A 57,671-nucleotide genomic window follows, 5' to 3' on the forward strand; every position below is an offset into this window, starting at 1 on the left:
TAATATTTTGCTCTTGCATTACTGCATCAAAAACAGTCAGTAGATTTAAATCTACTCCACGTAATACTTGTTCTGCTCTAACGCTATTAGATGCAGAGGAAAATTCAGACATACTCATTTAAAGGCTCTCTCTATTTTTCAGCAAATTATTAAAATAAGAAAAAGTAAGCTGCATATTATTATAGTTATACACGTTATTGACAGAACGTATGCTAGCCAACTGTTCAACATAATCACTGAATAGATTTACAAAATCCATAGCACGTAACAGATTTTAATTTTAATTTATGCTTAATCAAAGTTAACCGATTAATTTTATTTACAAATCAACCAATTAGGCAAAAACATAAAATAACCTAAATATCAATAGTTTCCGATTTTTCCTACGTTAAACGAAAAAAACCATGCAACATGGCATGGTTTAAAATATAACGAAACGTTAATAAGTATTACATTTGGTTAAAATAACGCTGAAATTTTATTCAAATCAGACTGGATTGCTCCGGCGGTAACCTCTCTTCCGGCGCCTGGCCCTCTTATCACTAAAGGGTTATCTTTATACCACTGACTTTCAATCGCAAAAATATTATCGCACGGTAATAAATTAGCCAATGCATGATGTTCAGACAGCGCTTCAATCCCAACCGTTGCACTGCCATTTTTATTCAAACGGGCAACATAACGAAGTACTTTTTGTTCTCGCTGCGCTTGTTCCAAACGTTCCGATAATGCTTCATTTAAGGCATCACCTTTTGCCAAGAAGTCATCAAGACTCACTTGCTGTAATTCGGCGGGAACCAACGATTCGACTTCGATTTGATTCGGTTCGATTTGTAACCCTGACTCTCTTGCCAAAATAACAAGCTTTCTCATTACATCGGAACCATCTAAATCATGCCTAGGATCTGGCTCTGTCAATCCTTGTTGCCATGCTAAATCGACTAACTCAGTAAAGGGAGTCTCTCCAGTATATTGTTGGAATAACCAAGAAAGAGTGCCAGAAAAGATCCCAGAGAGTGCAACAATGCTGTCTCCGCTTTCACGCAAATCTTGCACAGTATGATTAATTGGTAATCCCGCGCCAACCGTTGCATTGTATAACCAATGTCGACCAGTTTTTGCAAACGCATCAACAACCGCTTGATATTCATGACTTGGTGCTGAACCCGCGACCTTATTTGCAGAGATCAAGTGCATGCCTTGTTCTGCAATTTTAGTGTATTGACTTGCAAGCTCAGGGCTTGCCGTTACATCTAAAATAACAACGTCATCGTATCCTTGGACTGAACCGATTTTTTCAATCCATTCAAATTCTTCGTAGCTCACCGCTTCATCATCAAAATGGCTGACTACTGATGCACTATCGATACCGTCAAAATCGAACCAGTATCGATGACGGTCAACGACTCCGACTAATGAAAAAATCATGCCTCGACGTTTTTCTAAAATTCGTTTTTGCTGAGTAAACAATGTAAGCCACTGCGCACCAATATTACCGTGACCACACAAAACAAGGCCAACTCGTTTCTGAGCTTGAAATAAACTGGTATGAATCTCATTGATCAATTCATCGGTGTCTAATTTACGAAGAATAGCAACAAGACTTAACCCTGATTCCGATTCACACACAAACTCTAAAGGTCTATTTTTTAATTGATGGTAAAAACCATGGCTATGAATGGCATTAGCCGTTACACCAGCACCTACTGCTGCAACCATTGAGTACCCTTCTTTTAATTTAATTTCAGCATGCACCGCTGTATTTTGCAGCATATCTAAAGCATCACTGACGATCTCTGAAGTGTAGGCAAGTAATAAAGTAAATTTATCGGCTTGTGCTTCTAACGCAAGAGGTTGAAGTTGAGCACGAGTTAAAAGAGAAAGCACCTCGGTTTGAGCTCGTTCAAAATCTTGCCCACGGCCAAAGCCAAGTTGGATTAAGTACACATCATCCAACGAAGTAACAATTTTAGCGCCACGACCAGAGGCCAAGACACGTTCAATGCGTGTTGAACCCGATTCTGGTTGATAACTGCAACGTAGACTCAAATCTAACGCACTTTGCGCTACTGGCTGTAATGTTCTGCTATGTAAAACAGGGGCAGCTAAACGGGCCAATTCACTGGCTTCATCCAAACGAAGTAGCGGCAATAAACAAGCGTCTTCCACTTTTCTAGGATCCGCACTAAATACCCCAGCAACATCACTCCAAATAGTAACACGAGAAACTTCAGCTAATGCACCAATCATAGTTGCTGAGTAATCCGATCCATTACGCCCTAATAATACGGTTTCACCCTTTTGGTCACGGGCCATAAATCCAGTAATAACAAGACGACCATGAGGGTGTTGTGCTATTTGTTCTTTAAATAAAGGCCATGAAAGAACACGATCAACCTCAGGCTGAGCCCCTCTTTCTGCTCTTAAAAAATGGCGAGAATCCAACGGTGCCGATTTTAATTCAATCTGGTTTAAATAAGCCGACAACAAACGAGACGACCATATTTCACCATGACCAAGCACATCGGCTTGTTGAACTTCATTTAGCGGAGCATGTAATTGACCGATTGCAATCAACTCTTTATGCAACAATGCCTGCAATACTTCCGCCTGATCTGGCTCTAACAATTCAGAAATTAACTGTTGCTGATAATGACGCAAAGACTCCAATGTATCGTGAGCCAAACGACCATCTTTAGATAAGTTATCAATCCATTCAAGAATACGGTTTGTTGTATTACCCGCGGCAGAAACAACAACAAGATCATGCTCGTTTGAATATTCTTTTAAGATGGTTGCCACACGGCGATAACACTCAGGATCAGAAAGACTGCTGCCACCAAATTTATGTAACTGACGTTGCACCAAAGACGTTGTCATTATTTCACCTCTGCAGCCACAGCAAACGCTTGTGTAAGATCTGCGATTAAATCTCTACTGTCTTCTAGGCCAACAGAAATACGTAATAACGTCGGCACCAAACCGGCAGCAGCCTGAGCTTCATCTGACATCGCTCTATGTGTCATCGTTCCCGGATGAGCAATCAGACTTTCTACTCCCCCTAACGATTCAGCTAAAGAGAAATATTTTAACGCTTTCACAAAAACTTTAAGTTGGTCTAACGAACCGTTTAATTCAAAACTCAGCATTGCACCAAAACCCGCTTGCTGACGCTTTGCTATTTCATGCCCTGGGTGCTCAGGTAGACTAGGGTGATAGATCGTTCCCACTAACTCTTGCTGTTGTAAGCATTTTAATACTTCCATCGCATTTTCTTCATGCACTCGCATACGAGCACTAAGAGTACGAATTCCTCTCAGGGTTAAATAGCTATCAAATGCAGTACCTGTTGCACCAATGCAGTTCCCCCACCATGCCAATTCATCGGCATGTTCTTTCGTTTTAGATATGATCACACCACCAACAACGTCTGAATGCCCATTAATGTATTTTGTTGTGGAATGAAGAACGAAATCAGCCCCAAGAGTCAGTGGCTGCTGTAATACAGGAGAAAGGAACGTGTTATCAACCGCAACTAATGCACCGACTTCTGCCGCTTTTTTACAAATTTCGGCAATATCGACTACGCGAACTAATGGATTGGAAGGCGTTTCTAATAAGATCAGTTTTGGCTTTTTAGCAAGCGCTTCATCTAAAGCGGCGGCATTAGACTGATCCACAAACAACGTTTGAAAATCACCTTTATTTGCTCTGGTGTTAAAGAGTCGATAAGTGCCGCCATAGCAGTCATGAGGGGCAATAATTAAATCATCAGGACCAAGCAAGGCTGATACCATTAAATTAAGAGCCGCAGTGCCACAGTTCGTCACCACCGCACCCGCACCACACTCTAAATCAGACAATGTTGTTTCTAATTGAGTTCGGGTTGGATTCCCTGAGCGAGCGTAATCGTACGTTGGAACATCTCCAAATTCTGGAAAGCTATAATTAGTCGATAAATAGATAGGAGGCACAACCGCATTGTGTTGTGAATCGGTTTCAATGCCAGTACGAACAGCAATAGTTGCAGGTTTTCTCTCGCTCATTATTTCCCTTCCAAACTGCTATGCAGTGGTATAATCTAATCCATAAGTTATATTCTTCTACTTTACCATCACAAAATGAGACGTCAATACTTCTAGACGTCTATATATCTTTGCTTATAGACGTAAATATCGCTAGAATTAGCTCATCGCATTTTAAACAACAATAATATTAGAACGAAGGTGAGCAATGGCTGATTGGAATGGTGACTATTTAAGTCCTTATGCCGAGCATGGTAAAAAAAGTGAACAGGTAAAAAAAATTACCGTGTCAATTCCAACGAAGGTACTACAAATCCTTACGGATGAACGTACTCGTCGTCAAGTAAGTAATCTTCGCCACGCCACAAACAGCGAATTGTTATGTGAAGCGTTTCTTCATGCTTATACTGGCCAACCATTGCCAACAGATGAAGATTTACGTAAAGATCGTCCTGATGATATTCCAACAGAAGCAAAAGCGTTAATGACCGCAATGGGCATTGAATTCGAAGCATTCGACGAAGAATAAAAGTGATTAACTCCTAGCTAATGATAACAATCATTAGCTAGATCACATTTTCGATTATTTCCTACTTTCTTTATCCCCTCTGTTTTTCTGCTCATTTCAATTTTACATTACCTCTCTGTCTCATACTTACCCTATCCAATTGGCCATGTTCAAGTTCTAAAAGCGAATGATAATTTACTCTATCGGCTGTATTACAATAGTGCTAAACAACAACGAATACATTAGTGGTATTCAAGTTAACGCTTGGTGGTAAACCCATAATTTAATTCCCCCTAATAAAAAGACTTCCTCATCAATGACGTAGGAAGCCTTTTTACTTTAATTAATATATAAAAGCAGTTTACGCTTCCATGTATCCTTCTGGCATTTCAATACGAGCGACGCCTGAATCAACCGCTGCTTGTGCTACCGCTTTTGCAACTCGAGGAAGTAAACGAGGATCCATCGGTTTAGGAATGATGTAACCTTTGCCAAACTCTAAAGAATCAACACCCGCCGCTTTTAATACTTCGACAGGCACAGGTTCTTTCGTTAATTGACGAATTGCTTCAACCGCAGCCAATTTCATTTCATCATTAATCACGCTTGCACGAACATCGAGTGCACCACGGAAGATAAATGGGAAACAAAGTACGTTATTTACTTGGTTAGGATAATCAGAACGACCAGTACCCATAATTAAATCATTACGAACTTCATGAGCCAATTCTGGTTTGATCTCAGGATCTGGATTTGAACAAGCAAATACAACGGGCTTATCAGCCATTAATTTAAGCGCTTCAGGTGGCAATAGGTTAGGACCCGATACCCCTAAGAATAAATCAGCGCCTTCAATAACATCTTCAAGCGTACGTTTATCTGTGTTGTTCGCAAAACGTTGTTTATATTCATTAATGTCATCACGACGAGTGTGAATTACGCCTTTACGATCAAGCATGTAGATCTTCTCGCGCATCGCGCCACATTTAATCAGCATTTCCATGCAGGCAACCGCCGCGGCACCCGCACCTAAACAAACAATGATCGCATCTTCTAACTTCTTACCTTGAAGCTCGATAGCATTCAACATGCCAGCTGCCGTTACAATTGCAGTACCGTGCTGATCATCGTGGAATACAGGAATATCACAACGTTCAATTAAACGACGTTCAATTTCAAAACAATCAGGGGCTTTGATGTCTTCTAAGTTAATACCACCAAAAGTATCTGCAATGTTCGCTACTGTATCTACAAATTCATCAATAGTGCGATGTTTCACTTCGATATCAATCGAATCTAGACCGGCAAATCGTTTGAAAAGTAATGATTTGCCTTCCATTACAGGTTTTGAAGCCAGAGGACCTAAATTACCTAAGCCTAAAATAGCCGTACCATTTGAAATAACCGCAACCATATTGCCTTTAGATGTGTATTTATAAACATCGTCTGGGTTTTTCGCGATTTCACGTACTGGTTCAGCTACTCCTGGGCTATAAGCCAAAGCAAGGTCTTCTACCGTATCGGCGGGTTTAGTCAGTGCTATTTCAATTTTACCCGGCGTTGGGTAAGCGTGATAATGGAGAGCTTGTTCGCGAAAATCTTCAGACATGGGGTTTTCCTGAATGCTAATAAATATAAGAGAATTGTTTCAAAATAGTAAACTATATAATAGTTGATCTAGCTCAAACTTCATAGTCTTCGCTTACAGATCGTACCAACAAAAATGTCGGGTTAATTAATGATTTTATGACTTAATTTCAAATAAGAAAGTGACCTTACTCTGAATTTTAGACATAAAAAAAGGAGTCCTAATGGACTCCTTTCTTATCGGAAATTGGTAATTATTTTTTAGAACCAATTGCACCGAAACGTTTGTTGAAGCGATCAACACGGCCGCCAGTATCTACGATACGTTGCTTACCAGTGTAGAACGGGTGACATTCGCCACATACGTCTAGGTGGATTGTGTCTTTGCCTAGCGCTGATTTGAATTCAAATTCGTTGCCGCAAGAACAAGTAGCTTTAACAGCTTTGTATTCTGGGTGGATACCTACTTTCATGGGAAAACCTTATAATTTAGGCCGTGTCGCCATCCGAATCTAAGCCGGACACCACACGTCGTGTAACAAAAATAATAAGCATAAATAAATTACACCTACTTAAGGTCGCGTATAATAATGAATCGCGGCCAATCAATCAACTAATCTGTTACTTTTTCCACCGATTATTTTACTCCTTTGCGATATTTTTATCTAAGAGTAGACTATTCATCCTATTATTCCTGATTAATGTTGGCTATGTCCTATTCAATTGCACACGTTTCACTGCCCGTTCCTCTTGACCGCACCTTTGATTACTTAATTAAAGCCGGACAACACCCTGTCATTGGGGGCCGTGTAAAAGTGCCTTTTGGTCGTCAACGCCTTATCGGTATAGTCACAAAATTAAGCAATGACTCTGAATTTGCTCGTGAGAAATTAAAAGGATTAGACTCCGTACTCGATAGCACTTCTCTCTGGACTCCTCACCTTTATAAGCTTCTTAATTGGAGCAGCACTTATTATCAATACCCATTAGGGGAAACCTTAGCGAATGCGATGCCAGCGTGGCTACGTAAAGGCAGAGAAGCCAGTTTTGCGGCACTAAAAGCGTGGCAAATTACTGAGCTAGGAAAAAATCAAGATCTCAACAAACTGACTCGAGCACCGAAACAAGCCAAGGCCCTAAACCTTGTTCGTCACCAACAATGCAGTCACGAACAAATGCTTGAAGAAGACATTACTGCTGCAACCTTAAAAGCCGTCGTGGATAAAGGATGGATAGAAGAAATCTCTCTCGCTCCAAAACCAACTTATTGGCAACGTAATGTCGAAATAACACAAGAAAAGCCACAGTTAAATGAAGAGCAAGCCATTGCTATTGCTACGGTTAATGCAAACCCTGAATTTGGTTGTTACTTATTAGATGGCGTTACGGGATCGGGTAAAACGGAAGTCTATCTCCAGTTATTAGAGCCTATTTTACAAGCAGGCCGACAAGCACTGATTCTTGTTCCTGAAATAGGATTGACCCCACAAACCATTAATCGCTTTAAGCGTCGTTTTAATGTGCCTGTCGATATGATCCATTCTGCACTTAATGATACCGAACGTTTGAATGCATGGTTAGCGGCACGAGACAACCATGCTGGCATCATTATAGGTACTCGCTCAGCACTTTTTACCCCATTTAATGATCTCGGTATCATCATTGTCGATGAAGAACACGATGCCTCTTATAAACAGCAAGACAGCATGAGATATCACGCCCGAGATCTGGCAGTAATGCGAGCAAACTTAGACAATATTCCGATTGTGTTAGGCTCAGCAACGCCAGCTCTAGAGACGTTACATAATGCTAAGGTCGGTAAATACCACCATCTCACATTAACCAAACGCGCGGGTACTGCAATCCCAGCTCGACATGGTGTGTTAGATGTCAAAGGCTTGTATCTAAACAGTGGGTTATCTGCACCTTTAATTGCTCAAATGAGAAAACATTTATCTGAAGGCAATCAGGTGATGTTATTTTTGAATCGCCGAGGATTCTCCCCAGCCTTAATGTGTCACGAATGTGGCTGGATGGCCGAATGTAAGCGCTGTGATGCTTATTATACATTCCACCAATACAGTAATGAAATTCGCTGCCACCACTGTGGTTCACAGCAGCCAATAATGCATCAATGCCAAGGCTGTGGATCCACTCAGCTTATTTCTGTAGGGGTTGGTACCGAACAGCTCGAAACTCAACTTATGACCCTCTTTCCTGAATACAAAACCGTTCGTATCGATCGAGACAGTACTCGCAGAAAAGGCAGCTTAGAAAACTATCTAGACGCAATTAAAAACAACGAATACCAAATCCTTATTGGCACTCAAATGCTAGCAAAAGGGCACCATTTCCCTAACGTAACCCTTGTCGGTTTAATTGATGTAGATAGTTCATTATTTAGTAGTGATTTTCGAGCTCCTGAACGTTTAGCTCAGTTGTTTATCCAAGTCGCTGGACGCGCAGGGCGAGCAAGTAAACCAGGGGAAGTGATCTTACAAACTCACCACCCTGAACACTCTCTTTTACAAAGCCTTCTACATCATGGTTATGGTCACTTTGCAGAACATGCGTTAAATGAGCGCAAATTCGCTCAGCTTCCTCCTTATACGCATTTATCTCTCTTTAGAGCAGAGTCCAATAACAATGACAATGTCGAGCAATTCTTACGACAAGTCCGTGATATTTTAGAAAGTCACCCTCAATATCATGACGCCACACCAGTGCTAGGGCCTATTCCGGCACCTTTAGCACGTCGAGCCGGAAAATACCGTTGGCAACTGCTCTTTCAAGCGCCAAATCGTACCGTAATGCAATCAATGTTGCGTGGTGCAAAAACCGCGATTGAGCTATTACCATTAGCTAAAAAAGTACGCTGGACTTTAGATATTGAGCCACAAGACCTTAGTTAATCACGCTTTTTTTAATTTCAAAATTAAGACTTACTCAGGAAATACCCTCTCATGTGAGGGACATCACAATATAGATGTAACTTTTGTTAAATGCGCCGTATTTAAATCTTTATTTTACACATAAAATATCTTCTCAATAAACAAAGCAATCGTTTACTTTACGTGTGGTGTTTAACTTTATATAAATAGTTAGGAGAGGTCTTTATGGCGACAATGAAGGATGTTGCTTTGTCTGCGGGAGTATCAACAGCAACCGTATCACGGGCATTAATGACACCAGAGAAGGTATCATTAAGCACTCGAAAAAGAGTGGAGGACGCCGTTTTGGAGACGGGTTACTCTCCAACAACATTGACGCGAACCTTGCGTCGTAACGAATCAAAAACCATCGTAACCATTGTGCCTGATATCTGTGATCCCTATTTCAGTGATATCCTACGTGGTATTGAAGATGCAGCCGTAGAGAATGGCTACATCATTTTGGTTGGCGACAGTAGCCAACAAAAGAAACGTGAACAAACTTTTGTCAATTTAGTCTATACCAAGCAAGTTGACGGTATGGTTCTCCTCGGTTCAGATCTTCCATTTAGCGTCAGTCGTCAAGAACAAAAGAATTTACCCCCATTAGTGATGGCGTGTGAATACGCTCCAGAACTCGAATTACCTACCGTTCACATTGATAACCTAACCGCGGCTTATGAAGCGGTGAATTACCTAACAAAACTGGGTCATAAGCGCGTCGCTGAAATTTCAGGTCCTGAAGATTCAGCATTGTGCCAATTTAGGCATCAAGGTTACCAACAAGCATTACGCCGCGCAGGAATAACAATGAACACCACTTATGTTCATTATTCTGATTTTTCTTTTCAGGCTGGCGCTAAAGCAATCACAAGCTTACTCTCATTATCATCACCGCCAACGGCTATTTTTTGTCATAACGATATAATGGCGATTGGTGCGATTCAAAAAGCAAAACAAATGGGATTTCGAGTTCCACAAGACATTTCAATCATGGGCTTTGATGACATTGAATTTTCACAGTACTGCGATCCGCCACTCACCACCATATCTCAGCCTAGATATGAGATAGGGCGCCAATCTATGTTAATGCTTTTAGATTTATTAAAAGGTCATGATGTGCGTTCAGGCTCTCGACTTTTAGAGTCATCTTTAGTGGTAAGAGAAAGTACGGCTCCCCCTAAAAACACCTAATTGAGCCTTTTATTCATAACTTAATTAAGCACACTTTAGTAAAGTCATTATTAAGAACAATAATTTTGTCCAAATAGTGACTTTTTGCGTACTTTTTTACACTAAGACTGGTATGAGTTCTCACAACTGATTACCATTGTAAGTATCAGTGACTGCATTTAAGTAAAGACCGTGGCTAATAAAGATTATGTGAAACGTGGACGCTCTCCTCAGAAAGCGCCAAAAAAAACCGCCAAGAAAAAAGGCGCAAAAAAACCAGTATCTAGTGGCTCAACGCCATGGAAAGCTGTTGCTGTTGCAGGATTACTTGTCGCCGTATTTGGTTATGCATTGTACTTTCTAAACGATGCGCCAGAACCAAAAACAAAACCTGAAATAGTAGAAGCTGTTGCTCCTAAGCCAAAAGACTCAACAAGCAATATTCCACCGCTACCAAAAGAGCAGTGGAGCTACATGGATGAGCTTCCAAATAAAGAAATCGCCGTTGAGCAAAAAGACCTAAAAGTCTCAGAAATTCCATACATAATGCAATGTGGTGCTTATAAAAATCGTTCTCAAGCAGAAGAGCGAAAAATGAATATTGCTTTCCAAGGGTTAACGTCGACGGTTCGACACTCAGAAGGAAGCAGTTGGTTTAAAGTTGTGCTTGGACCTTATAAATTCAAGCGTGACGCAGAAAAAGATCGTCATAAATTGCAACGTGCAAAAATAGAACCTTGTGCAATTTGGAAAGATCAATAACCGTCATTTAAAAAAGTAGACAACACATCACATATTTAAAAAGGAGTACCTAAGGTGCTCCTTTTTCTATTCAAGCAACTTGAAAACCGCAATCCCTCCCCCCATTACATAAGTAATAATCATGAAGAAGACAGTTATTTAAAAAGTAACTACTTCATCGAATAAGAGGTTTTACTCGTGACTACAATTGTTTCTGTTCGCCGTGAAGGCAAAGTCGTTATTGCTGGTGATGGCCAAGCATCTCAAGGCGATATGATCGCTAAAGGCAACGTAAAAAAAGTTCGTCGTTTATATAACGATTCTGTACTCGTTGGATTCGCAGGCAGCACCGCAGATGCCTTCATTTTGTTCGACCTATGTGAACGAAAATTAGAAATGCACCAAGGTAATTTAACGAAAGCCGCCGTTGAACTAGCAAAAGATTGGCGTAGTGATCGTAATTTACGTCGTCTTGAAGCCATGCTAATTGTTGCCGATGACACTACCTCACTGATCATCAGTGGTACTGGTGACTTAATCAATGCAGATAATGACCTCCTCACTATTGGTTCTGGTGGTTATTTTGCTCGTTCTGCGGCAACCGCATTATTAGAAAATACAGATTTAGATGCATACGATATTGCAGTGAAAGCACTGACTATCGCTGGTGATACTGATGTATACACCAATCATAACCATACCGTTGAAGTTCTTGATACCAACAAATAATAAGGAATACCCATGTCTGAAATGACTCCTCGTGAAATTGTACACGAATTAGATAGCCATATTATTGGTCAAGATAAAGCAAAACGATCAGTCGCCATTGCATTACGTAACCGCTGGCGTCGAATGCAACTTCAACCAGAATTACGCGCAGAAGTAACGCCTAAAAACATTTTAATGATCGGACCTACAGGTGTCGGTAAAACAGAGATTGCTCGTCGTTTAGCAAAACTGGCCAATGCACCGTTCATTAAAGTAGAAGCGACTAAATTCACAGAAGTCGGTTATGTAGGCAAAGAAGTCGACAGCATCATTCGTGATTTAACCGATGTCGCGATCAAAATGACACATCAACAGGCGGTAGAAAAAGTAAAATTCCGCGCTGAAGAGCAAGCTGAAGATCGTATCCTTGATATTTTATTACCACCCGCTCGCGATGCATGGGGTAAGAATGAAGAAGGTGATAATGACTCTGGCACTCGTCAATCTTTCCGTAAGAAATTGCGTGAAGGAAAATTAGACGATAAAGAGATTGACGTTGATGTTGCTGCACCTCAAGTGGGTGTCGAAATCATGGCTCCTCCAGGCATGGAAGAAATGACGAACCAACTTCAGGGCATGTTTCAGAACCTATCTGGTGGCGAAACAACGAAAAAGCGCAAGATGAAAATCAAAGATGCGCTTAAAGCCCTTGCTGAAGAAGAAGGCGCTAAATTAGTCAACCCTGAAGAGCTAAAAGAACAAGCCATATTTAACGTAGAAAATCACGGCATCGTCTTTATTGATGAGATAGATAAAATCTGCAAAGGATCAAATTCTCAATCTGGTGATGTATCTCGCGAAGGCGTTCAACGTGACCTTCTTCCATTAGTGGAAGGCAGCACAGTAAGCACGAAACATGGCATGGTTAGAACTGATCACATGCTATTCATCACATCAGGTGCATTCCAAATGGCGAAACCATCCGATTTGATCCCTGAATTACAAGGTCGCTTACCGATCCGTGTTGAGCTAGAAGCGCTAACGGCAAATGACTTTAAGCGTATTTTAACCGAGCCAAATGCCTCACTAACTGAGCAATACATCGCTCTATTAGCGACTGAAAATGTCAATATCGAATTTACTGAAGATGGTATTAGTCGTATTGCAGAGTCTGCATTTAGAGTTAATGAAACGACAGAGAACATCGGTGCTCGTCGTTTGCACACCGTAATGGAACGTCTAATGGAAGAAATTTCTTATGATGCTTCAGAGAAAGGCGGTGACAGCTTAACGGTAGATGACGCTTATGTAACCTCTCGTTTAGGTGAATTAATTGAAAATGAAGACTTAAGTCGCTTCATTTTGTAATCATACCCCCTTTTAAAAAAGGCCCGATTCAACACTGAATCGGGCCTTTTTACATTAATTTTTTCAAATGTAATTACGCAATGATTTCCCAGCTGTGAGTCATTTCAATACCCGAGCCAAGCATTAAACACACTGAACAATATTTCTGTAAAGAATCTGCCGTCACTCTTTCCACGATCGTAGGATCAAGCTTATTCCCTGTTATCTCAAAATGAATATTTACGTGAGTAAATAATTTTGGTGCCACATCTCGACGAGCACTTGATAGCTTAGCGACACAACCCGTGACCGCTTGATTGGCTGATTTCAGACCATCAATCACATCAACAGAGCTACATCCTCCCGCCGCCATTAATACCAATTCCATCGGGCTTGGTGCTTTTTCTCCACCATTACCATCCATAACAACAGAGTGACCAGATTGTGATTGACCTAAGAAAGTAAATCCATCAATCCATTTAACTTCAGCATTCATAAAAGCCTCTTTACAACATAAAAGGAAAACTCGTGATCCATTTCACGAAATTGTGCCCTTGGTCGCACTATTCATACGATCAAAGTCAAGAAATCGATTGCGAAACAGGGTATTATTTTATCAATTATCTCAACGAACATGCAGCCTTGTTCCGATAACCATATTCTATAGGCCAAACTGATATTTGGCTCAGTTATTTTAAAATGGACATCGCCTACTTGGCAAACGCAGAGGAAGTATAAAGTATGGTTCTAGGTAAACCTCAGACAGATCCAACATTAGAGTGGTTCTTATCTCATTGTCACATTCATAAGTACCCATCAAAAAGTACTTTGATTCACGCGGGTGAAAAAGCTGAGACTCTTTACTACATCGTAAAAGGTTCTGTTGCTGTACTGATTAAAGATGAAGAAGGAAAGGAAATGATCCTTTCTTACCTTAACCAAGGTGACTTCATTGGTGAACTTGGTTTGTTTGAAGAAGGCCAAGAACGTTCAGCATGGGTTCGTGCAAAAAGTCCTTGTGAAGTCGCTGAAATTTCATTCAAGAAATTCCGTCAACTTATTCAAGTAAACCCAGACATTCTGATGCGTCTTTCTGCTCAAATGGCAACTCGTCTACAAATCACTAGCCAAAAAGTGGGTGATTTAGCATTCCTAGACGTAACAGGCCGTATCGCTCAGACTCTACTGAATCTAGCTAAACAACCAGATGCAATGACTCACCCAGACGGCATGCAAATTAAGATCACTCGTCAAGAGATCGGTCAAATTGTAGGTTGTTCACGTGAAACTGTTGGTCGTATCTTGAAGATGCTTGAAGAGCAAAACTTGATTTCAGCACACGGTAAAACAATTGTAGTTTACGGCACTCGTTAATTTAACGATAACCATAAACAAATAAAAACGCAGCCCATAAGCTGCGTTTTTTTATGAGTAGACTTTACGACCTAAAGACGTAAAAACGTAAATTACCCATCGGTACTTTCAAAAATCTTATCCGCAGAAGCCTCAACAAACCCTTGATATAATTCCCCTGTAGGTAAGGCATAACGTTTGGCAAACTCATAAAAACCACCCGGAATGTCAAATTCACCCTCAGTAAAGTTTACGGTTACTTTATCAGCCATCGTTGAGGACTGCTCTAAATGAACCTCAGGAGATCCTTTTACTTCTCCACCAACTTCATTAATAGAAAAACCCGCTTTTCGAAGATGTTGATTTACATCCACCACGCTATCAAAACCATCCAACTGATTAACATACACAGTAAAATGATTTGCCCCATAACCATGAGCCGCCAACCAAGAAGCGTATTCACTTTCTTTTGCTAACGTTTCGTACTCTTCATAACTTAATGACCAAGGTCGGCCAGAAGACAAAAAGTCATTACTAACAAAATAGTGGGTAGGCACTTGTTTAACTAATTTATGAATAATATCTTGAGCCTGAACAGAAAGTTCCTCAACTAATAATTCACTAATAAACACTTTAGGCACTTTTGGATCTGGATGTTCGAAATGTTGAGCTTTTAATTTTTTAGCAACAAACTCATATTCATCACACGCTTTATAGCCCATCGCTAAAAATGGCGCCGCTAACGTAGATAAACCCACTTTAGATAGATTAAACGTTCTTAGTGCGATGTGATCATTAATAATCTCGTCACCGCCAGACAGTAATTGTCGAACCTTCCCAGCAGAAGGAGATAGACGAACGACATAATCTTGCCATAGTGCCGAAAATAAAGAATTCACATTATTCATACTCGTTACCTCTTAAAGAGTTAGTCCTGGAGATAATTGTGCAGGAATTTCACACGCGTCACCTTCCATCGATGCCATTGGATAAGCACAATAATCTGCCGCATAATACGCACTCGGCTTCATATTACCCGATGCACCTGGGCCACCAAATGGCGCATCACCACTCGCACCTGTCAATTGACGATTGCGATTAACGATACCTGCACGAATGTGTTCTACAAAGTATTCCCACTCACTGTCATCCGTCGATACTAGACCCGCAGATAAACCATAGCGAGTGTCATTAGCAAGCTCTACCGCTTCTTCTAATGTCTCGTAACGCACGACTTGTAGCAATGGTCCAAAGTATTCTTCATCGGGTAATTCAGCAACGTTAGTAGCATCGATAATCCCCGGAGAAACAAAGGCGTGACCTAGGCTTTTTGCTTCAAGTAGAGACTCCCCACCTAAATCTTGTAAATTCTTCTGAGCGTTGAGAATAAACTCTGCTGCTGCGACTGAGATTTGTGGTCCCATAAATGGCGTATTCTCGGCAAAAGGTTGATCAACCACGATGGTTTTTGCCACTTCAACGAGACGAACTAATAACTCATCTCCCGCCTTACCTGTAGGAACATACAAACGACGGGCACAAGTACAACGCTGGCCTGCACTAATAAATGCCGATTGAATAATCGTATAAATTGCGGCCTCTTGCTCACCAAAGGACTTGGAAATAACCATTGGATTATTGCCACCCATTTCTAGAGCGAGCATTTTCCCGGTATCTCCAGAAAATTGACGATGCAGGATATGCCCCGTATTGGCACTGCCAGTAAACAGCAAACCATCAATACCTTTGGCACTCGCTAACGCTTCACCAGTTTCACGAGCGCCTTGCACCAAATTAATCACCCCATTTGGCAAACCCGCTTGTTGCCATAATGTCATAATGACTTCACTGGTCCACGGCGTTTGCTCTGATGGTTTTAATACCACCGTGTTACCCGCAAGCAATGCAGGAACGATATGGCCATTAGGGAGGTGACCAGGGAAGTTATACGGTCCAAAGACCGCCATTACACCTAATGGGCGATGTCTGAGTACTATTTTATTTCCCGCCGCTTCACGCTCTTTATGGGGCGTTCTTTCATGATACGCACGTATAGAGATGGCAATTTTACCTACCATCGCGCCCGCTTCTGTTTTTGTTTCCCAAAAAGGCTTTCCAGTCTCTTTAGAAATGACTTCAGCAATCTTATCCGTGTTCTCTTTCACTAACGCTGCAAAACGCTCAATAATCACTTGGCGCGCTTCGAAAGGCTGCTTTTTCCACTCAATAAAGGCATGTCGTGCCGCACTAACCGCAGACTCAACTTGATCTTTGGTTGCGCTTTCTCCCTGCCATACAACGTTGCTGTTGTATGGGCTTAATGATTGTATTGCTTCACCGTGGCCAGAAACCCAATCCCCTGCAATCCAATGTGTCATATCCTTTGTCCTCTATTGAGCCAGTAAACGTACGTAATCATCAACATCGACTTGTAATGCATCTGCCGCATCTCTAGTTAAATGAACGGTATCAGTGGCTTTGTCATAAGCAGCTGTTGTTGCCGTTGCTCTAAAATTTTCAAACGATGTATTTGAAATTAAATACTGTTGAGAGCTGTTATGTTCTGTAATGATAACTTTGGCTTTAAATGAATTTCGCACCGATTCAATGCTGCGTAAATCGCACTCTACTGTTGGGCCCGCGTCAAAAATATCCACATAACCACGACAACGAAACCCTTCATTCTCTAACAGTTTTAAAGCCGGTTTAGTACTGTCATGCACCTTGCCGATAACCGCTTGTGCCTCAGTGCTTAACAGACTGACATAGATCGGTAATTTAGGCATAAGATCGGCAATAAAGCCTTTGTAACCAATACCTGTTAAATAATCGGCTTCGGTGAAATCAATAGAAAAGAAGTGTTTTTGTAACCATTTCCAAAACGGCGATTGCCCCTCTTCATCTGACACACCACGCATCTCTGCAAAAATAGTGTCTGAGAAACGATGCGGGTGTTCTGCCATCATTAAAAATCGGGCTTTTGACATCAAGCGACCATTGAGGCCTTCACGAAATTCCGGACGTAGAAATAGAGTACAAATCTCAGTACTTCCCGTGTAATTACTGCCGAACGTCAGCACTTTTACCACATTGTTTACGTTTAATTTACGAGAGAAATGAACCACTTTACTGATGTGATAATTATAAAATGGTGAATCGAGTCCGACTGCCGCTTCTATCCCTGTGGTTCCGGTCACTTCACCGGTAACCGTGTCTTCGCCAACCATAAGGTAGCCTTCAGTCCCAGGGGAAAGCGCTTCTTTTTCAAAACTTTCTGTGGAATGATCAATACGATTTCTAAGCTGCTCTTCATTAACGGGTAATGACGTAAAACCATGTCCAGACTCTACGGCACACTGATGAAGTGCAGGATAATCTTCCTGAGTAATAGGGCGAATAACAAGCATCAATAATCCCTCCGATGCGATGTATAAAGATCATGCTAATTCCAATAAATAAAACCACGAGACTATTCATTGGAGTGAGCACTATACTGTAGAAATAAAAGTGAGATCGAACTGAGAAGAGTGACCCAAATTAGTGGGTCACTGACATAATTAAGAGATGACGATTATTTAGTTAATGATGCTAATGCGTTATCTAAACGCTCGAAACCTAACTCAACATCTTCTTTTGTGATAACTAGCGATGGCGTAAAACGAACAACATTAACACCGGCAACTAAGACCATTAAGCCTTGTTCACCAGCGGCAACTAACACGTCACGAGCTCGCCCTTGCCATGCTTCATTTAATGCCGCACCAAGCAATAACCCTTTACCACGTATCTCGGCAAACATATCGTATTTGGCATTCAACGCTTCTAAGCCGTCACGAAACCATTGTTCACGCTCTTTCACGCCAGCCAATACTTCTGGCTTGCTCACTTCGCTTACAACGGCTTCTGCCACTGCACAAGCTAATGGATTACCACCATAAGTTGACCCATGTGTACCCACTTTTAAATGTTGAGCAAGCTCGGTTGTGGTAAGCATCGCGCCAATAGGAAAGCCACCACCGAGTGATTTCGCAGTACTCAGAATGTCAGGCGTAACCCCTAAGCCTTGGTATGCATAAAAGTCACCAGTACGGCCGTTTCCGGTTTGAACTTCATCAAAAATAAGCAGTGCGTTGTATTTGTCACATAGCGCTCTGACGCCCTCAACAAATTCAGCCGTTGGTGAAATTAACCCACCTTCACCTTGCAGTGGTTCCATCATGATCGCACAGGTTTTTTCTGACATGTGTGCTTCAAGTTCGGCAAGGTTATTGTATTCAAGATGAGAGATATCACCCGGCTTAGGTCCAAAACCATCAGAATAAGCTTCTTGCCCACCGACCGTTACGGTAAAGAAAGTACGCCCATGAAAGCCCTGCTTAAATGCAATGATTTCACTTTTTTCTGCACCATGAACATCAACCGCCCAGCGACGAGCCAATTTCAATGCCGCTTCATTTGCCTCTGCGCCAGAGTTAGCAAAAAAAACTTTTTCAGCAAAAGAAACTTCGGTTAATTTTTTAGCCAGACGAATTGCAGGTTCATTAGTTAACACGTTACTTAAGTGCCACAGTTTTTGTGACTGCTCTTGCAGTGCATTAACCATAATTGGATGGCAGTGGCCAAGACAGCTCACTGCAATCCCTCCAGCAAAATCAACGTATTCTTTTCCCGCTTGATCCCACACTCGTGCACCTTGACCCTTTACTGGAATAATTTCCATCGGGTTATAACAAGGTACCATTACATCATTAAAGTCTTTACGTTCTACTTGTGAATTGGTCGTCATCACACTTTCCTTCTGCGTATGCCGTTTTTCAGCATAGTATTTACAAACCATTAACCTTTTCAATAGTACAAAATTCTTTTTTTGAACTAAAAAAGTTTCACCTTCTGTAATTAAATGACTGCTCAGTCATTATTTTAGAATAGTTATAAAATCAAGCTATAGGAGGTTTGTTTATATGTAAACGACTTTATTAGGATGAACGCTCAATTTATTATGCATAAATCAGCACTTATTATTTTTAAAACGGAGAAAAAAGAAAAAGCAAGAAGGGTGAACTGGATCGCTCTCTTAATTAAGAGAGATATTAATTATTTATTAATAAAGTTAGATAAAATCTCATGACCTTGTTCTGTCATTATCGATTCAGGATGAAATTGAACCGCTTCTATTGGTAATGTTTTATGACGAAACCCCATGATCTCATCCATTTCTCCCTCATCATTTTCAGTCCAAGCAGTGATATCAAAACACGCAGGTAATGTGTCTGCTTTCACGACTAAAGAATGATAACGAGTAACCGTTAACGGATTATTCAACCCTGTAAATACACTGCAATTGGTGTGTGTAATTAACGATGTTTTACCGTGCATCACTTTTCTTGCACGCACAACATCACCACCAAAAACTTGAGCAATCGCTTGGTGGCCTAAACACACGCCTAAAATAGGTAATTTGTCAGAAAAATACGTAATGGCTTCTAATGAAATACCCGCTTCATTCGGGGTACAAGGGCCAGGAGATATGACTAAATGTGAAGGGTTAAGCGCTTCAATACCTTTAATATCAATTTCATCATTACGTATTACTTTGACCTCTATACCTAACTCACAAAAGTACTGATATAGGTTATAAGTAAAAGAATCATAATTATCGATCATTAACAGCATAAAAAAGACTACATTCGCTAAGTAGAGAAGAAGAAATAAAAATTGCTCGCTAGCAAAAAGCTAACGAGCAATTCATTTAACTCATTGGCAGACTAACTATGGGCGAGTAACAAAACCAACGGCTTCATACGCTTTTTTCAGTGTAACTGCAGCGCGTTCTGATGCCTTTTCGGCTCCCGCTTTCATTACTGAATCCATATACGTACGATCATCACGAATACGTTTATATTCAGATTGAATCGGCTCTAGCATCGTCACAATCGCTTCACCAACGTCTTTCTTGAATGGACCATACATTTCAACACCTTGGTATTGAGCTTCGATCTCTTCAAACGTTTGGCCACTTGCTGCAGAATACAGACCCATAAGGTTTGAAATACCGGCTTTGTTTTCCCAATCATGAGCAATACGAGGTGGCATTTCTGCGTCTGTTTGCGCTTTATTGATTTTCTTAAGAATTGACTTAGGATCTTCTAACAGCGTAATAACATTCTTACGGTTATCATCTGATTTAGACATTTTCTTCGTCGCATCTTGTAGACTCATCACACGCGCATTCACTTGTGGGATGTAGGGTTCTGGAACCGTGAATAAAGGCGATTCAGGGCAGTAAGCATTATTGAAACGATTCGCAATATCACGCGCTAATTCTAAATGCTGCTTTTGATCACTGCCCACAGGCACTTGATGCGCGCCGTACAATAAAATATCAGCCGCCATTAAGACTGGGTAACCGAATAACCCAACATTCACATCATTTGAATGACGAGCAGACTTATCTTTAAACTGAGTCATACGACTTAGTTCACCCATTTGGGTATAACAGTTAAGAAGCCAACCTAGTTGAGCATGCTCTGGTACATGTGACTGAACAAATAACGTGCTCTTCTTTGGATCAACACCAACCGCGAGACAAATTGCCAGAGCATCGAGTGTCGCTTCATGCAATGCTTTAGGATCTTGACGAACCGTAATGGCATGAAGGTCTACAACACAGTACTGACAATCATAATCGTCTTGCATCTGTTGCCATTGACGTAGAGCACCCAAGTAGTTACCAATACTCAGTTCACCTGACGGTTGAACACCACTTAATACGATGGGCTTGCTCATGGTTATGATTCCTTGTTTAACTGTAAAAATTAAATGACCCGTTATCGGATCATTTAATGGTTATTCTATCGATATTAATAATGCCGAATTACGTTAATCCGTGTACTTATTAACGAATACTATCTTGCCACACTCATCACGGCTAATAAATGATTAAATTCATCACTCACAACATCAGGATCACTGTCTGCAATAGGTTCCCCATGGTTATAACCATAAGTTAATCCGAAATTATAACAACCAGCGGCTTTAGCGGCTTGAATATCATTTTGAGAATCACCCACCATCAACATTTGCGTCGGCAAAAGATGATGCTTATCGAGTAACCAATTTAAAGCGAATGGATTAGGCTTCTTCTCGACAAAGGTATCGCCACCAACAACATCAACAAATAAATGTTCAAGTTGATGTTGTTTTAATAATTCAGGAACAAATTGCGCGGGCTTATTCGTCACAAGCGCTAGCGTATACCCTTCCTTATATAGCGACTCTAATGTCTCTTTTACGTTTGGGTAAAGATGGCTCAGCTTATGACCACCCTCATGGTAATGATGATCTAAACGCGCACGAGCTGTTTTTACCAACTCAGGATTAAGACCTTCAGCAACGACCACACTTTGACTTAAAGCACGAGAGACCAAAACATCCGCACCATTGCCAATCCAATGAGAAGCTTGTTCTAATGTAACGCCAGGGTAATCTAGGTCTTGCATAGCAAGATCAACCGCACGAGCTAAGTCTGGAACACTATCTAGCAGTGTTCCATCCAAATCAAACGCGATCAGTTTGATGTTTTCAAACATGTCTCTTAATTACCTTTCACTTTAGCGAGTTCAGCACGCATTTCATCAATCACTTCTTTATAATTTGGTTGATTAAAGATTGCAGAGCCTGCCACAAACATATCCGCGCCCGCTTCTGCGATTTCACGAATGTTATCCACTTTTACGCCACCATCAATTTCAAGGCGGATATCACGACCAGAGTCATCGATCAATTTACGTACTGCACGCAATTTATCTAACGTACTAGGAATAAATGACTGACCACCAAAACCCGGATTAACTGACATAAGTAAGATCATATCGACTTTATCAAGAATGTAGTCAAGACAGGATAATGGCGTAGCAGGATTAAGTACAACACCCGCTTTACAGCCGTGCTCTTTAATTAGCTGAAGGGTACGATCAACATGTTCAGATGCTTCAACATGGAAAGTGATCATTGTTGCACCGGCTTTTGCAAACTCAGGAACAATGCTGTCCACTGGTTTCACCATCAAATGCACATCAATTGGAGCGGTAATACCGTAATCACGTAACGCTTTACAAATCGGCGCACCGAACGTTAAGTTTGGTACGTAGTGGTTATCCATCACATCAAAGTGAACCACATCAGCGCCTGACGCTAATACTTTGTCTACGTCTTCACCAAGACGAGCAAAATCAGCAGAGAGAATAGATGGTGCGATCAAAAAATCTTTCATGTTGAGCCTCAGGTTAAAATAAGTATCTGATAAGAGTTACGCAATCGATTAAATCGACGGCGCAATTCTACCTGATATTTTAAACACTGTCTTAGGCAATTGTTTGAAAAGGGTAGCTTAGATTACTCGGTACATTTCGGCGCATAAAACAAAGCCATGAGTTCATCAACTTTATTTCGGCCAGCACCATTTCGACTAATGGTACGTTTAACTTTTATCTTATTCAGCGTTGCACCATGATACAAACGACGAGTCAAAATGGTGTCATGATTAGAAATCAGAACTGGAATATCTCGCTCAAATGCTGCTTTTTCCGCAATATCAGCGAGAGCCGCTTGATCATCTAAAGAGAAACCATTACCTGCGTACGAAGTAAAGTTCGCAGTTGTAGATAAAGGGGCATAAGGAGGATCGCAATAAATCACACAACCTTTGCGTGCTCGCTTAAAGGTTTCTAGATAGCCTTCGCAAACAAACGTCGCTTTCTTTGCTTTCTCAGCAAAAAAATACATTTCTTTTTCAGGGAAATACGGTTTTTTATAAGAACCAAAAGGAACGTTAAACCCTCCTTTTTTGTTATAACGACACAACCCATTAAAGCCATGACGGTTCATATAGAGAAATAACAGAGAACGACGGTACGTATCTGTACATTGATTAAATTCAATACGCAGATCTAAATAGACTTCTTTTTGATTATATTCAGGTTGGAATAATTCACGAACATCTTCAACAAAGCGCTCTGGATTCTCTTTAAGATGGTTATAAAGATTGATCAAATCAGGATTAATATCAGCAAGAAGATAATGATCATAGTCTGTATTTAAAAATACAGAACCTGCCCCAACAAAGGGTTCGATCAATTTTCTAGCATCAGGAAGATGACGTTGAATTTCTTCTACTAGGCTATATTTGCCGCCAGCCCACTTAAGAAATGCGCGATGCTTTTTCATACGTCTTTTTAGCCTTTTACCCTAATCCAGAAAGCGGGCGATTGTACCCTATTTTTAATCAATACTCAGTGTTATTTTAAAGAATCAATTTCTCGATGTACTTGAACTAAAGATTTTGCCCAAGGACCCAGAGTTTGAACTGAATTTGGCAGATTCTTCACCGCACCACGAGCTTTTGAAATGGAGACATAATCACCATAACTCACAATATACCAAATCGAACCATTTCTTAATGCTTGATAAATTCGAGCTGAATTTCCAAGTTGATGTTCATCTAAGAACTCTTGCACCGCTTCTTCATTTGTTAAAGCGGCTAATTGCAATATATAACGTTTTTCAGAAATGGCTTTAAGTTCAGAATTAGCCAACGTAAACGTAATACGTTCTTTGCCTACGTCTGTATTTTTTTCGGCGACTAAAGGCTTACTCTCATCAACAATACTCGTCATGTCTTCTTTTTTAGAAGACACTGATGTCGTATTTTCTTTATTTACCGTCTCTTGAGTAGCAAGAATATCATCCGCAGAAGAAGTTAATGACGCCGATTCATCCGAAGGTTCAGAACCACCGACTAAAGCATCAACCACTTCAGAGGGGACGACAACACGCTTACCTTCCTCTTTACTTGATTCGATAATTATCGGCTTATCAATCACATCAGGAGGGATCGTATGTGAATCATCTTCAGGCAGATTAATACTGTTAAGCTCTGAGTTTTCTTTATTAAGTGCATCGAAGACCAAACTGTCATTATTTAATGATTGATTCAGCGAATCATCAAGCATTGAGTTCATAGAAAGCAGCGATGACTGATTCATCCACCAATAACCACCTGCGGAACCAAGAAGTAAAATAGCCGCTAAACTTAAAACACCAACGGGAGATTGCGCTACTGAACGAATAATTACTCGTCGTTCTGCTTTTTTCTCACCTAATATAATAAGTTCCCCTGGCAATCTATTATTCTTATTCACCAAGCGACGAATTCTTGCTTTCTCTTCTTTGCTTGATGCAAAACGAATCACAAGCATTTCAGAAAACGTTGCCGCTTCATCTTGCGTCAATAACTCAATATCAATATCAATCGGTTTACTGTCCTGCCCATAAGACATCTGCGATAAAGGCTGTGTTAACGTTCCTTTATCAGCAAAAAGCAGCACATTAATTTGCCAGTTAGACGCTGACTGTGCTTTTTGAACCAGTAACCACAACTCACTAAGTAACTCAGAAGAGAGTAAATGTGCGTCATCAATAACCAGAACTAAGTTGCACTTTTCACCCGCTAACATCCGACTAATACTATCAACAACAGTATCGTGCTCATTAAAAAGCGGATCACGAACCATCTGTTTTAAAATGATCCCACGCTGTTGATATATTGATTGATTGGTATGGCACATCAATAGTACTTGATCTGCATCATCACACCATTTTTCAAGGTAACGCTGAGATAGCCATGACTTTCCAGAGCCTTTAACTCCTTCAATATGTACCAAATTAGAACCAAAACGAGAAACAAACTGAATGCGAGATAACACATCAATCTGACTTTCTAATTCTAAAACAGTTGAATCATGACCAATATTCATCGTTTATGCCTTACATTGCTCTATCACATCAGCGAGAACACGTTCAGAAACACCTGTTACGACCTCAGAGCTACCAATTGAAGTTGGGAGCACCAAACGTAACTTGCCTGACAATACTTTCTTGTCACGCATCATGTGCTTCATAAATGCCTCTACCGTCATTTCTTTAGGTGCTTTCAAAGGTAATTTCGCTTTTTTAAGTAGAGCACAAATGCGATCCACTTCTTGCTGTGAAATTAAGCCTTCTTTTTGAGCTGTCACTGCAGCCATTACGGTTCCAGCAGACACGGCCTCACCATGAAGCCAATTACCGTAACCCATTTCGGCCTCTATCGCATGGCCAAAAGTATGACCTAAATTCAAAAGTGCGCGAACGCCTGATTCTTTTTCATCTTTGGCCACAACATCCGCTTTGATTTGGCAACAACGTGAAATGGCATACACCAATGCATCGTGATCGAGTGCATAGAGTTTTTCCATGTTCTCATCAAGCCAATCAAAGAAATCACTATCAATAATAATGCCATATTTAATGACTTCAGCCATGCCCGCTGCAAATTCGCGTTCAGGTAACGTCTTAAGACAATTAATATCAATAATAACCGCTTTAGGTTGATAAAAGGCACCCACCATATTTTTACCTAGCGGATGGTTTATTGCTGTTTTTCCACCAACGGATGAATCCACTTGGGACAATAACGTCGTTGGAACTTGAATAAAATCGACACCACGCTGATAACACGCAGAGGCAAAACCAACCACATCACCAACAACACCACCGCCTAATGCAACAATAGTCACGTCTCGGCTGTGATTTTCTTCTAATAAGAACGTCAGGATTTGATTGAAAGTATCAAGATTTTTATATTGTTCGCCATCGTCTAATTCAAGCAGTGATACTTGGCATTCAAACGTATTTAAAGTGTCGATGATTTGTTGAGCATACAACGGCGCAACCGTTACATTACTAATAACGACAACACGTTTTTTGGCAGGTATTACAGATGAAAAATGCGCCGGGTTGCAAAACAACTCGGCGCCGATAGAGATGGGATAGCTACGTTCTGCTAAATCTACATGAATCGTTTCCATGATTCGTTCCCAATATCTGTCTTATAAAATGACTTGAATTAACGCTCTTCAAGCATTTGGATGATTTGATTTGCTACAACTTTTGCACTTTGATCATCGGTACGAACAACGTAATCAGACACTTCTTCATAAAGTGCATTACGTTCTTTCGCTAGTGCTTCTAACACTTCTCGAGGCTCATCAGTTTGAAGCAACGGACGTTTTTTATCGCGTTGTGTGCGAGCTAATTGCTTCTCAATCGTAGTTTCAAGATATACAACGACACCACGAGCAGATAAACGATTGCGACTCTCTTTACTAATTACAGAGCCACCACCCGTCGCAAGTACAATGCCTTGCTCTTGAGTTAAATCGTTAATTACACCTTCCTCACGTATACGGAAACCTTCTTCACCTTCAACGTCGAATACCCAAGCGATATCTGCGCCTGTGCGTTCTTCAATTACCGTATCAGAATCAAGAAACTCCATGTGAAGTTGCTGTGCTAAGTGTCTACCAATTGTACTTTTGCCGGCGCCCATTGGGCCAACAAGGAAAATATTTCGTTTTTCAGCCATTTTTTAGAAATTATGCAAAGTTCATTAACGACATTGCCAACAGTTGTCTCTTCAACAGACATGCTTCTGTGGCACCATATTCCTCACAGATATTTCGTGATAAGACCAAAAATTATCTCAGTTAATAGCTAGTAATTGCAATAGCTAGATGAAAAGTTCAGCATAATTATTTTTCTTTACACCTATTTCATCAAAAATAAACCATCAAATTTGAAGCTATCTTACTATTGTATAACAACTTTTGGTGTAACAAAGATTAATAATTCTTTTTTACCTATATTTTCGGAGCTGCGACGAAATAGCACTCCAAGTAGGGGTAAATCACCCAGTAGTGGTACTTTTTCTACACTATTTGATAAGGAATGCTGATAAATACCACCCAAAACAACGGTTTCGCCATTATCCACTAAAACTTGAGTCCCTATTCTTTGTGTTTCAATTGCGACCGCTTCACCTGTCCCCGTTTTCACAATTTGACCTGGTCTATCTTGCGTCACAATCAAATCAAGAACCAATCGATTATCCGGCGTTATCTGTGGTGTAACCATTAAACTTAATACCGCTTTTTTAAAGGCAACGGTTGTTGCACCGCTCGATGACGACTCTAAATAAGGAATTTCAGTCCCTTGTTCGATATAAGCGGGCTTTTTATTCGTCGTAATTAAGCGAGGACTCGAAATAATCTCCGCTTTTGATTCCGATTGAAGCGCGGACAGTTCAAGATCCAGTAATAAGTTTGAACCGAGTTTCGCCACTTGAAAAGCAATACTTGATGCTGCTGGATTCGATAGCCCTAAATTCACATTTAAAAAATCGTCTACGGGCAACCCATCTTTTCCACCATCATATAAACCCACAGCCGCCAAATTACTTTCAATCGACCCTCCTGCCGTTGCACTTCCGTTGGTATTTGAGAATCCCCAGCGAACCCCTAACTCATCAAGATTTCCTTCATTAACGGTAACAATTCGAGCTTCTATTTGCACCTGCTTAACCGGAATATCTAATGATTCAATAATGTCTTTTATTACCGTTATATTTTCTGATAAATCCCTTAATAATAAGGAGTTCGTTCTTTCATCGACCGTAATACTACCTCGGCTCGATAACATGGTTATATCACCTTCGCCTACCAATAAATCAGCAATCTCAGAGGCCTTAGCGTATTTAATCGACAGTATTTCAGACGATAATGCACTTAACTCTGACGCCATCTGAGCTTGCTCTAGCACTTGCTTCTCTTGTGCATCGAGCTCGGCCTTAGGTGCGATCAAAACCACATTACCTTCAACTCGCTTATCTAATCCTTTTACTTTCAAAATAATATCGAGAACCTGCTGCCATGGAACACCATCGAGACGCAACGTCAAATTGCCTTTCACTGAATCGGCAACCACTAAATTAAAGTCGTTATAATCAGCGATCAACTGTAATACATGGCGTACGGGGATATCCTGGAAATTGATTGAGATCGGTTTACTCTCTTCTTTAACTTTCGTCGCTTCTTTTTGCGCGGTTAAAACAACAGGGGCAGACACGATCACTTCTAAAAAAGCCCCTTTAAGAGAATAGTCATAATCATAATCCCCCTTAATATCAACAAAAAGCAACGTACTATTCGGTTCTCTAAACGTCTCGATACGAGAAACCAAGGTCGCAAAATCTTCAACATCCAAAATGACTAATTTATCATCATTTACTTTAGTGTCATGAAGCTCAATGACTAACTTACCGCTCTCTTTACGTAAATCTACCGTAGCCGCTCCTGAAGCAAGCTCAACGGTTATCAGCCCTTCTTTTTGTTTACTTAATTGAAAATCGACAGAAACGAGTTGATTCTCAACTGACTCTTCAGCAAATACATGAATATGAACAAAAAACAGTACAAGAAAAGCACACCATCTCATTGCTCCAGTATTCATGTTACCTCTGCATCCTTGCGACATGTTATTTTCCTAATCCTAAAATTAATTAATTGTTTAACGCTAATTTTATGTACCGTTTTTGCCAACACCCCATCCCATCAGACAGCGTTTCTTTTAGCGTGATTTGTTTTGATTGAATATCGACAACTTGACCATTATTCATGCCCATAAATTGTCCTTTTCGAATTTTTATAACCCCACCTTTTGGTGTTTGTATTAACGCAGTAATGTCATTTTCACTTCCCATAACACCTTTAAGACGTAATTTCCTTAATGAATAACGCTCTAAACTGCCGCTTTTCTTTCTGTATGTTGGTTGCCAGCATGATTTTTTAGCGATTGGCTGACTCACTTTTTCTGGCAACTTAGGTAAAACGAAAGGGGAACGTTCATCAGCCCCATTATAGGAATCGACGTCAAAAGGAAGCACGCCAGCTAATACTTCAACGTCTCTAGTGCCTTGTAATTTAGCCTCTACATAAAAGTCATCTAGCGAGTCTTTGTTTGCTTTGCACCCGACCATCACGAAAAGAAAAGTGAGCATAACGAATAATTGCTTACTCATGGGTCCCCCTAAATTGATAGGTATAAGCCATTACTCGAAAGTGCAATGTACTGCTCTCTTTACTCACTCGTTGAATATCAATATTCTCTAAACTTACAATTCTAGGAAGATCAGCAATTGCCTCTGAAAATGACCCGATATCATGATATTGCCCCGTTAACTCGATGTTTAGAGGCAGTTTATATAGAAATTCTTGATTCTGTTTTTCTCCCCAATCAATACGAGTAAACGTGAGTTTGTTTTGAATCCCAACTTGATTTATCCCTGACAACATACTCGCTAGTTCTTTTTGTGCAGGAAGTTGCTGCGCTAAAAATTCATAACGTAAATTCAATTCATTTAATTGGTCTTCCATTTCAGGCATTGCCGCGACTTGATTGTATTTATATTTGATGGTTGTTTTTAACGTTAATTCGTCTCTCTTTAATTGCTCTGTTTTTTCCTGAATCGGTGATAACCAAAACCAATACCCTGCGGCATGCACACATAGGCACAGTAAAAACACGACAAGTAACTGAGGTAACAATGGCCACTCAGTAATTTCATCTACATCTAACTCACGCCAATCAATCATTATTTACCCTCTTCTTTGGGGCTAATAATCGAAAGGACACGTCAAAACGACTCATTTCATGCCCAAACATCGTTTGCCCAGAAACAATCGAATGCATTTCGACATCAACAATCTGCGTGGACCGTTCCAATTTATCCAGCATCGTCGCCAATCGAGCATTACTGTCACTAAACCCTTTCATTTCAATACTGCGAGCATCCATTCTAATTTTGTTTAAATAGACACCTTCAGTAATCACTTCCGGTAATAGATTAAGAATTTGCGTTGTTTTATTTCTATTTTGCTGCAGATTCTCGACCACTTTTAAGCGAGTCAAAATAGCCTCATGCTGCTTTCCTATTTCTGCCAATCCCTTTAGTTCACTATTAAGCCAAGTCACGTGGGTCGTTAATGAGTTATTACGCGAATCTTGCAATGAAGCTTGATGATTCAAATACCGAGCAAAACCCCACTGCAAACAAACCGAAAGAATAACCGCCAAGACTAATATCGCGATAAACCGTTGTTTATATTTAAGCCTTTTTTCATCTCGCCAAGACAGCAAGTTTATCTCGTAAGCCATGACACCCCTCTCAACGCCAGACCTAAAGCAACCGCATATTGACTTGCATTGACAGCCATAGGCATCACTCGTTTTTTATCTTGAAAAAAAAGAGACGATACATTTAATTCCATTGTTGGGAGAGAGACTTCATAACTTAGGCAATCCGATAAGCCAGGTAACAGTGCTCCACCACCGACAACCCACACACCTTCAATTTTATGGTGATGGATCGACGAATAGAGTGTGACTTGCCGTTTAATATGCTCAGAGAGTTGAGCAATAAACGTCGTATCATGTTCAAAACTAATACTTTCACTGGTTTCTTGTTCGTCTTTACTCTGTAAGTCTTGCGCTCCAAACATGATATTTTTAGAGTAAAAGTTATGATTCGGTGACATCACACAAAAAATAGTTTGAGCGTGCCCAATATCAATTAACATCCAGTTCTTTTTATTCGGATAGGATTCTGTCGCCTTCTTCCACAATGCGAATAACGAATGTGAATGAGCATCGGCTAAAACGGGGGTTAATCCTCCAGAAGAGAAACATAATTGACGAGATTCGATGAGATCCTTACGTGTAGCAAACACTTGATATGTTGTTGTTTTAACGCTGCTTACCCCTCGCTGATTTAACGCGACATAATCTAAATTAAGATCTTCCACAGAAAAAGAGGATTGCTGGTTAAAAGTATGCGCAATCGCGAACTCTGTTTCTTTTTCATCAAGCTGACTGTCTATCTGTATGACCTTGCTGATAATGTTGCTATCAGGTACAGAAAAAGCGATACGCTTTTGATTAAATGAGAGCATTTTTTTTAAACGAGTCAGATATGGCGTTAACTCTTCGAGGTTTACTGAGTTCGTATCAATAAAAACAGAGTCAGGTAATAACACTTCATGACAAGCAATCAGTTCAAATTGACCTTTTTTTAACCTTATAGACGCCGCTTTAATGCTATGATGCCCTATGTCTACACCAGTGACTGTAGGATAAATCATCTTGATTTAGCTCCGAGTAAAAAATAAATATCTCAAAATTAAGCGTTAATTTACGTTATTTTTCGTTGTGTTATATTTATACTACTCAGTTATTGGTTAGAAACGACAATACAGATTAAAGTAAACGGGAAATATCAGGTGAAGTTCATAAAGGCACTGCTCATAGTTACATTTGTTTGCATAATTATTGGGGTCACTACAATTTTTGGTTTTTACCAATATGTGAAACCAGAATTACCAGATGTTGCGACATTGAAAGACGTTCAGCTACAAACGCCAATGCAAGTTTATAGCCGCGATGGAAAGTTGATCGCTCAATTTGGTGAAAAACGCCGTATTCCTTTAAAATTGGAAGACATGCCCCCTCATTTACTTGAGGCCATCATTGCAACTGAAGACAGTCGTTTCTATAGCCATTATGGTTTTGATCCTATTGGTATTACTCGTGCCGCATTTGCAGTACTTGCTTCAGGTTCCGCAAAACAAGGGGCGAGTACCATTACTCAGCAACTTGCGCGTAATTTCTTCTTATCAAATGAGAAGAAAATCATGCGAAAAATCAAAGAGATTTTTATCGCGGTTCACATTGAGCAATTACTAACAAAACAAGAAATTTTAGAACTCTATTTAAATAAAATTTATCTTGGTTACCGTTCATACGGTGTTGGTGCTGCCGCTCATGTTTATTTTGGTAAAGAAGTAAACGAATTAACGCTAGGTGAAGTCGCTATCATTGCTGGCTTACCAAAAGCGCCTTCAACGATGAACCCTATTTATTCTGTTGACCGTGCTACGACTCGTCGAAATGTCGTACTGGCTCGTATGCTCGATGAAGGCTATATCACAAAACAAGAGTTTGAAGACGCAAAAGCGGAAGTGGTTATTTCTAAATATCACGGCGCAGAAATTAAACTACAAGCCCCTTATGTTGCAGAAATAGCTCGTGCATGGATGGTGAATAAGTACGGTGAAGAAGCGGCTTATACATCAGGTATGAATATCTACACGACTGTAGATTCAAAAATGCAAGCCGCTGCAAACAAAGCATCAATCGATAACTTACTTGCTTATGACGAACGCCATGGTTTCCGTGGTGCAGTCAAAACAGTCTGGGAACCGAAAGCCACACCGCTTGATGAAGACGCGATGGCAAAACACTTGAAAAAAGAACCTTCGTACGGTGAGTTAATGCCTGCAATTGTTACTCAAGTGAAAGGAAAAACAGCCACGGTTAATATCAAAAATAACGGTACAGCAACCATTCCTTGGGATGGATTAAAATGGGCTCGTCGCTTCAAAACAGATAAACGTCAAGGTTCTTCACCTCGTCGTGCCTCTGATATTTTGAGCGTTGGTGAGCAAATTTACGTTCGTCCTCTCAGCGAAGAAACAAAAGACGACGTTACGACTATCGTCTGGAAACTAAGCCAAGTTCCCGCAGCGAATACCGCATTTGTTGCAATGGATCCTAATGACGGAGCGATTACCTCTCTGGTTGGTGGTTTCAACTTTGTTCATAATAAATTTAACCGTGCGACTCAATCTGTTCGTCAAGTTGGTTCGAGTATTAAACCATTTATTTATTCCGCGGCGTTGTATCACGGTAAAACACTAGCAAGCTTAATTACCGATGCACCGATCAATACATGGGATGAAAGCCAAGGTACGGCATGGAGACCTAAAAACTCACCACCAACCTACATTGGTCCTGCTCGTTTACGTATTGGTTTAGCTCAATCGAAAAATGTAATGGCTGTTCGCGTTTTGCGTGATGTCGGTTTAGATGAAACGATTGATTATCTTACTCGTTTTGGTTTCAAGAAAGATGAGTTACCTCGCTCAGATACCATTGCTCTTGGTGCGGGCAGTTTAAGCCCAGTACAAATGGCACAAGGCTTTTCAGTCTTTGCTAATAATGGTTACTATGTGGAACCTTATTATATAGACCATATTGAAAGCCCATACGGCGATGAGGTTTACAAAGCAACGCCAAAACTTATCTGCCAAAAAGAGTGCGATCACCAAAATGATGAAAACTCACCTTATGCGAAAAAAGTTATCTCAGCTCAAAATGCGTTCCTCACAAAACAGATGATGTATAGCAATATCTGGGGTGGTGGCGTATGGAGTAAAGGTACCGGTTGGAATGGTACGGGCTGGCGAGCACAAGTGCTAAAACGTCGTGATATTGGTGGTAAAACCGGTACAACCAATGACTCTGTTGATGCATGGTATAATGGTTACGGTCCAAACGTTGTTGCAACGGCTTGGGTTGGTTTTGATAACCCATCACACCATTTAGGCAGCACAAGTAAAAATGACAACATGTCCAAAGATGAGATGCTAACCGGCGGAGAAGCTGGTGGTAAAACAGCAATCTACGCTTGGGTTAATTTCATGAAGGTTGCTTTAGAAGGCGTACCTGAAGAAAAATTAAGACTTCCAGCCAACATCATTAAAGTAAAAATAGACCGTGAAACTGGCCTATTAAGTAATAAAAATGATGAAACGAGTATGTGGGAATATTTTGCTGGCGGTACAGAGCCAACTGAATACGTAAAACAAGATTTCCAAGATACTATCTATTCATCAGGTGATGCTGATGGCGACGGCGAAGAAGACGAAAGCTTATTCTAAGTGACTTAGTTGAAATAAAGAAAAAGGGACGCTCACTTAGCGTCCCTTTTTTATTCGTATTTTATCTATAAAACAGTTTAATGGATAACGTCAGCCATTTTACTTTCTATTTCTTTTGCTAATGCCTCATAGCGACTCTTTAAAGGTGAACCCGGACGATAAGCCAATACAATTTGGCGATGCGGTACAGGTGCTTTCGCAGGCAAATAACACACCCCATCACGCTCTTTTTCTTTTGGCACAGAAAGATAAGGCATCAATGTTATCCCTCCTCCAGCGGCGACCATATTTCGCAACGTTTCTAAGCTTGTTGCTTTAAAGTGATCGTCGTCTTTTGCTCCTGCCGCAAAGCAAAAACCTAATGCTTGATCTCGTAAGCAATGACCATCGCCAAGCATCAGTACGGATTCACCATTAAGACGAGACATATCGATCGACTTTTCTTCTGCCCACTTATGCTCTTTAGGTACAGCCAACACCATCGGTTCATCATAGACAGGCACTTCAATAAAGCCACTCGTCTCATCAACCGAGGCCAAAATCATACAATCAATCTTGCCTTCTTCTAGCATTTTAACCAATTGATGTGTCTGGGCTTCATGAAGATATAAATTCAAATCAGGAAACTGTGCTTTTAATGTCGGTACGATCCAAGGCAACAAATAAGGACCCACCGTTGGAATAAAGCCTAAATGTAATGGCCCTGTCATCTCTTTACCTTGCTGATTAGCAAGCTCTGAAAATAACTTTACTTCAATAAGAATACGCTTTGCTTGATCGACCAATTGTAAGCCCGCTTCGGTGAACAATACTTTACGACTGGTTCTCTCTAGCAGCGTCAATCCTACTTCTTCTTCTAACTTCTTGATTTGGCCACTTAGCGTTGGTTGACTAACAAAACAAGACTCTGCAGCTTTACGAAAATGTTTATGCTCAGCAAGTGCGACCAAGTACTCAAAATCACGGATATTCATGTATTACACTCCTGAAAGCTTATATCTTATTGATGGCAATAAGTTCGATAGCTTTTAACGATTGAAACGATAACACCAAACGATTAGAACTATCAAGCCAGCTTTTGCATAATAGCTACATCAACCGGGCAGACCCCGGAAAGAAATTTAAAATTTATTAAAAATTAAAGGACATCATTATGTTTACATCTAAAGAAGGCCAATCAGTTCCTCAAGTAACTTTTCCAACACGTAAAGGTGACGCTTGGGTTAACGTGACAACAGAAGAGCTATTCAAAGACAAAACCGTTATCGTATTTAGTCTTCCTGGTGCATTTACACCAACATGTTCTTCAAGCCACCTACCTCGCTACAACGAGCTTTATTCTGTATTTAAAGACAACGGCGTTGATGAAATTGTTTGTGTCTCTGTAAACGATACGTTTGTAATGAACGCATGGAAAGCAGACCAAGAAGCAGAAAACATTACCTTCATTCCAGATGGTAACGGCGATTTCACCGATGGCATGGGCATGTTAGTTGAGAAAAATGACATTGGTTTTGGTAAGCGTTCATGGCGCTACAGCATGCTAGTGAAAAACGGCATCGTTGAAAAAATGTTCATCGAAGAAAACGTACCGGGTGACCCGTTCAAAGTTTCTGATGCAGATACGATGCTGAACTACCTTGCTCCTGAGCACAAAGAGCAAGAATCAATCACTGTATTCACAAAACCTGGTTGTCCTTTCTGTATGAAAGCGAAACAAAACCTAATCGACAAAGGTTTGAACTACGAAGAAGTGGTACTGGGTAAAGATGCAACAACAGTAAGTCTACGTGCAATTACTGGCCGCACTACCGTTCCTCAAGTATTCATCGGTGGTAAACACATTGGTGGTAGCGAAGAGCTTGAAGCTTTCCTAGCTTAATCTCTAGTTCGAAATGAATAAAAATGGCCCACGACACCGTGGGCCATTTCAAAACTTCTTCTAAAATGAATCTACGTGAGATATGAATTATGAAACAAGTCAATGTTGATGTAGCTGTTATCGGTGGTGGTACAGCAGGTTTAGGCTCTTACCGTGCAGCAAAAGCACATACTGACAGTGTTGTCATGATCGAAGGCGGTCCTTACGGTACCACTTGTGCTCGTGTTGGTTGCATGCCATCAAAACTGTTAATTGCAGCGGCAGAAAGCGTTCACCAAATTGAAAAAGCACCTCAGTTCGGTATTCACCCTCAAGGTGACATCGTAATTAACGGCCGCGAAGTCATGGCCCGTGTTAAATTTGAACGTGACCGTTTTGTTGGATTTGTTTTAGAAGGCGTTGATGAAATCCCAGCAGAAGATAAAATCTCTGGCTACGCTAAATTTTTAGACGACAATACATTGCAAGTCGATGATCATACGATCATTACAGCAAAACGTATTGTTATTGCAACAGGCTCTCGCCCTGCTTACCCTGCGGTATGGAATGAACTAGGTGATCGCCTTATCATCAATGATGACGTATTTGATTGGGATGATTTACCGACATCAGTCGCCGTATTTGGTCCTGGCGTTATTGGTCTTGAACTTGGACAATCACTTCACCGTTTAGGCGTTGAAACTAAGCTTTTTGGTTTAGGTGGTCAAGTCGGTCCAGTAACAGATCCTGAAGTAATGGCTTATGCAAACAAGGCCTTCAACGAAGAGTTTTACCTTGATGCCGATGTGAAAATAGAGAGCATGAAACGCATATCTCTTAATGATGAAGAAGATAAAGTTGAAATCAAATTCATCAATAAACAAGGCGAACAAGAAACTATCCTAGTTGAGTATGTACTTGCAGCAACCGGTCGTCGTCCAAACACCGACAAATTGGGCTTAGAAAACACATCGGTTGAAGTAGACGAACGCGGTGTACCAACAGCCGATCACTACACATTACAAACATCATTACCAACCATCTTCATTGCTGGTGATGCCAGTAATCAACTGCCCCTATTGCACGAGGCCGCTGATCAAGCACGTATTGCTGGTGATAATGCAGGACGTTTCCCCGAGATCCGCGCAGGCCTTCGTCGCTCGAAAATCTCAGCGGTATTCTCAGACCCACAAATCGCAATGGTTGGAGAAAGCTATAAAGAAATCACAACTCGTTTAGGGACTTGTGGTTGTTTCGCAACTGGTGAGGTTTCTTTTGAAAATCAAGGCCGTTCACGAGTAATGCTGCGAAACAAAGGGATTCTTCATGTGTACGGCGAACAAGGAACGGGTCGTTTCTTAGGCGCTGAAATGATGGGGCCAAATGCAGAACATTTAGCCCACCTACTAGCTTGGGCACACCAAAATAAAATGACTATTTCTGAAATGCTAGATATGCCATTTTATCACCCAGTAATCGAAGAAGGTATTCGTACTGCACTTCGTGATTTAAATGCGAAACTGCATTTAGGCCCTGAAATGATTAAACATTGTATGGATTGTGGTCCTGGTTGTTAATCACCAGCAACTAACATAGAAATAAAAAAGGTCGATGTGAAAACATCGACCTTTTTTATTTCTATCTTACCCATCACTCGTTAAAATAACGGCCATAACTCGTCATTTAAAATGGAATCAACATGGCTTGCCAATTTTGTCACTCTGATATATTTAAACAAAAATTAGGCCGATGCTCTCGCTGTATGAAACAACTTACTTTTTTATCTATTGGTGGATGGTTAACATGGCTGGAGTTTTTTCAAGCAACACCTTATCAAATCGAAGCCATTGCCACTTTCATGGTAAGTACTGCATTTAGCGGATTACTGACATTGCATTTATTAGCGATGGGCTATTATCGTTTGATAAAATCATCAAATATTAAAGGTAAGCACAAAAAATAAAGCCCCAATACCAATAAAGATATTAGGGCCTCTTAGAATCTATCTAAGAAAAAGCAGTATTAATAAGACTAGTCTTTAATTAAAAAGTTCACCACTTTTTCTCTTTTATTCTGTATTTTTAACTCAGTGCCGATCATTACCATTGAACGCCAGTTAAGCCACATTCGTTTTGATAATAATTTGCTCTTGCAGATTCACCTCTAATGCCACTTCGTCACACGCATGTTGACGAGGACACTGATCGCAATCTTTCAATACTTTCTCTGGTAACAACGAACGAGATGTTGGAATAAAGTCTTGTTTCATAAAGAATTCAGGAACACGCGTTAATACAAACACTTTATTAATCGCCATTTCACGCGCTTTTTCTACCAAGTGTTGAACAATCGCTTTCCCTTGACCTTGACTCTGCCACCCCGCTTCAACACCTAATGAGCGAATTTCAGCTAAACCAGAATCGTACACATACAAAGAGGCACACCCAGTCACTTCCCCATGATGTTCTGATACTGCAAACGATCCAATATCACGCACCAACTCATTACGACTACGTGGTAAATTCTCTCCAAGACCAGCCCAGTAAGCGACCATTCCTTCTAATGCATCTAAATCCGTTAATCGTGCAGGACGAACTTTAACCCCAGTAGAATCACGCTCTTCTAAACGTTTACCTGCTTGCTCAACAGCATAAGCTACCTGTTCAGGAGCAACACCACCTAGGGCATTACGTTTCGCAAGACAAGATTCGATAGTTAAAATTGCATACACATCGTCTTCAATCACGTCAGAGAATACTTTTAATTCTGCAATAGATAACTCTTCTAATGCACAGCCTTTTTCTATAGCACTAACCACAGCAACACCAACGATATGATGAGCTTCGCGGAATGGAATGCCTTTCGCTACCAGATAATCGGCTAATTCGGTTGAGTTTGCATACCCTTGTTTCGCCGCTTCTAAAGTACGTTCTTTATTTATTTTAATGCCTTCAAAGCAAAGTGCAGCCATTTCAATACAATCAGACCAGCTGTCTAATGCATCAAACAAACCTTCTTTGTCTTCTTGCATGTCTTTATTATAAGCTAAGGGCAACGCTTTTACTGTCATCATCATACCAGCCAGTGCGCCATATACACGGCCACATTTACCACGGATAAGCTCTAAGGCATCCGGGTTCTTTTTCTGTGGCATCAATGATGAACCAGACGTCACGGTATCCGCTAACTCAATGAAATTAGATTCACCTGAGTTATAAAAAATCATGTCTTCGGCAAGACGAGAAAGGTGAATCATAGAGATTGAAGCAATCGACATTAACTCCATCACATGATCACGATCCGATACAGAGTCTAAGCTATTACGTGTTGCTCTTTGAAAACCAAGATTACGAGCCAATTTCTCACGATCCATTGGATAAGCCGTTCCAGCCAAAGCCCCTGATCCTAATGGACACGTATCTAAACGCTTAATCGCATCTTCAAGGCGAGAGTAATCACGCTCAATCATTTCAACATACGCCAAACACCAATGCGCAAATGTCACAGGTTGTGCACGTTGTAGGTGAGTATAACCAGGAAGCACCGTCGCCTGATGCTCACTCGCTACATTCACGAGTTGGTTCAATAATAAATCTAATGTGCGAAGCAGTTGATGGCCTTGTTGACGACACCACAATTTTAAATCTGTCGCCACTTGATCATTACGAGAACGACCAGTGTGGAGTTTTTTACCTAAATCACCCACTTTACCGATAAGCTGTGTCTCAACCCAGCTATGAATATCTTCAGCGTCTGACAATAAGATCTGTTCAGGATCTTCCATCACTTCTAATTTCAATTCATTCAATGCTAATTCAAGTTTTTGTTGTTCTATTTCTGTAATAACATTGACAGAAAGTAGTGCTTTAGACCATGCGATAGAGCCGACAATGTCTTGTTCTGCAAGGCGATAATCAATACGAAGTGAATCGTTAAACTGTTTAAATCTTGTGTCTGCTGCTTGACTAAAACGTCCGCCCCATAATGCCATGGTGTTTCTCCTAAATGCACAGTGCTCACTGCTTTTTGAAACTATTAAGTCTGATTTAATTCAGTATTTTTCTTGATGATTCAAACTTACGGCAATTCCAGATAAAAATAAAGAATTAAATGCATTATTTTTACATATTTATTCAATTATTACTGAAAGTGCTTATTATAATAATTTAGACAAAAAAAATCGAAGTCCATTTAATCATTAAATGAACTTCGACTAGTGTAAAACAAATTATCAAACAGTTGTTACATAATAGTAATTACTTACTATTTAGAGCACGAATACGGCTTGATAGTGAGTAAAGACGGATAAAACCTTCTGCATGGCTTTGGTCGTAAACTTCATCAGCACCAAAAGTAGCAAACTCTTCTGAATACAAGCTATTATCAGAGCGCTTTTGAGTTACGGTCGCTTGACCTTTATAAAGCTTAATAACAACATCACCATTAACGTCTTGAGCCAGTTCTTCTGTTGCCGCTAAGATTGATTTACACAATGGTGTAAACCAACGACCATCATAAACAAGATGAGAGGCTTTGATCCCTAACTCTTCACGAAATTCAAATGACGCTTTATCTAACACCAATTGCTCAACCGCACGTAGTGCTTCATTAATAATCGTGCCACCTGGAGTTTCATAACAACCACGAGATTTCATTCCAACAAGGCGGTTTTCAACGATATCGATACGACCAACACCGTGTTTTATTCCTTTCTCGTTTAGATAAACAACCACTTCATAAGGGGTCATCGCTTTACCATCAACTGCAACAACCGCGCCTTTTTCAACTTTTATTGATACTGTTTCTGATTCATTTGGCGCTTGTTCTGGATCGACTGTCCATGCCCAGCAATCTTCGTTTGGCTCGTTCCATGTATCTTCAAGAACACCACCTTCAGTTGAGATATGCCATGCGTTTGCATCACGAGAGTAGATCTTTGTAAGTGAAGCAGTACAAGGGATATTACGTTCAGCAAGGTAATCAAGACACTCTTCACGGCTCACTAAATCCCACTCACGCCATGGTGCAATTACGTGTAGATCTGGTGCTAATGCTGCGAATGCACCTTCAAAACGGATTTGGTCATTACCTTTACCTGTGCAGCCATGGCAAAGTGCATCTGCGCCCACATTACGCGCCACTTCAACTTGTGCTTTTGCGATAATAGGACGAGCCATTGACGTACCAAGTAGGTATTTACCCTCATAAAGAGCGCCTGTTTTTAACGTAGGGAAAATGTACTCAGAGACCATTTCTTCTTTTAAGTCAGCCACATAACACTCAGATGCACCGGAAGCAATCGCTTTAGCCTCAATACCTTCTAACTCTTCAGCCCCTTGACCCACATCAGCAACAAATGCAATCACTTCACAATCGTAGTTTTCTTTTAACCACGGGATAATCACAGATGTATCTAGACCACCAGAGTATGCAACAACGACCTTGTTTACGTTTACTTTCTTATTCATTCTATTCTCCTTGATCCGCATACTCGCGGCGACTGTATTCTATAAAGTTAATTCGATTCAATGCCAATTAAGGCTGAAATTGTGTGCCGATACTGTTTCCAATAAACAACTCGGCTAATTTTTCAGGTGAGCGCCATGACGCGACCTCTATCGCTTTGCCTAATGTTTGTGCCGCTTCTAGAGCCGCGCGCACTTTCACTATCATGCCATCAGTGATAACACCTTGTTGAATTAACAACTCGGCCTGCTCTGAATCCAAACTTGGTATCAATGATTTATTTGTATCGAGTACGCCAGCAACATCCGAAAGTAAAACGAGATCTGCATTTAATACGGTTGCAACCGCCACAGCAGCTTGGTCTGCATTCACATTCATCAGCTCACCATCAGCAGTAATGCCAATAGAACTGATAATGGGGGTAACTTGTGTCGCTAGAATGGCATTTAATACCTTTGCATCACCCGCTGTCGCTAAACCCACATTTCCGAGCTCAGGGCTTAATTGAGTGATGCTACATAAACCGCCATCAGCCAAACTTAAACCAATCGCATTCACACCATTTTTCATCGCTTGGCCTTGCAGCATTTTATTTGCCGTCCCTGCCAGTGCGCCGGTGATATAACCAATTTGCTCTTTTGGTGTTACACGTAAGCCTTCTTTTTTAATCGTTTCTAATTGAAGCTTTTCCATTAACTCATCAACTAAATACCCACCGCCATGAACAATCACTAATGATCGTTGGGCTTGTTGTTGATAATTTGAAACCGTTTTAAATAATAGTGTTAACGTTTCGGTTGATGCCAATACCGCCCCACCTAACTTAATCACTAATGGACATTGATTCATACTATATTCCATACCTTATATTAAAGCGGTTAACATTGGAAAGCAGAAACGAATATTAATGCACTGCATCGCTTGGCTTGATGCACCTTTTAATAAATTATCGATCGCAGAAACAACAATTAGGTGTTCGCCTTGCACTTTCCAACCAATATCACAGAAAGGTGTCTTCTCTACTGATTGCAATTTTGGCATCTCATTACCGAGTAGACGAACCACTGGTGTATCGGTATAAGCGGCATCAAATGCTTTTTGAATTTGCTCTTCTGTCACCCCTTTTTGTAATTTAGTCGTGATGGTTGCTAAGATCCCACGTTTAAAGTTACCAAGGTGAGGCGTAAAAATAACATCACATCCTAAATGTGCGGCAATTTCAGGTTGATGACGGTGATTGAACACCCCATAAGGTTGAAGACTCACTTCACAAAAACTACTGGCTAAATTAGCTTTACGTCCAGCCCCTGTCACTCCGCTCGTTGCATTAATAACAGGCCACTGATTTTGGTCTAATAATCCAGCGTCAACTAATGGTTTTAACGCTAATTGTGACGCCGTTGGATAACATCCCGGAACGGCAATTAATTGAGCTTTAGCAATCGCATCCGCATTCCACTCAGCCAATCCATAAACCGCTTTATCTAGCCAATCTTCATATTTATGTTCAAAGCCATAGAACTCAGAATAGAAACCTTCTTTTTGAACACGAAACGCACCTGACAAGTCAAAAACAACACAACCATTCTCTAAAAAAGTGGCCGCCAAATCGTGACTCACTTCATGAGCTGTCGCTAATAAAACAATATCACTCTCTTTCGCCACTTGATTTACATTTACTAGAGGTTGCAATGTGTCATCCACCACCCCTTTTAATGAACCATGTAATTCACTGATCGCTTTTCCTTTATCCAAACTATTTTCAGACACATATAAGCCAGATAAAGAAAGGTGCGGGTGCTTAAATACCATCAGTGCCAATTCAGCACCTGTGTATCCGCTTGCTCCGATGATGGTTGTTTTCAACATAAATACGTCCATTTAGCTCTTCAACTATTGAAGGAAAAAGCCATTCAAGGTAACTTGAGCGTTACACATATTAGATACTGCTTTCCTTTTTAAATTTTAGTTTATTCATTAAAATTAAACTAAACTGTATTTCTATTCACTTATTGTGATTTAATATGTGTTTTACAGGGTTCTCTCTTTTGTGTCAACAGTGGATGTATGAATAAATGAAAATACCAGAATTTAAAGAATATTATCAACAGCTCATCTCAACCTCTTCAATCAGCTCTACAGACTCAAGCTGGGATGAAGGTAATGCAGAAGTCATACATAAGTTAGCGCAATGGTGTGAAGATTTAGGTTGTGAAGTTGAAATTGAAGAAATAGAGAAAGGAAAACTCAACCTATTGGCTAAATTAGGTTCAGGAGAAGGCGGGTTATTACTCGCAGGACACACAGATACCGTCCCTTATGATCAAGGACGTTGGAACTACGACCCTCACACACTAACCGAAGCCAACGATCGATTTTATGGGCTTGGAACCGCGGATATGAAAGGCTTCTTTGCCTTTATCTTAGAGGCAATAAAAAACATCAATTGGAAAGACCAATCTAAGCCACTTTATATTTTGGCCACCTGTGATGAAGAAACAACCATGCTTGGCGCCCGCCATTTCGCCTCAAACACTAGCATCCAACCGGATTACTGTATTATTGGTGAGCCAACAAGCTTAATGCCTATTCGTGGTCATAAAGGCCATGTAGCCAACGCCGTTCGTGTTACCGGTAAATCTGGTCATTCATCAAACCCTGCTTATGGTGTTAATGCGCTAGAGATCATGAATGAAATCATGTTTGCTTTAATGAATTTAAAAAATAAATTAGTTAAGGAATACCACAACCCTGGTTTTTCTATTCCTTACCCAACCCTTAATCTTGGCCATATCCATGGCGGTGATAGCCCGAATCGTATTTGCGGCTGTTGTGAACTTCATTATGACGTACGTCCATTACCGGGAATTAGCCTTGATGGATTAGATAATATGCTGTGTGATGCATTGAAAGACGTCGAAGCAAAGTGGCCAGGAAGAATTGAAATAACCCCATTACATGAACCTATCCCTGGTTACGAATGTAGCGCTGATAGTCCAATCGTAACAAGCGTTGCTGAAATTTGTGGCCAAGAAGTAGAAACCGTTAATTACTGTACTGAAGCTCCTTTCTTACAAGACCTTTGCCCAACATTAGTATTAGGTCCGGGTTCCATTGAACAAGCACACCAACCTGATGAATTTTTAGCATTTTCATTCATTGACCCGACAATCAATATATTGAGCAAATTAATGTATAAACATTGCTTTTAATCTGAAATAAATTTACAACACTCATGAAGAGCAAATCAATATTCGATGATCTACGGCAATATATCGTTTAAAAAATCATCGTTTATTCTTCAAAGTTTGACGAAGAGCCGTAAATTCGGATAGATTGAATGCAGAAAAAATTTAGGATGTAACAAAATTACAGTATAGGAAGTATGTATGAATGAAAAGTACGCGGCTTTAAAAAGCAATGTAAGCATGTTGGGTCATCTACTTGGAAACACAATTAGAGACGCTCATGGTGAAGAGCTATTAGCAAAAGTTGAAACCATTCGTAAGCTGTCTAAAACAGCGCGCGCAGGAAGCGACAATGACCGTAATGCATTAATTGAAGAGATTAAAAGTCTCCCTAATGATCAACTGACTCCAGTTGCTCGTGCATTCAGTCAGTTCCTAAATTTAACCAATATGGCAGAACAGTATCATACGATTTCTCGTCACTGCGAAGAACACGTATGCGAACCTGATGCGATCAGCTCACTGTTTTCTAAATTAAGCCAAAACAACATCAGCAAATTAGATACGGTACAAGCGGTGCGTGAACTCAACATTGAGCTAGTGCTAACTGCGCATCCAACAGAAATTGCGCGCCGTACCATGATCAATAAATTGGTAAAGATCAATGAATGTTTATCAAAACTTGAACTGAGTGATATCTCATTTTCTGAACGAGAAAAAACAGAACGTCGCCTTGAACAACTGATTGCTCAAGCTTGGCATTCTGATGTTATTCGTCAAGAACGTCCAACGCCATTAGATGAAGCAAAATGGGGTTTTGCCGTTGTTGAAAATTCATTATGGCAAGGTATTCCTGATTTCTTACGTGAATTTGATCAACGTCTTGAAAATCATTTAGGTGAAGGCTTACCGATTGATGCTCGTCCTGTCCATATGTCTTCTTGGATGGGTGGAGATCGCGATGGTAATCCATTTGTAACTCACACGATAACACGCGAAGTTATGCTGCTTTCTCGCTGGAAAGCGGCCGATCTTTACTTAAAAGACGTGAATGAGTTAATCAGTGAATTATCGATGGTAAAGTGTACCGATGAAGTTCGTGAGCTTGCCTGTGATCAACACGAACCTTATCGAGCTATCTTAAAACAACTTCGTACTCTATTAAACGATACGCTTGAAAACCTTGATGCACAAATGAAAGGTGAGTTAACCAATAACAAACCAATCCTTCGTAATGCTGAACAATTATGGTTACCTTTGCACGCTTGTTACCAGTCACTACACGCTTGCGGTATGGGTATCATTGCTGAAGGTTCTTTATTAGATACGCTACGCCGTGTCAAAGCCTTTGGAGCCCATCTTGTTCGTCTAGACATACGTCAAGAAAGTACTCGCCATTCAAATGTACTCTCTGAACTAACGCGTTACTTAGGCATTGGTGATTACGATCAATGGAGCGAACAAGATAAGATTTCTTTCTTAGTGAACGAATTAAGCTCTAAACGCCCTCTTCTTCCTCGCGATTGGACTCCAACAGCAGAAGTTCAAGAAGTTATTGATACATGTAAAATCGTAGCTGAGCAATCAAAAGAAGCTCTCGGTTCTTATGTAATTTCAATGGCTCGCACCGCATCAGACGTATTGGCTGTTCATCTTCTGCTTCAAGAAGCGGGTTGCCCATTCCGTATGGATGTTTGCCCATTATTTGAAACATTAGACGATTTAAACCGCTCTAAAGAAGTCATGGAACAATTGTTCTCTATTGATTGGTACCGCGGATTTATTCAAAATCATCAAATGGTCATGATCGGCTATTCAGATTCAGCAAAAGATGCCGGTGTGATGTCTGCTGGCTGGGCGCAATACAGTGCGATGGAAGCCTTAGTTGATGTCTGTGAGAAAGAAAGCATTGAACTAACCTTATTCCACGGCCGTGGCGGTACAATTGGTCGTGGGGGTGCACCAGCCCATGCCGCACTTCTATCTCAACCACCAAAAAGCTTAAAAGGTGGCCTACGTGTTACTGAGCAAGGTGAGATGATCCGGTTTAAGCTTGGTCTACCTGAAGTGGCAGTAAACAGCTTTAATTTATACGCAAGTGCGATTCTTGAAGCGAATCTTCTTCCACCACCAGAGCCTAAGCAAGAATGGCGCGATTTAATGGAAGTACTTTCTGAAGTATCGTGTGAAGCGTACCGTAATATTGTTCGTGGCGAAAAAGACTTCGTGCCTTACTTCCGAGCAGCAACCCCTGAGTTAGAGTTAGGCAAATTACCGTTAGGATCTCGCCCTGCAAAGCGTAATCCAAATGGCGGTGTTGAAAGTCTACGAGCGATTCCTTGGATATTCTCATGGAGCCAAAACCGTCTGGTACTTCCTGCATGGTTAGGCGCGGGTGAAGCGATTCAATACTCGATTGATAAAGGTCACCAAGAACTATTAGAAGAAATGTGTCGTGAATGGCCATTCTTCTCTACCCGTCTTGGTATGCTTGAGATGGTCTACACTAAGTGTAATCCACAAATGTCAGAGTACTACGACCAACGCTTAACGGATAAATCCTTATGGCCTCTAGGCGTACGTCTACGTAATCAATTACAAGCAGACATTAAAGCGGTCTTGAATGTAGAAAACAGTGACCACTTAATGGAAAGTGACCCGTGGGGATCGGAATCGATACGTCTGCGTAATATCTACGTTGATCCACTAAATATGCTGCAAGCTGAATTACTGTATCGAACACGTCAGCAAGAAGAGACCTCTCCTGAGCTTGAAGAAGCGCTGATGGTCACTATTGCAGGCATCGCTGCAGGTATGCGAAACACTGGTTAATGCCTGATTAGCATGACATAACGCACTCTACATTAAGGTCACTTCGGTGGCCTTTTTTTATAATCTTATTATTAACAATTACGATGAATTAACGTTAAGAAATCATCTTATACAAACAAAAAAACCGCCACAAATGGCGGTTTTTCTTAATACATTATCATTAACGATTAACGTCAGGACGAACCCCTAATGTATGACAAAGAGCATAGGTATGTTCTGCACGATTTAGCGTATAGAAGTGAAAATCTTTTACGCCTTCACGACTTAAAATTCGCGTCATATCAATCGCGTGACTTGCCCCAACCATTTGACGAGTCACAGGATCATCATCCAAGCCTTCAAATTGCTGAGCCATCCAACCTGGGATTCTTACGTTATTCATTTTAGCAAAACGTGAGGCTTGCTTGAAATTTGAAACGGGTAAAATACCTGGAATAATTTCAACATCAATGCCCGCAGAAACACAGCGATCACGGAAACGTAAATAGCTTTCCACATCAAAGAAAAACTGAGTAATCGCACGGTTAGCACCCGCATCTACTTTACGTTTTAGGTTTAATAAATCCGCTTGTGCGCTTTTAGCTTCTGGGTGTACTTCAGGAAATGCAGCCACTGAAATATCAAAATCATGTTGAGATTTTAGCAGTTCAACCAAATCTGAAGCATACATATCTGGTGCACCACCACCCGCTGGAATATCACCACGCAATGCAACAATATCTTTAATACCATTTGCCCAGTAATCATTCGCAATGTCGATTAACTCTGAACGGCTTGCATCAATACACGTTAAATGCGGAGCAGCAATAAGACCCGTTTGCTCTTTAATTTCTTTAATAATGGAATGGGTACGATCACGTTCACCAGAATTAGCCCCATACGTTACAGACACAAATTTTGGTTTTAGTGTTTTTAAACGATGAATTGAGTTCCAGAGCGTTTCTTCCATCTTCTCTGAACTTGGTGGAAAAAACTCAAAAGATACATTGATACAGCCATTAAGCTCTGCAATATTTTGATTTAACGACTCTAAGTGGCTTGCGTGTGAATAGGCCATGTCTTGCTCTCCCTGCTGTAGTATTAAAAGGAATACTACAAAACTCTATCATCCGTGACATCATGTTTGGACGTCTATATGTCTACAGAATGTATGTTATAGAGTTCAAAGTCAAGGATCTGATTATGAATTTTTTTCAAGTTAACAATGAGGGATTTTCAAGCAGAAATAAAGAGAAGAGAAGAGATAACGTGACCATTTATTTTAAGGTCATTAATTAGATATTAAATTCAAACATAAAAAAACGCCAGCACGAGTGCTGGCGTTTAAAATTATTAGTTGGCTATTGATTACTCAGCAGCAACAACTTCTAATTTCAATGTAGCAAATACTTCAGAGTGAAGTTGGATGCTAACTTCGAAAGAACCAGTTGTACGTAGAGCGCCTTCAGGAAGACGAACTTCGCTTTTCGCGATTGCAACGCCAGCAGCTGTAGCAGCGTCAGCGATGTCACGATTACCGATTGAACCGAATAGTTTACCTTCGTCACCAGATTTTGATGCGATAGTAACTTCTAGAGCGTTAACAGACTCAGCGCGAGCTTCTGCAGCAGCTAGTTGCTTAGCAACGTTAGCTTCTAATTCAGCGCGACGAGTTTCAAACATCTCTACGTTAGCTTTAGTTGCCATAACAACCTTACCTTGTGGGATAAGGAAGTTACGTGCGTAACCAGCTTTAACGTTAACTTGGTCGCCAAGGCCACCTAGGTTACCGATTTTATCAAGTAGAATAACTTGCATTATCTTAGTCCTCTATAAACTTATTTAAACCGCTATCGACTTACAGATGCTTATCTGTGTACGGTAGAAGTGCAAGGTAACGAGAACGCTTGATAGCGCGAGCTAGCTGACGTTGGTATTTAGCACGAGTACCAGTGATACGGCTAGGTACGATTTTACCAGCTTCAGTGATGTAGTTTTTTAGAGTTGCTACGTCTTTGTAGTCAATCTCTTGTACGCCTTCTGCTGTAAAACGGCAGAATTTACGACGACGGAAGAAACGAGCCATGGGCTATCTCCAGATCTAAATGAATTTAATATGCTCAGCATGTAACACTACTCTAGACACACCATTTCGGCCTGTCTGGTACGTGATAAAACCACCTACCATAACGTTACTACCCTGAGCCAAGTTTGCAGTTAAAGCTTGAGACCCTTGTCCACTAACTACCACGTTCATTCTGCAATAGACTTCACGTGATAAGCCAGCTTCCTGTTTAACCGAACGATGCTCAATGACAAAATGACAATGAGGTATGCCCGCAGGACTAAGACTTCGAACCGGAGCCTTTGCGATAAGACCGCTTAACTCCAATCGATTGGTCATCAAATCAATTACTCAGCAGCAGCTTCTTCAGCGCGTGGTGCAGCGTCTTCACGCTTAGCAGTACGCTCTTCTTTAGCTTTCATCATTACTGATGGCTCAGTGATCGCAGCTTTAGTACGCATGATCATGTTACGTAGAACAGCATCGTTGTAACGGAATGCAGTTTCTAGTTCATCAATTGCAGCTTGCTCAGACTCAACGTTCATAAGAACGTAGTGTGCTTTATGCAGCTTGTTGATTGGGTAAGCCATTTGACGACGACCCCAATCTTCTAGACGGTGGATAGTACCACCAGCTTCTGTGATTGAACCTGTGTAACGCTCGATCATGCCAGCAACTTGCTCGCTTTGATCAGGATGCACCATGAATACGATTTCATAATGACGCATTGGTTGCTCCTTACGGATTATTCAGCTTCCACGATTGGCTCAGTCATCCAAGGGAAGCAAGGAACTAAAAAAAAGACTGAGAATTAAGAACGGCGGATAGTATAGAAAAACAGCGTTATTAGCAAGAAAAAGATACCTAAATCACAAAAATATTTTTGTTAATTTAGTATAAAAAAAGAAGGCAATGAAATGATCATTACCCTCACTCTTAGCTAGTTGTTTTTATAGACTATTTAGTCTTGTAACGAACGCTGACGTACGGCTTCAAACAAACAAACACCAGACGCTACAGAAACGTTTAAACTGGTTACAGAGCCAGCCATAGGGATTTTAATCAAGTCATCACAAGTCTCGCGAGTTAGACGGCGCATGCCATCTCCTTCCGCACCCATAACAATAGCTAATGGACCCGTTAACTTCGATTGGAATACATCTTGCGTCGCTTCACCAGCAGTACCAACAAACCATACACCTTTCTCTTGAAGTGCACGCATAGTACGAGCCAAGTTAGTTACACGTACAAGAGGCACCATTTCTGCCGCACCACAAGCAACTTTACTTACTGTTGCTGTCATTGATGCTGATTTGTCTTTAGGAACAATAACAGCGGCCACACCTGCACCATCAGCATTACGCAAACAAGCACCAAGATTGTGAGGATCAGTTACACCATCAAGAACTAAGAATAATGGATTCTCTGTTTTATCCATGATGTCGTCTAAATCACGTTCATTCAACTGCTTAGCAGGCGTAACACGAGCAATAATACCTTGGTGATTTGCACCTTTCGCTTTGTCGTCTAACGTTTTACGTGGAAGTTCTTGGATCTTAAATCCAAGCTCACCCAGTTCAGTGATGATCGGTAATAAACGATCGTCTTCACGACCTTTTAATACAAAGATTTCAATGAAACGGGCAGGATCACGCTCTAATACAGCTTTGGTTGCGTGGATACCAAAAAGAAATTCATTACTCATGTTATCGCTTCTTTCTATTACAAATTAGTGGAGCTAATGAGGCAACGTTGCCTCATCATCGAATGTTTACTTACTCAGCCTTTGGCTTCGGCTTTCTTGCGCGTACTTTTTTCTTGTGTCTTGGTTTTTTCTTCGCCGGAGCACCTTCAGCAGAGCTGTCAGGACGCTTTGTTGGTTCAACCATGGCTTGAGCTTTTGAATTAACTTTGCCCTTACCTTTGGATTTACGATCACCTAATTGACCACGACCTTTTGGTTCAACTTTATCGCCTTTTTTCGCTTTAAAGTTAGGATCACGGCGAGGGGCTTTTTTATCATCACGCTTCTTTGCATTGTCTTTGGCTGTTTTGCCTTGGCCACGCGCTTTACGCATTGAGGTTGTGCATTCAAAGTCAATGTTGCGACTATCTAAGTTAACAGCAAGCACTTTCACCGTCACTTGATCACCCAATCGGAAGATCTGACCAGAGCTCTCACCCGTTAAACGCTGACCCGCAGCATCAAATTGATAATAGTCATTTGCCAAAGATGAAATATGTACCAGACCATCAATGTGTAACTCATTCAATCGAACAAAGAAACCAAAGCCCGTAACATTCGCAATCACACCTTCTAGTTCCTCGCCAATATGGTCTTGCATGTATTCACACTTCAACCAATCAGACACATCACGTGTCGCATCGTCTGCACGACGCTCTGTCATTGAACATTGCTCACCAAACACATCCATATCATCAAACGAATAATGATACCCGCCTGTTGGTGTCCAACGATCGGTGTTATGACCTTTTTCTTTTGCAATAAGATACTTAATAGCACGATGCAATAATAAATCAGGGTAACGACGAATTGGCGATGTAAAGTGCGCATAACGCTTAAGAGCCAAACCAAAGTGACCTTGATTATCTGCGTTATATACCGCTTGTTTCATTGAGCGCAGTAACATCGTTTGAATCAATTCTTTATCTGGACGATCGGCAATCAAATGAACTAATTGACCGTAATCTGTCGGAGATGGCGTTAACCCACCAGATAAGCTTAAACCCAGTTCTCCTAAGAAATCACGGAAACCCGTTAAGCGTTCTTCACCTGGCGCTTCATGCACACGGTACAACGCTGGCTCTTTTGCTTTTTCTACAAAGGTCGCTGAAGCGATGTTCGCCAAAATCATACATTCTTCGATGATTTTATGTGCGTCATTACGAATCACAGGTTCGATGCGATCAATTTTACGTTCAGCATTGAAAATAAATTTAGTTTCAATGGTTTCAAATTCAATGGCACCACGCGCTTCACGTGCTGTTTTTAGCACCTGATACATGTTGTGCAGTTCTTTCAAGTGCGGAACCAGCGGTTCATAACGTTGAGTTAGCTCTTCGTCACCATCAAGAATGTCGCTTACTTTATTATACGTAAGACGCGCGTGTGAGTTCATCACCGCTTCGTAATGTTTAAAGCCTGACAGTTTTCCTGATGCAGAGATAGTCATCTCACACACCATACATAAACGGTCAACTTGAGGATTCAATGAACATAAACCGTTAGACAAGATTTCCGGTAACATCGGAACCACTTGAGCAGGGAAGTAAACTGAATTACCACGCTGAATCGCTTCTTTGTCTAATGCGTTTTCTGGACGAACGTAATAACTAACATCGGCAATCGCAACCCATAAGCGCCAGCCACCTGAGGCTTTTGCTTGACAGAATACCGCATCATCGAAATCTCGAGCGTCTTCACCATCAATGGTGACTAATGGCAGTTCACGAAGATCGACACGACCTTCTTTTGCTTCTTCTGGCACTTCCTCTGCTAGCCCTTCAACTTGTTTTTCAACCGCAGCTGGCCATACATGAGGAATATTGTGAGTACGAAGTGCAATGTCAATTTCCATTCCCGGTGCCATATTCTCACCAAGAACTTCAATAACATGACCTGACATGCCGCGAGCACGGCCACCACGGTCAGTGATATTAATCACAACAACATTTCCCATACGAGCACTCATTTTATGCTCATTAGGAATGAAGATATCTTGGTTAATACGCGAATCGTCAGGCACAACGAAACTTAATCCATCTTCCGTAAAGAATCGACCAACAATGCCATCGTTATGAGGCTCTAATACACGGATAACACGACCTTCTTTTCGGCCTCGTTTATCGGTACCCGTTGGTTGCACTAATACCACATCACCATGAATGACTTTTTTCATTTGGTGGAAAGGCAAAAGCACATCGTTATCTTTACCAATGCTGCCTTCAGGACGGATCCAACCGAAGCCATCACGGTGACCAAGAACAAGGCCTTTCAATACTTCAATACGTTCAGGTAGCGCGTAACACTGACGACGAGTAAAGACTAATTGCCCATCTCGTTCCATTGCTCTTAAACGACGACGTAAGCCTTCATAGTTATCTTCACCAGATAAACCTAGGGCTTCGAATAAGTCATTACGATTTAAAGGCGCTTCTGCTTTTTGGAAAAATTCAAGAATGAACTCACGACTTGGAATTGGATTCTCGTACTTTTCTGCTTCTCGATCTTTGAAAGGATCGTTTTGAATAATCTTAGACATAGGCGACCTGCTTAGTCAGGGGAGATAATAAGGTAATTGTACCTGAGTATAGAAACAACAGATAGGAAAGTATCAGTAATTACACTCGTTTTAACAAAATCAATAATTCATTATTTTCTGTCAACATATCTTGAATTGTATGTTGATCAAGTTCATCTAAAAACGCTTGTTTTGCTTTAGCTAACGCCGTTTTCAAACGACACGCAGGAGTAATATGACAGAATTCGGGCGCGCAATTTACAATGTTAAAAGGCTCGATAGATCGTATCACTTCACCAATAACAATCTGATCTGCTGGCCGGCCTAAACAGATCCCTCCATTCTTGCCTCTTACTGTTTTTATGAACCCTTCTTGGCCTAATTTATTAATTATTTTGACCATATGGTTACGTGAGACATCAAAAGTTTCAGTCACAACAGTAATACTTGTAAGCTCCCCTTCTGGTAGTGAAGCGAGGTATATCAAGGCTCTAAGGCCAAAGTCGGTAAAGTTTGTAAGTTGCATATGCTCTCCTATCCTGTTTTTTCATTGTAATTCTTCTCTTGACTAAAAGATATATTTTAGATACAACTTATAACATACATTATAAATACAACTTTACATTCATACTATAAATATAAATTAAACAGGTCAGCCAAATGCTTAACAAAAATACTATTGATATCATTAAATCGACTATTCCATTACTTGCTCAGACAGGTCCAGCATTAACGGCTCATTTTTATGATCGTATGTTTGATCATAACCCTGAGCTAAAAGATATTTTCAACATGAGCAATCAACGCAATGGCGATCAACGTGAAGCGCTATTCAATGCTATTTGTGCTTATGCTGGTAACATTGAAAATCTTGCGGTCCTTCTTCCTGCCGTTGAAAAAATCGCCCACAAACACACGAGTTTTCTAATTACTGCTGAACAATACAATATTGTTGGCGGCCACTTAATTGCAACATTGGATGAGATGTTCTCTCCTGGTCAAGAAGTTCTCGATGCATGGGCTGAAGCTTATGGCATTCTTGCTAACGTATTTATCCAACGTGAAGAACAAATCTACCAAGAAAATGATGTACTTGAGGGTGGATGGCGTGGCCTGCGCGAATTTGAATTAGTTGCAAAAGAAAAAGAAAGTGAATACATCACTAGTTTCACATTTATGCCGACAGATGATCTTACCGTCTCTTCATATAAACCTGGTCAGTACATTGGTATTTATTTAAATCCTGAAGAATTCGAAAACCAAGAAGTGCGCCAATACAGTTTATCTTCTGCGCCTCAAGAAAAAACATATCGCATCTCCGTAAAACGAGAAGAAGGTGGTAAAGCCTCAAACTACCTACACACTTCACTTAATATTGGTGATAAAGTAAATCTTACGGCACCCGCTGGAGATTTTTTCTTAGACGTTGAGAAATCAACACCAGTTACGCTTATTTCAGCAGGCGTAGGCTTAACGCCGACTCTTTCTATGTTAGAAACACTCACTAAGCATGAAGAAAAAGTAACTTGGTTGCATGCGACAGAAAATGGCTCTCAACATGCGTTCAAGCAACACATTTCTGCTTTAGCTGAAAAGCATGATCATATTTCGGCTTACACTTGGTATAACCAAGCACAAGAAATGGATAAAATCGGTCAAGATTTTCAATTCAGTGGCTTAATTAACCTAACTGAAGTTAAAGAAGATATCATTTCTGATGATGGTCACTATTACTTCTGTGGCCCTGTTGGATTTATGCAGCATGTTGCTAAACAGCTAGTCGCGCTTGGGGTTTCTGAAGATCGCATTCACTATGAATGTTTTGGTCCTCATAAAGTTCTATAACCTTAAAAATGCAAAAAGCAGCATTGATATATTATCAATGCTGCTTTTTTAGAGCTGATGTTTACATTAAGGTTAACTTAATGCGAATATTTTAATTACACTACCAGAACGTATCTCGACGCTTTGCTCTAGCAATGACATTTCCTGGCATTCGCATTTCTAATCCATCACGAAGATTGGCAATACGTTGGTGTTTGCGCCCATCTGACGTAACCGAATTGTATAACCATCGATACGCATCTTCATAGTCTAATGGACTTCCATAATCACTCAAAAGCAACTCAGCTAAACTAATACGGGCATTAAGATTTCCCATTGCAGCGGCTTCACGTAAGTAAGGTATCGCTCTTTCTCTGTCTTGCTGAACTAAGGTGCCTTTAGAGTAGTATCGTCCAATTTGCTCTAATGCGGCAGGTAACCCTTGTCTGGCTGCGTTTTCCATATAATAGAGGCCAAGCTCTACATCACGGTCAACACAAACCCCCCACGCCAACATATCTCCATACAAGAATTCATAAGCTGGAGAATCTATTTTTGTTGCACGGGCGACAATATCTTCAACTAGTTGGCAATTATCTACTTTTTGAACTCGCGTTAAATGTGAGTTCGTATCAAATAATCTAAATAATTGATCTTCGGTATAGATCGGGACCGGTTCTCCGATCTCTTTAGTCGATGCATGCGTTGGCGCTAAAGCCACCATACACGCAACGACGAGATGTCGTAATTTCATATTCATCAACTCTTTATAACTGTATTTATTATATCGACGTAAGCGGCAATATCTTTAGACAAAATTTGCCTTTCGTGGCAAGTTTTTGCCCATAGTTATAAGTTATTGATAAAGATGAAAAACACAAAAATCACGCTACCGATTAGATCAAATTCTATATCTATTCTCAAATTTCAGGCACAAAAAAACCAGCTACATGAGCTGGCTTTTATTCATTCGTTCGTTATTAAACTTCGAATGGGTGTACTTTAACGATTGTCTCATTACGGTCAGGACCAGTAGAGATAATGTCAATTGGAACACCTGTTAGTTCTTCGATACGCTTAATGTAATCTAGAGCCGCTTGTGGAAGCGCTTCGATTGTTTGTGCACCGAATGTATTCTCAGACCAACCAGGCATAGTTTCATATACTGGCGTCGCTTCTTCAAATGCTTCAGCAGCCATTGGAGAAACTTCTAATAAAGAGCCATCTTTCATCTTGTAACCAGTACAGATTTTTAGCTCTTCTAGGCCATCTAAAACGTCTAGTTTAGTTAGACAAATTCCAGATAATGAGTTGATTTGAATTGCACGACGCATAGCAACAGCATCGAACCAACCACAACGGCGTAAACGGCCTGTTGTTGCACCAAACTCATGACCAACATCGCCTAAGTGCTTACCAATTGGGTCTTGTTTATCTAGACCGTCATATAGCTCTGTAGGGAATGGACCTGAACCTACACGAGTACAATATGCTTTGGTAATACCTAGAATGTAACCTAAGTGACGAGGACCAAAACCAGAACCAGCAGCAACACCACCAGCGGTTGTGTTCGAAGAAGTTACATATGGGTATGTACCGTGGTCGATATCTAGAAGCGTACCTTGAGCACCTTCAAACATGATTTTGTCGCCACGCTTACGCGCAGCATCAAGAGTATCAGTAACATCAATAACCATCGATACAAGTAAATCAGCATAGCTCATCACTTGCTCAAGTACTTCTTCGTAATTTACTTCTTCTACTTTATAGTAATTTACTAATTGGAAGTTATGGTATTCCATTACTTCTTTTAGTTTTTCTGCAAAAGTCACTTTATCAAACAGATCGCCAACACGTAGACCACGACGAGATACTTTATCTTCGTACGCTGGACCGATACCACGACCAGTTGTGCCAATTGCTTTATTACCACGAGCAAGCTCACGCGCTTGGTCTAATGCGATGTGGTAAGGAAGAATTAGAGGACAAGCTTCAGAAATGAATAGGCGTTCACGAACTGGAATGCCACGCGCTTCAAGTGGCGCCATTTCTTTTAGTAAGGCATCAGGTGAAAGCACTACACCATTACCGATAATGCATTCAACATTATTGC

The 57,671-nt window shown here is 40.7% G+C and carries 52 protein-coding genes (2 of these 52 cut by a window edge); 14 read left to right on the forward strand and 38 right to left on the reverse strand.

The window, feature by feature from the left end; translation table 11 throughout:
• From leuO to A6E04_RS03715, 3 genes are all read right to left on the reverse strand, one after another.
• Positions 1-118, reverse strand: the 5' end (the start) of a protein-coding gene (leuO, locus tag A6E04_RS03705; protein ID WP_012551192.1) for a transcriptional regulator LeuO. It extends 857 nt beyond the left edge of the window; 118 of the gene's 975 nt are visible here — the first part of the coding sequence; its start codon is at positions 116-118; its stop codon lies off the left edge, out of view.
• A gap of 341 nt (positions 119-459) precedes the next feature.
• The gene (locus tag A6E04_RS03710) at positions 460-2,880 is read right to left on the reverse strand and encodes a bifunctional aspartate kinase/homoserine dehydrogenase II (RefSeq protein ID WP_023604160.1); all 2,421 of its coding nucleotides are present in this window, start codon (positions 2,878-2,880) and stop codon (positions 460-462) included.
• A complete protein-coding gene (locus A6E04_RS03715; protein WP_017022511.1) occupies positions 2,880-4,046 on the reverse strand; it encodes an O-succinylhomoserine (thiol)-lyase in 1,167 nt (388 codons plus the stop codon). Before A6E04_RS03715 ends, A6E04_RS03710 begins: the two co-directional genes overlap by 1 nt.
• A gap of 187 nt (positions 4,047-4,233) precedes the next feature.
• On the opposite strand from A6E04_RS03715, the gene metJ reads away from it, so the two are divergent.
• Positions 4,234-4,554, forward strand: a complete 321-nt coding sequence (metJ, locus tag A6E04_RS03720) for a met regulon transcriptional regulator MetJ (RefSeq protein WP_012551189.1) — start codon at positions 4,234-4,236, stop codon at positions 4,552-4,554.
• Positions 4,555-4,894: 340 nt separating this feature from the next.
• Here metJ and A6E04_RS03725 read toward each other — a convergent pair whose 3' ends face one another.
• On the reverse strand, positions 4,895-6,142 hold the full coding sequence (locus A6E04_RS03725; RefSeq protein ID WP_012551188.1) for a malic enzyme-like NAD(P)-binding protein: 1,248 nt from the start codon (positions 6,140-6,142) through the stop codon (positions 4,895-4,897).
• Positions 6,143-6,374: 232 nt separating this feature from the next.
• The gene (gene rpmE, locus A6E04_RS03730; protein ID WP_012551187.1) at positions 6,375-6,593 is read right to left on the reverse strand and encodes a 50S ribosomal protein L31; all 219 of its coding nucleotides are present in this window, start codon (positions 6,591-6,593) and stop codon (positions 6,375-6,377) included.
• 237 nt (positions 6,594-6,830) lie between these two features.
• Here rpmE and priA point away from each other — a divergent pair, with 237 nt between their 5' ends.
• From priA to hslU, 5 genes are all read left to right on the forward strand, one after another.
• Entirely contained in the window at positions 6,831-9,032 is a 2,202-nt protein-coding gene (gene priA / locus A6E04_RS03735; RefSeq protein ID WP_065610060.1) for a primosomal protein N', read from the forward strand.
• A 204-nt stretch (positions 9,033-9,236) separates the two neighbouring features.
• On the forward strand, positions 9,237-10,244 hold the full coding sequence (gene cytR / locus A6E04_RS03740; protein ID WP_012551185.1) for a DNA-binding transcriptional regulator CytR: 1,008 nt from the start codon (positions 9,237-9,239) through the stop codon (positions 10,242-10,244).
• Positions 10,245-10,415: 171 nt separating this feature from the next.
• Positions 10,416-10,985 (forward strand): SPOR domain-containing protein, encoded by a 570-nt coding sequence (locus A6E04_RS03745; protein ID WP_017022507.1) that lies wholly within the window; start codon positions 10,416-10,418, stop codon positions 10,983-10,985.
• Positions 10,986-11,162: 177 nt separating this feature from the next.
• A complete protein-coding gene (gene hslV / locus A6E04_RS03750; RefSeq protein WP_012551183.1) occupies positions 11,163-11,693 on the forward strand; it encodes an ATP-dependent protease subunit HslV in 531 nt (176 codons plus the stop codon).
• Positions 11,694-11,705: 12 nt separating this feature from the next.
• Positions 11,706-13,040, forward strand: coding sequence for an ATP-dependent protease ATPase subunit HslU (gene hslU / locus A6E04_RS03755; RefSeq protein ID WP_012551182.1), 1,335 nt, complete (start codon positions 11,706-11,708; stop codon positions 13,038-13,040).
• A gap of 73 nt (positions 13,041-13,113) precedes the next feature.
• On the opposite strand, the gene A6E04_RS03760 is transcribed toward hslU, so the two are convergent.
• Positions 13,114-13,515, reverse strand: a complete 402-nt coding sequence (locus A6E04_RS03760; RefSeq protein ID WP_017022506.1) for an OsmC family protein — start codon at positions 13,513-13,515, stop codon at positions 13,114-13,116.
• Between the two features lie 245 nt (positions 13,516-13,760).
• Between A6E04_RS03760 and crp the strand changes: the two genes are divergently transcribed.
• Entirely contained in the window at positions 13,761-14,393 is a 633-nt protein-coding gene (gene crp, locus A6E04_RS03765; protein ID WP_005421074.1) for a cAMP-activated global transcriptional regulator CRP, read from the forward strand.
• Between the two features lie 92 nt (positions 14,394-14,485).
• On the opposite strand, the gene A6E04_RS03770 is transcribed toward crp, so the two are convergent.
• The 17 genes from A6E04_RS03770 to pilM form a co-directional block, all read right to left on the reverse strand.
• Positions 14,486-15,280: a DUF1338 domain-containing protein gene (locus tag A6E04_RS03770; RefSeq protein ID WP_065610039.1), complete on the reverse strand. Its 795-nt coding sequence runs from the start codon at positions 15,278-15,280 to the stop codon at positions 14,486-14,488.
• Positions 15,281-15,292: 12 nt separating this feature from the next.
• The gene (astD, locus tag A6E04_RS03775; RefSeq protein ID WP_065610041.1) at positions 15,293-16,750 is read right to left on the reverse strand and encodes a succinylglutamate-semialdehyde dehydrogenase; all 1,458 of its coding nucleotides are present in this window, start codon (positions 16,748-16,750) and stop codon (positions 15,293-15,295) included.
• A gap of 12 nt (positions 16,751-16,762) precedes the next feature.
• Positions 16,763-17,779: an arginine N-succinyltransferase gene (gene astA, locus A6E04_RS03780; protein WP_065610043.1), complete on the reverse strand. Its 1,017-nt coding sequence runs from the start codon at positions 17,777-17,779 to the stop codon at positions 16,763-16,765.
• 164 nt (positions 17,780-17,943) lie between these two features.
• On the reverse strand, positions 17,944-19,158 hold the full coding sequence (locus tag A6E04_RS03785; RefSeq protein WP_023604155.1) for an aspartate aminotransferase family protein: 1,215 nt from the start codon (positions 19,156-19,158) through the stop codon (positions 17,944-17,946).
• Between the two features lie 308 nt (positions 19,159-19,466).
• The gene (locus A6E04_RS03790) at positions 19,467-20,045 is read right to left on the reverse strand and encodes an aminodeoxychorismate/anthranilate synthase component II (RefSeq protein ID WP_012551176.1); all 579 of its coding nucleotides are present in this window, start codon (positions 20,043-20,045) and stop codon (positions 19,467-19,469) included.
• Between the two features lie 96 nt (positions 20,046-20,141).
• Entirely contained in the window at positions 20,142-21,158 is a 1,017-nt protein-coding gene (trpS, locus tag A6E04_RS03795; RefSeq protein WP_012551175.1) for a tryptophan--tRNA ligase, read from the reverse strand.
• 119 nt (positions 21,159-21,277) lie between these two features.
• Positions 21,278-21,961 (reverse strand): phosphoglycolate phosphatase, encoded by a 684-nt coding sequence (locus A6E04_RS03800; protein WP_065610045.1) that lies wholly within the window; start codon positions 21,959-21,961, stop codon positions 21,278-21,280.
• Positions 21,962-21,966: 5 nt separating this feature from the next.
• Complete coding sequence (rpe, locus tag A6E04_RS03805) at positions 21,967-22,644, reverse strand: ribulose-phosphate 3-epimerase (protein ID WP_012551173.1); 678 nt, start codon at positions 22,642-22,644, stop codon at positions 21,967-21,969.
• Between the two features lie 122 nt (positions 22,645-22,766).
• On the reverse strand, positions 22,767-23,597 hold the full coding sequence (dam, locus tag A6E04_RS03810) for an adenine-specific DNA-methyltransferase (RefSeq protein ID WP_017022499.1): 831 nt from the start codon (positions 23,595-23,597) through the stop codon (positions 22,767-22,769).
• Positions 23,598-23,668: 71 nt separating this feature from the next.
• Positions 23,669-25,186, reverse strand: coding sequence for an SPOR domain-containing protein (locus A6E04_RS03815; protein WP_065610047.1), 1,518 nt, complete (start codon positions 25,184-25,186; stop codon positions 23,669-23,671).
• 3 nt (positions 25,187-25,189) lie between these two features.
• The gene (gene aroB, locus A6E04_RS03820) at positions 25,190-26,278 is read right to left on the reverse strand and encodes a 3-dehydroquinate synthase (RefSeq protein WP_012551170.1); all 1,089 of its coding nucleotides are present in this window, start codon (positions 26,276-26,278) and stop codon (positions 25,190-25,192) included.
• Between the two features lie 38 nt (positions 26,279-26,316).
• A complete protein-coding gene (aroK, locus tag A6E04_RS03825; RefSeq protein WP_012551169.1) occupies positions 26,317-26,835 on the reverse strand; it encodes a shikimate kinase AroK in 519 nt (172 codons plus the stop codon).
• A 224-nt stretch (positions 26,836-27,059) separates the two neighbouring features.
• A complete protein-coding gene (locus A6E04_RS03830) occupies positions 27,060-28,757 on the reverse strand; it encodes a type IV pilus secretin PilQ (protein WP_026025522.1) in 1,698 nt (565 codons plus the stop codon).
• A gap of 49 nt (positions 28,758-28,806) precedes the next feature.
• Positions 28,807-29,325 (reverse strand): pilus assembly protein PilP, encoded by a 519-nt coding sequence (locus A6E04_RS03835; RefSeq protein ID WP_017022495.1) that lies wholly within the window; start codon positions 29,323-29,325, stop codon positions 28,807-28,809.
• Positions 29,318-29,899 carry a type IV pilus inner membrane component PilO gene (locus tag A6E04_RS03840; RefSeq protein ID WP_017022494.1) on the reverse strand — a complete coding sequence of 194 codons (582 nt, stop codon included), beginning with the start codon at positions 29,897-29,899 and terminating at the stop codon, positions 29,318-29,320. The genes A6E04_RS03835 and A6E04_RS03840 overlap by 8 nt, the downstream gene beginning before the upstream one ends.
• Positions 29,892-30,461, reverse strand: coding sequence for a PilN domain-containing protein (locus A6E04_RS03845; protein WP_017022493.1), 570 nt, complete (start codon positions 30,459-30,461; stop codon positions 29,892-29,894). The genes A6E04_RS03840 and A6E04_RS03845 overlap by 8 nt, the downstream gene beginning before the upstream one ends.
• Positions 30,446-31,444 carry a type IV pilus biogenesis protein PilM gene (gene pilM, locus A6E04_RS03850; RefSeq protein WP_023604149.1) on the reverse strand — a complete coding sequence of 333 codons (999 nt, stop codon included), beginning with the start codon at positions 31,442-31,444 and terminating at the stop codon, positions 30,446-30,448. The genes A6E04_RS03845 and pilM overlap by 16 nt, the downstream gene beginning before the upstream one ends.
• 138 nt (positions 31,445-31,582) lie before the next feature.
• On the opposite strand from pilM, the gene A6E04_RS03855 reads away from it, so the two are divergent.
• Positions 31,583-34,081 carry a penicillin-binding protein 1A gene (locus tag A6E04_RS03855; RefSeq protein ID WP_065610049.1) on the forward strand — a complete coding sequence of 833 codons (2,499 nt, stop codon included), beginning with the start codon at positions 31,583-31,585 and terminating at the stop codon, positions 34,079-34,081.
• Positions 34,082-34,158: 77 nt separating this feature from the next.
• Here A6E04_RS03855 and oxyR read toward each other — a convergent pair whose 3' ends face one another.
• A complete protein-coding gene (gene oxyR, locus A6E04_RS03860) occupies positions 34,159-35,055 on the reverse strand; it encodes a DNA-binding transcriptional regulator OxyR (RefSeq protein WP_023604148.1) in 897 nt (298 codons plus the stop codon).
• Positions 35,056-35,234: 179 nt separating this feature from the next.
• Here oxyR and A6E04_RS03865 point away from each other — a divergent pair, with 179 nt between their 5' ends.
• From A6E04_RS03865 to A6E04_RS03875, 3 genes are all read left to right on the forward strand, one after another.
• Positions 35,235-35,963, forward strand: coding sequence for a glutathione peroxidase (locus A6E04_RS03865; protein WP_017022490.1), 729 nt, complete (start codon positions 35,235-35,237; stop codon positions 35,961-35,963).
• A gap of 89 nt (positions 35,964-36,052) precedes the next feature.
• Entirely contained in the window at positions 36,053-37,519 is a 1,467-nt protein-coding gene (locus tag A6E04_RS03870; protein WP_017022489.1) for a dihydrolipoyl dehydrogenase, read from the forward strand.
• A gap of 122 nt (positions 37,520-37,641) precedes the next feature.
• Positions 37,642-37,905: a DUF3624 domain-containing protein gene (locus A6E04_RS03875; protein WP_065610051.1), complete on the forward strand. Its 264-nt coding sequence runs from the start codon at positions 37,642-37,644 to the stop codon at positions 37,903-37,905.
• Positions 37,906-38,058: 153 nt separating this feature from the next.
• On the opposite strand, the gene argH is transcribed toward A6E04_RS03875, so the two are convergent.
• The 4 genes from argH to argC form a co-directional block, all read right to left on the reverse strand.
• Positions 38,059-39,933, reverse strand: coding sequence for an argininosuccinate lyase (gene argH / locus A6E04_RS03880; RefSeq protein WP_017022487.1), 1,875 nt, complete (start codon positions 39,931-39,933; stop codon positions 38,059-38,061).
• 265 nt (positions 39,934-40,198) lie between these two features.
• A complete protein-coding gene (locus A6E04_RS03885; protein ID WP_012551198.1) occupies positions 40,199-41,410 on the reverse strand; it encodes an argininosuccinate synthase in 1,212 nt (403 codons plus the stop codon).
• 67 nt (positions 41,411-41,477) lie between these two features.
• Positions 41,478-42,257 (reverse strand): acetylglutamate kinase, encoded by a 780-nt coding sequence (gene argB / locus A6E04_RS03890; RefSeq protein WP_026469778.1) that lies wholly within the window; start codon positions 42,255-42,257, stop codon positions 41,478-41,480.
• 15 nt (positions 42,258-42,272) lie between these two features.
• Positions 42,273-43,277, reverse strand: coding sequence for an N-acetyl-gamma-glutamyl-phosphate reductase (argC, locus tag A6E04_RS03895; RefSeq protein ID WP_017022485.1), 1,005 nt, complete (start codon positions 43,275-43,277; stop codon positions 42,273-42,275).
• Positions 43,278-43,483: 206 nt separating this feature from the next.
• Between argC and argE the strand changes: the two genes are divergently transcribed.
• Together argE and ppc are read left to right on the forward strand one after the other, a co-directional pair.
• A complete protein-coding gene (argE, locus tag A6E04_RS03900) occupies positions 43,484-44,620 on the forward strand; it encodes an acetylornithine deacetylase (RefSeq protein ID WP_065610053.1) in 1,137 nt (378 codons plus the stop codon).
• Between the two features lie 177 nt (positions 44,621-44,797).
• The gene (ppc, locus tag A6E04_RS03905) at positions 44,798-47,428 is read left to right on the forward strand and encodes a phosphoenolpyruvate carboxylase (RefSeq protein WP_065610054.1); all 2,631 of its coding nucleotides are present in this window, start codon (positions 44,798-44,800) and stop codon (positions 47,426-47,428) included.
• A 160-nt stretch (positions 47,429-47,588) separates the two neighbouring features.
• Here ppc and metF read toward each other — a convergent pair whose 3' ends face one another.
• From metF to nsrR, 8 genes are all read right to left on the reverse strand, one after another.
• Positions 47,589-48,485, reverse strand: a complete 897-nt coding sequence (metF, locus tag A6E04_RS03910; protein WP_012551199.1) for a methylenetetrahydrofolate reductase — start codon at positions 48,483-48,485, stop codon at positions 47,589-47,591.
• A 290-nt stretch (positions 48,486-48,775) separates the two neighbouring features.
• Entirely contained in the window at positions 48,776-49,225 is a 450-nt protein-coding gene (rplI, locus tag A6E04_RS03915; protein WP_012551200.1) for a 50S ribosomal protein L9, read from the reverse strand.
• A 40-nt stretch (positions 49,226-49,265) separates the two neighbouring features.
• On the reverse strand, positions 49,266-49,493 hold the full coding sequence (gene rpsR / locus A6E04_RS03920) for a 30S ribosomal protein S18 (RefSeq protein ID WP_005421136.1): 228 nt from the start codon (positions 49,491-49,493) through the stop codon (positions 49,266-49,268).
• A 15-nt stretch (positions 49,494-49,508) separates the two neighbouring features.
• Positions 49,509-49,811, reverse strand: a complete 303-nt coding sequence (gene priB, locus A6E04_RS03925; RefSeq protein ID WP_012551201.1) for a primosomal replication protein N — start codon at positions 49,809-49,811, stop codon at positions 49,509-49,511.
• Between the two features lie 8 nt (positions 49,812-49,819).
• On the reverse strand, positions 49,820-50,200 hold the full coding sequence (gene rpsF, locus A6E04_RS03930) for a 30S ribosomal protein S6 (protein WP_012551202.1): 381 nt from the start codon (positions 50,198-50,200) through the stop codon (positions 49,820-49,822).
• A 233-nt stretch (positions 50,201-50,433) separates the two neighbouring features.
• A complete protein-coding gene (gene rlmB / locus A6E04_RS03935) occupies positions 50,434-51,177 on the reverse strand; it encodes a 23S rRNA (guanosine(2251)-2'-O)-methyltransferase RlmB (RefSeq protein ID WP_017022666.1) in 744 nt (247 codons plus the stop codon).
• Positions 51,178-51,247: 70 nt separating this feature from the next.
• Entirely contained in the window at positions 51,248-53,755 is a 2,508-nt protein-coding gene (rnr, locus tag A6E04_RS03940) for a ribonuclease R (RefSeq protein ID WP_023604140.1), read from the reverse strand.
• 79 nt (positions 53,756-53,834) lie between these two features.
• Positions 53,835-54,260, reverse strand: coding sequence for a nitric oxide-sensing transcriptional repressor NsrR (gene nsrR / locus A6E04_RS03945; RefSeq protein WP_023604139.1), 426 nt, complete (start codon positions 54,258-54,260; stop codon positions 53,835-53,837).
• A gap of 134 nt (positions 54,261-54,394) precedes the next feature.
• On the opposite strand from nsrR, the gene hmpA reads away from it, so the two are divergent.
• On the forward strand, positions 54,395-55,579 hold the full coding sequence (gene hmpA / locus A6E04_RS03950; RefSeq protein ID WP_065610056.1) for an NO-inducible flavohemoprotein: 1,185 nt from the start codon (positions 54,395-54,397) through the stop codon (positions 55,577-55,579).
• 100 nt (positions 55,580-55,679) lie between these two features.
• Here the strand turns inward: hmpA and motX are convergent, their stop codons facing one another.
• Together motX and A6E04_RS03960 are read right to left on the reverse strand one after the other, a co-directional pair.
• On the reverse strand, positions 55,680-56,318 hold the full coding sequence (motX, locus tag A6E04_RS03955; RefSeq protein ID WP_422107277.1) for a flagellar protein MotX: 639 nt from the start codon (positions 56,316-56,318) through the stop codon (positions 55,680-55,682).
• Between the two features lie 220 nt (positions 56,319-56,538).
• Positions 56,539-57,671, reverse strand: the 3' portion of a protein-coding gene (locus A6E04_RS03960; protein WP_017022671.1) for an adenylosuccinate synthase. It continues 184 nt past the right edge of the window; the window shows 1,133 of its 1,317 coding nt (coding positions 185-1,317); its start codon lies off the right edge, out of view — the gene reads right to left on this strand; its stop codon occupies positions 56,539-56,541.

This window comes from Aliivibrio logei (genome assembly GCF_001691055.1).
In the GTDB taxonomy this organism is placed as follows: Bacteria; Pseudomonadota; Gammaproteobacteria; order Enterobacterales; family Vibrionaceae; genus Aliivibrio; species Aliivibrio salmonicida.

Bases quoted from the DNA above. Each gene is read 5' to 3' on its own strand.
- A6E04_RS03710 (WP_023604160.1), bottom strand. From the start codon at position 2,880: ATGACAACGTCTTTGGTGCAACGTCAGTTACATAAATTTGGTGGCAGC.
- A6E04_RS03715 (WP_017022511.1), bottom strand. From the start codon at position 4,046: ATGAGCGAGAGAAAACCTGCAACTATTGCTGTTCGTACTGGCATTGAA.
- metJ (WP_012551189.1), top strand. From the start codon at position 4,234: ATGGCTGATTGGAATGGTGACTATTTAAGTCCTTATGCCGAGCATGGT.
- A6E04_RS03725 (WP_012551188.1), bottom strand. From the start codon at position 6,142: ATGTCTGAAGATTTTCGCGAACAAGCTCTCCATTATCACGCTTACCCA.
- rpmE (WP_012551187.1), bottom strand. From the start codon at position 6,593: ATGAAAGTAGGTATCCACCCAGAATACAAAGCTGTTAAAGCTACTTGT.
- priA (WP_065610060.1), top strand. From the start codon at position 6,831: ATGTCCTATTCAATTGCACACGTTTCACTGCCCGTTCCTCTTGACCGC.
- cytR (WP_012551185.1), top strand. From the start codon at position 9,237: ATGGCGACAATGAAGGATGTTGCTTTGTCTGCGGGAGTATCAACAGCA.
- hslU (WP_012551182.1), top strand. From the start codon at position 11,706: ATGTCTGAAATGACTCCTCGTGAAATTGTACACGAATTAGATAGCCAT.
- A6E04_RS03760 (WP_017022506.1), bottom strand. From the start codon at position 13,515: ATGAATGCTGAAGTTAAATGGATTGATGGATTTACTTTCTTAGGTCAA.
- crp (WP_005421074.1), top strand. From the start codon at position 13,761: ATGGTTCTAGGTAAACCTCAGACAGATCCAACATTAGAGTGGTTCTTA.
- A6E04_RS03770 (WP_065610039.1), bottom strand. From the start codon at position 15,280: ATGAATAATGTGAATTCTTTATTTTCGGCACTATGGCAAGATTATGTC.
- astD (WP_065610041.1), bottom strand. From the start codon at position 16,750: ATGACACATTGGATTGCAGGGGATTGGGTTTCTGGCCACGGTGAAGCA.
- astA (WP_065610043.1), bottom strand. From the start codon at position 17,779: ATGCTTGTTATTCGCCCTATTACTCAGGAAGATTATCCTGCACTTCAT.
- A6E04_RS03785 (WP_023604155.1), bottom strand. From the start codon at position 19,158: ATGACGACCAATTCACAAGTAGAACGTAAAGACTTTAATGATGTAATG.
- A6E04_RS03790 (WP_012551176.1), bottom strand. From the start codon at position 20,045: ATGCTGTTAATGATCGATAATTATGATTCTTTTACTTATAACCTATAT.
- trpS (WP_012551175.1), bottom strand. From the start codon at position 21,158: ATGAGCAAGCCCATCGTATTAAGTGGTGTTCAACCGTCAGGTGAACTG.
- A6E04_RS03800 (WP_065610045.1), bottom strand. From the start codon at position 21,961: ATGTTTGAAAACATCAAACTGATCGCGTTTGATTTGGATGGAACACTG.
- rpe (WP_012551173.1), bottom strand. From the start codon at position 22,644: ATGAAAGATTTTTTGATCGCACCATCTATTCTCTCTGCTGATTTTGCT.
- dam (WP_017022499.1), bottom strand. From the start codon at position 23,597: ATGAAAAAGCATCGCGCATTTCTTAAGTGGGCTGGCGGCAAATATAGC.
- A6E04_RS03815 (WP_065610047.1), bottom strand. From the start codon at position 25,186: ATGAATATTGGTCATGATTCAACTGTTTTAGAATTAGAAAGTCAGATT.
- aroB (WP_012551170.1), bottom strand. From the start codon at position 26,278: ATGGAAACGATTCATGTAGATTTAGCAGAACGTAGCTATCCCATCTCT.
- aroK (WP_012551169.1), bottom strand. From the start codon at position 26,835: ATGGCTGAAAAACGAAATATTTTCCTTGTTGGCCCAATGGGCGCCGGC.
- A6E04_RS03830 (WP_026025522.1), bottom strand. From the start codon at position 28,757: ATGAATACTGGAGCAATGAGATGGTGTGCTTTTCTTGTACTGTTTTTT.
- A6E04_RS03835 (WP_017022495.1), bottom strand. From the start codon at position 29,325: ATGAGTAAGCAATTATTCGTTATGCTCACTTTTCTTTTCGTGATGGTC.
- A6E04_RS03840 (WP_017022494.1), bottom strand. From the start codon at position 29,899: ATGATTGATTGGCGTGAGTTAGATGTAGATGAAATTACTGAGTGGCCA.
- A6E04_RS03845 (WP_017022493.1), bottom strand. From the start codon at position 30,461: ATGGCTTACGAGATAAACTTGCTGTCTTGGCGAGATGAAAAAAGGCTT.
- pilM (WP_023604149.1), bottom strand. From the start codon at position 31,444: ATGATTTATCCTACAGTCACTGGTGTAGACATAGGGCATCATAGCATT.
- oxyR (WP_023604148.1), bottom strand. From the start codon at position 35,055: ATGAATATCCGTGATTTTGAGTACTTGGTCGCACTTGCTGAGCATAAA.
- A6E04_RS03865 (WP_017022490.1), top strand. From the start codon at position 35,235: ATGTTTACATCTAAAGAAGGCCAATCAGTTCCTCAAGTAACTTTTCCA.
- A6E04_RS03870 (WP_017022489.1), top strand. From the start codon at position 36,053: ATGAAACAAGTCAATGTTGATGTAGCTGTTATCGGTGGTGGTACAGCA.
- A6E04_RS03875 (WP_065610051.1), top strand. From the start codon at position 37,642: ATGGCTTGCCAATTTTGTCACTCTGATATATTTAAACAAAAATTAGGC.
- argH (WP_017022487.1), bottom strand. From the start codon at position 39,933: ATGGCATTATGGGGCGGACGTTTTAGTCAAGCAGCAGACACAAGATTT.
- A6E04_RS03885 (WP_012551198.1), bottom strand. From the start codon at position 41,410: ATGAATAAGAAAGTAAACGTAAACAAGGTCGTTGTTGCATACTCTGGT.
- argB (WP_026469778.1), bottom strand. From the start codon at position 42,257: ATGAATCAATGTCCATTAGTGATTAAGTTAGGTGGGGCGGTATTGGCA.
- argC (WP_017022485.1), bottom strand. From the start codon at position 43,277: ATGTTGAAAACAACCATCATCGGAGCAAGCGGATACACAGGTGCTGAA.
- argE (WP_065610053.1), top strand. From the start codon at position 43,484: ATGAAAATACCAGAATTTAAAGAATATTATCAACAGCTCATCTCAACC.
- ppc (WP_065610054.1), top strand. From the start codon at position 44,798: ATGAATGAAAAGTACGCGGCTTTAAAAAGCAATGTAAGCATGTTGGGT.
- metF (WP_012551199.1), bottom strand. From the start codon at position 48,485: ATGGCCTATTCACACGCAAGCCACTTAGAGTCGTTAAATCAAAATATT.
- rplI (WP_012551200.1), bottom strand. From the start codon at position 49,225: ATGCAAGTTATTCTACTTGATAAAATCGGTAACCTAGGTGGCCTTGGC.
- rpsR (WP_005421136.1), bottom strand. From the start codon at position 49,493: ATGGCTCGTTTCTTCCGTCGTCGTAAATTCTGCCGTTTTACAGCAGAA.
- priB (WP_012551201.1), bottom strand. From the start codon at position 49,811: ATGACCAATCGATTGGAGTTAAGCGGTCTTATCGCAAAGGCTCCGGTT.
- rpsF (WP_012551202.1), bottom strand. From the start codon at position 50,200: ATGCGTCATTATGAAATCGTATTCATGGTGCATCCTGATCAAAGCGAG.
- rlmB (WP_017022666.1), bottom strand. From the start codon at position 51,177: ATGAGTAATGAATTTCTTTTTGGTATCCACGCAACCAAAGCTGTATTA.
- rnr (WP_023604140.1), bottom strand. From the start codon at position 53,755: ATGTCTAAGATTATTCAAAACGATCCTTTCAAAGATCGAGAAGCAGAA.
- nsrR (WP_023604139.1), bottom strand. From the start codon at position 54,260: ATGCAACTTACAAACTTTACCGACTTTGGCCTTAGAGCCTTGATATAC.
- hmpA (WP_065610056.1), top strand. From the start codon at position 54,395: ATGCTTAACAAAAATACTATTGATATCATTAAATCGACTATTCCATTA.
- motX (WP_422107277.1), bottom strand. From the start codon at position 56,318: ATGAATATGAAATTACGACATCTCGTCGTTGCGTGTATGGTGGCTTTA.